57 protein-coding genes and 4 pseudogenes (1 of these 61 cut by a window edge) are annotated in these 57,671 nt (G+C 36.6%); 16 read left to right on the top strand and 45 right to left on the bottom strand.

What is annotated here, in order from left to right:
* Positions 1 to 427: 427 nt before the first annotated feature.
* From dnaI to Y7E_RS0124950, 11 genes are all read right to left on the bottom strand, one after another.
* Positions 428 to 1,363 (bottom strand): primosomal protein DnaI, encoded by a 936-nt coding sequence (gene dnaI / locus Y7E_RS0125000; protein WP_017153948.1) that lies wholly within the window; start codon positions 1,361 to 1,363, stop codon positions 428 to 430.
* A gap of 33 nt (positions 1,364 to 1,396) precedes the next feature.
* Positions 1,397 to 2,803, bottom strand: coding sequence for a replication initiation and membrane attachment family protein (locus Y7E_RS0124995; protein ID WP_017153947.1), 1,407 nt, complete (start codon positions 2,801 to 2,803; stop codon positions 1,397 to 1,399).
* A 115-nt stretch (positions 2,804 to 2,918) separates the two neighbouring features.
* Positions 2,919 to 3,380, bottom strand: coding sequence for a transcriptional regulator NrdR (nrdR, locus tag Y7E_RS0124990; protein WP_016116577.1), 462 nt, complete (start codon positions 3,378 to 3,380; stop codon positions 2,919 to 2,921).
* Positions 3,381 to 3,649: 269 nt separating this feature from the next.
* A complete protein-coding gene (gene speD, locus Y7E_RS0124985; protein ID WP_193352125.1) occupies positions 3,650 to 4,033 on the bottom strand; it encodes an adenosylmethionine decarboxylase in 384 nt (127 codons plus the stop codon).
* Between the two features lie 385 nt (positions 4,034 to 4,418).
* Positions 4,419 to 5,447, bottom strand: a complete 1,029-nt coding sequence (locus tag Y7E_RS0124980; RefSeq protein ID WP_017153945.1) for a glyceraldehyde-3-phosphate dehydrogenase — start codon at positions 5,445 to 5,447, stop codon at positions 4,419 to 4,421.
* Positions 5,448 to 5,556: 109 nt separating this feature from the next.
* Entirely contained in the window at positions 5,557 to 6,159 is a 603-nt protein-coding gene (gene coaE / locus Y7E_RS0124975; protein WP_017153944.1) for a dephospho-CoA kinase, read from the bottom strand.
* A gap of 52 nt (positions 6,160 to 6,211) precedes the next feature.
* On the bottom strand, positions 6,212 to 6,844 hold the full coding sequence (gene ytaF, locus Y7E_RS0124970; RefSeq protein ID WP_017153943.1) for a sporulation membrane protein YtaF: 633 nt from the start codon (positions 6,842 to 6,844) through the stop codon (positions 6,212 to 6,214).
* A gap of 81 nt (positions 6,845 to 6,925) precedes the next feature.
* Positions 6,926 to 7,756, bottom strand: coding sequence for a DNA-formamidopyrimidine glycosylase (gene mutM / locus Y7E_RS0124965; protein WP_017153942.1), 831 nt, complete (start codon positions 7,754 to 7,756; stop codon positions 6,926 to 6,928).
* A gap of 12 nt (positions 7,757 to 7,768) precedes the next feature.
* The gene (polA, locus tag Y7E_RS0124960; RefSeq protein WP_017153941.1) at positions 7,769 to 10,402 is read right to left on the bottom strand and encodes a DNA polymerase I; all 2,634 of its coding nucleotides are present in this window, start codon (positions 10,400 to 10,402) and stop codon (positions 7,769 to 7,771) included.
* 408 nt (positions 10,403 to 10,810) lie between these two features.
* Positions 10,811 to 12,574: a two-component system histidine kinase PnpS gene (pnpS, locus tag Y7E_RS0124955; protein ID WP_017153940.1), complete on the bottom strand. Its 1,764-nt coding sequence runs from the start codon at positions 12,572 to 12,574 to the stop codon at positions 10,811 to 10,813.
* The gene (locus Y7E_RS0124950; protein ID WP_017153939.1) at positions 12,567 to 13,283 is read right to left on the bottom strand and encodes a response regulator transcription factor; all 717 of its coding nucleotides are present in this window, start codon (positions 13,281 to 13,283) and stop codon (positions 12,567 to 12,569) included. Before Y7E_RS0124950 ends, pnpS begins: the two co-directional genes overlap by 8 nt.
* A gap of 170 nt (positions 13,284 to 13,453) precedes the next feature.
* On the opposite strand from Y7E_RS0124950, the gene Y7E_RS0124945 reads away from it, so the two are divergent.
* Entirely contained in the window at positions 13,454 to 13,777 is a 324-nt protein-coding gene (locus Y7E_RS0124945; RefSeq protein WP_017153938.1) for a YnfA family protein, read from the top strand.
* Between the two features lie 103 nt (positions 13,778 to 13,880).
* The gene (locus Y7E_RS33775; RefSeq protein ID WP_017153937.1) at positions 13,881 to 14,021 is read left to right on the top strand and encodes a hypothetical protein; all 141 of its coding nucleotides are present in this window, start codon (positions 13,881 to 13,883) and stop codon (positions 14,019 to 14,021) included.
* A 95-nt stretch (positions 14,022 to 14,116) separates the two neighbouring features.
* Here the strand turns inward: Y7E_RS33775 and Y7E_RS0124935 are convergent, their stop codons facing one another.
* The 5 genes from Y7E_RS0124935 to Y7E_RS0124915 all read right to left on the bottom strand — a co-directional run bounded on the left by Y7E_RS0124935 (position 14,117) and on the right by Y7E_RS0124915 (position 19,352).
* Positions 14,117 to 14,590, bottom strand: a complete 474-nt coding sequence (locus Y7E_RS0124935) for a MaoC/PaaZ C-terminal domain-containing protein (RefSeq protein WP_017153936.1) — start codon at positions 14,588 to 14,590, stop codon at positions 14,117 to 14,119.
* Positions 14,591 to 14,955: 365 nt separating this feature from the next.
* A complete protein-coding gene (mdh, locus tag Y7E_RS0124930; RefSeq protein ID WP_017153935.1) occupies positions 14,956 to 15,894 on the bottom strand; it encodes a malate dehydrogenase in 939 nt (312 codons plus the stop codon).
* A 20-nt stretch (positions 15,895 to 15,914) separates the two neighbouring features.
* A complete protein-coding gene (gene icd, locus Y7E_RS0124925; protein WP_017153934.1) occupies positions 15,915 to 17,207 on the bottom strand; it encodes an NADP-dependent isocitrate dehydrogenase in 1,293 nt (430 codons plus the stop codon).
* Between the two features lie 161 nt (positions 17,208 to 17,368).
* Positions 17,369 to 18,517: a citrate synthase gene (citZ, locus tag Y7E_RS0124920; RefSeq protein WP_017153933.1), complete on the bottom strand. Its 1,149-nt coding sequence runs from the start codon at positions 18,515 to 18,517 to the stop codon at positions 17,369 to 17,371.
* 373 nt (positions 18,518 to 18,890) lie between these two features.
* Entirely contained in the window at positions 18,891 to 19,352 is a 462-nt protein-coding gene (locus Y7E_RS0124915; protein WP_017153932.1) for a DUF441 domain-containing protein, read from the bottom strand.
* A 395-nt stretch (positions 19,353 to 19,747) separates the two neighbouring features.
* On the opposite strand from Y7E_RS0124915, the gene ytvI reads away from it, so the two are divergent.
* Positions 19,748 to 20,866: a sporulation integral membrane protein YtvI gene (ytvI, locus tag Y7E_RS0124910; RefSeq protein WP_017153931.1), complete on the top strand. Its 1,119-nt coding sequence runs from the start codon at positions 19,748 to 19,750 to the stop codon at positions 20,864 to 20,866.
* Between the two features lie 249 nt (positions 20,867 to 21,115).
* On the opposite strand, the gene Y7E_RS0124905 is transcribed toward ytvI, so the two are convergent.
* The 8 genes from Y7E_RS0124905 to dnaE form a co-directional block, all read right to left on the bottom strand.
* Positions 21,116 to 21,505 (bottom strand): FxsA family protein, encoded by a 390-nt coding sequence (locus Y7E_RS0124905; protein WP_017153930.1) that lies wholly within the window; start codon positions 21,503 to 21,505, stop codon positions 21,116 to 21,118.
* Between the two features lie 228 nt (positions 21,506 to 21,733).
* Positions 21,734 to 23,491: a pyruvate kinase gene (gene pyk, locus Y7E_RS0124900; RefSeq protein ID WP_017153929.1), complete on the bottom strand. Its 1,758-nt coding sequence runs from the start codon at positions 23,489 to 23,491 to the stop codon at positions 21,734 to 21,736.
* Positions 23,492 to 23,544: 53 nt separating this feature from the next.
* Positions 23,545 to 24,504 (bottom strand): 6-phosphofructokinase, encoded by a 960-nt coding sequence (gene pfkA / locus Y7E_RS0124895; RefSeq protein ID WP_017153928.1) that lies wholly within the window; start codon positions 24,502 to 24,504, stop codon positions 23,545 to 23,547.
* Between the two features lie 128 nt (positions 24,505 to 24,632).
* Entirely contained in the window at positions 24,633 to 25,607 is a 975-nt protein-coding gene (gene accA, locus Y7E_RS0124890; protein WP_017153927.1) for an acetyl-CoA carboxylase carboxyl transferase subunit alpha, read from the bottom strand.
* Positions 25,595 to 26,464, bottom strand: coding sequence for an acetyl-CoA carboxylase, carboxyltransferase subunit beta (gene accD, locus Y7E_RS0124885; RefSeq protein WP_017153926.1), 870 nt, complete (start codon positions 26,462 to 26,464; stop codon positions 25,595 to 25,597). The genes accA and accD overlap by 13 nt, the downstream gene beginning before the upstream one ends.
* Before the next feature lie 185 nt (positions 26,465 to 26,649).
* On the bottom strand, positions 26,650 to 27,294 hold the full coding sequence (locus tag Y7E_RS0124880; protein WP_017153925.1) for a FadR/GntR family transcriptional regulator: 645 nt from the start codon (positions 27,292 to 27,294) through the stop codon (positions 26,650 to 26,652).
* 14 nt (positions 27,295 to 27,308) lie between these two features.
* On the bottom strand, positions 27,309 to 28,517 hold the full coding sequence (ystJ, locus tag Y7E_RS0124875; RefSeq protein WP_161603957.1) for an NADP-dependent malic enzyme: 1,209 nt from the start codon (positions 28,515 to 28,517) through the stop codon (positions 27,309 to 27,311).
* A 133-nt stretch (positions 28,518 to 28,650) separates the two neighbouring features.
* Positions 28,651 to 31,980 carry a DNA polymerase III subunit alpha gene (gene dnaE, locus Y7E_RS0124870; protein WP_017153923.1) on the bottom strand — a complete coding sequence of 1,110 codons (3,330 nt, stop codon included), beginning with the start codon at positions 31,978 to 31,980 and terminating at the stop codon, positions 28,651 to 28,653.
* Positions 31,981 to 32,097: 117 nt separating this feature from the next.
* Here dnaE and ytrH point away from each other — a divergent pair, with 117 nt between their 5' ends.
* Both ytrH and ytrI read left to right on the top strand, forming a co-directional pair.
* Positions 32,098 to 32,436, top strand: a complete 339-nt coding sequence (gene ytrH, locus Y7E_RS0124865; RefSeq protein WP_017153922.1) for a sporulation membrane protein YtrH — start codon at positions 32,098 to 32,100, stop codon at positions 32,434 to 32,436.
* Positions 32,433 to 32,936, top strand: coding sequence for a sporulation membrane protein YtrI (gene ytrI / locus Y7E_RS0124860; protein ID WP_017153921.1), 504 nt, complete (start codon positions 32,433 to 32,435; stop codon positions 32,934 to 32,936). The genes ytrH and ytrI overlap by 4 nt, the downstream gene beginning before the upstream one ends.
* Before the next feature lie 60 nt (positions 32,937 to 32,996).
* On the opposite strand, the gene Y7E_RS0124855 is transcribed toward ytrI, so the two are convergent.
* The 3 genes and pseudogenes from Y7E_RS0124855 to Y7E_RS0124850 all read right to left on the bottom strand — a co-directional run bounded on the left by Y7E_RS0124855 (position 32,997) and on the right by Y7E_RS0124850 (position 34,670).
* A complete protein-coding gene (locus Y7E_RS0124855) occupies positions 32,997 to 33,272 on the bottom strand; it encodes a stage V sporulation protein S (RefSeq protein WP_017153920.1) in 276 nt (91 codons plus the stop codon).
* Between the two features lie 175 nt (positions 33,273 to 33,447).
* Positions 33,448 to 33,582: pseudogene (locus Y7E_RS32230) on the bottom strand (site-specific integrase); the annotation flags it as partial.
* A gap of 155 nt (positions 33,583 to 33,737) precedes the next feature.
* Entirely contained in the window at positions 33,738 to 34,670 is a 933-nt protein-coding gene (locus Y7E_RS0124850; RefSeq protein ID WP_017153919.1) for a DHH family phosphoesterase, read from the bottom strand.
* A 202-nt stretch (positions 34,671 to 34,872) separates the two neighbouring features.
* On the opposite strand from Y7E_RS0124850, the gene Y7E_RS0124845 reads away from it, so the two are divergent.
* The gene (locus Y7E_RS0124845; RefSeq protein ID WP_017153918.1) at positions 34,873 to 35,178 is read left to right on the top strand and encodes a YtpI family protein; all 306 of its coding nucleotides are present in this window, start codon (positions 34,873 to 34,875) and stop codon (positions 35,176 to 35,178) included.
* 23 nt (positions 35,179 to 35,201) lie between these two features.
* Here the strand turns inward: Y7E_RS0124845 and Y7E_RS0124840 are convergent, their stop codons facing one another.
* Positions 35,202 to 35,462 (bottom strand): DUF3949 domain-containing protein, encoded by a 261-nt coding sequence (locus Y7E_RS0124840; protein WP_017153917.1) that lies wholly within the window; start codon positions 35,460 to 35,462, stop codon positions 35,202 to 35,204.
* Between the two features lie 189 nt (positions 35,463 to 35,651).
* The gene (locus Y7E_RS0124835) at positions 35,652 to 36,965 is read right to left on the bottom strand and encodes a DRTGG domain-containing protein (RefSeq protein ID WP_017153916.1); all 1,314 of its coding nucleotides are present in this window, start codon (positions 36,963 to 36,965) and stop codon (positions 35,652 to 35,654) included.
* Positions 36,966 to 37,211: 246 nt separating this feature from the next.
* On the opposite strand from Y7E_RS0124835, the gene Y7E_RS33770 reads away from it, so the two are divergent.
* Entirely contained in the window at positions 37,212 to 37,370 is a 159-nt protein-coding gene (locus tag Y7E_RS33770) for a hypothetical protein (RefSeq protein ID WP_017153915.1), read from the top strand.
* Between the two features lie 40 nt (positions 37,371 to 37,410).
* On the opposite strand, the gene Y7E_RS0124825 is transcribed toward Y7E_RS33770, so the two are convergent.
* Positions 37,411 to 38,094, bottom strand: a complete 684-nt coding sequence (locus Y7E_RS0124825; protein WP_017153914.1) for a metal-dependent hydrolase — start codon at positions 38,092 to 38,094, stop codon at positions 37,411 to 37,413.
* A gap of 148 nt (positions 38,095 to 38,242) precedes the next feature.
* Here Y7E_RS0124825 and pepQ point away from each other — a divergent pair, with 148 nt between their 5' ends.
* Positions 38,243 to 39,340 (top strand): Xaa-Pro dipeptidase, encoded by a 1,098-nt coding sequence (pepQ, locus tag Y7E_RS0124820; protein ID WP_017153913.1) that lies wholly within the window; start codon positions 38,243 to 38,245, stop codon positions 39,338 to 39,340.
* Positions 39,341 to 39,369: 29 nt separating this feature from the next.
* Here pepQ and Y7E_RS0124815 read toward each other — a convergent pair whose 3' ends face one another.
* Positions 39,370 to 39,774, bottom strand: coding sequence for a DUF3221 domain-containing protein (locus Y7E_RS0124815; RefSeq protein WP_017153912.1), 405 nt, complete (start codon positions 39,772 to 39,774; stop codon positions 39,370 to 39,372).
* Between the two features lie 345 nt (positions 39,775 to 40,119).
* On the opposite strand from Y7E_RS0124815, the gene Y7E_RS0124810 reads away from it, so the two are divergent.
* A complete protein-coding gene (locus Y7E_RS0124810; RefSeq protein ID WP_017153911.1) occupies positions 40,120 to 40,953 on the top strand; it encodes a DUF2785 domain-containing protein in 834 nt (277 codons plus the stop codon).
* A gap of 12 nt (positions 40,954 to 40,965) precedes the next feature.
* Here Y7E_RS0124810 and Y7E_RS0124805 read toward each other — a convergent pair whose 3' ends face one another.
* From Y7E_RS0124805 to Y7E_RS30365, 6 genes and pseudogenes are all read right to left on the bottom strand, one after another.
* Positions 40,966 to 41,172 carry a hypothetical protein gene (locus Y7E_RS0124805; protein ID WP_017153910.1) on the bottom strand — a complete coding sequence of 69 codons (207 nt, stop codon included), beginning with the start codon at positions 41,170 to 41,172 and terminating at the stop codon, positions 40,966 to 40,968.
* Between the two features lie 63 nt (positions 41,173 to 41,235).
* Positions 41,236 to 41,562, bottom strand: a pseudogene (locus tag Y7E_RS0124800) (anti sigma factor C-terminal domain-containing protein); the annotation flags it as partial.
* A gap of 181 nt (positions 41,563 to 41,743) precedes the next feature.
* Positions 41,744 to 42,088: a DUF6176 family protein gene (locus Y7E_RS0124795; RefSeq protein WP_017153908.1), complete on the bottom strand. Its 345-nt coding sequence runs from the start codon at positions 42,086 to 42,088 to the stop codon at positions 41,744 to 41,746.
* Between the two features lie 3 nt (positions 42,089 to 42,091).
* A complete protein-coding gene (locus Y7E_RS0124790) occupies positions 42,092 to 42,886 on the bottom strand; it encodes a GNAT family N-acetyltransferase (RefSeq protein WP_017153907.1) in 795 nt (264 codons plus the stop codon).
* Positions 42,883 to 43,215, bottom strand: coding sequence for a cupin domain-containing protein (locus tag Y7E_RS0124785; protein WP_017153906.1), 333 nt, complete (start codon positions 43,213 to 43,215; stop codon positions 42,883 to 42,885). Before Y7E_RS0124785 ends, Y7E_RS0124790 begins: the two co-directional genes overlap by 4 nt.
* Positions 43,216 to 43,457: 242 nt before the next feature.
* Positions 43,458 to 43,891, bottom strand: a pseudogene (locus Y7E_RS30365) (hypothetical protein).
* A 308-nt stretch (positions 43,892 to 44,199) separates the two neighbouring features.
* Here Y7E_RS30365 and Y7E_RS0124775 point away from each other — a divergent pair.
* Together Y7E_RS0124775 and Y7E_RS0124770 are read left to right on the top strand one after the other, a co-directional pair.
* Entirely contained in the window at positions 44,200 to 44,457 is a 258-nt protein-coding gene (locus Y7E_RS0124775; RefSeq protein WP_034279066.1) for a helix-turn-helix transcriptional regulator, read from the top strand.
* Between the two features lie 2 nt (positions 44,458 to 44,459).
* Positions 44,460 to 44,894 carry a hypothetical protein gene (locus Y7E_RS0124770; RefSeq protein ID WP_017153904.1) on the top strand — a complete coding sequence of 145 codons (435 nt, stop codon included), beginning with the start codon at positions 44,460 to 44,462 and terminating at the stop codon, positions 44,892 to 44,894.
* A gap of 141 nt (positions 44,895 to 45,035) precedes the next feature.
* On the opposite strand, the gene ald is transcribed toward Y7E_RS0124770, so the two are convergent.
* Positions 45,036 to 46,169 (bottom strand): alanine dehydrogenase, encoded by a 1,134-nt coding sequence (gene ald / locus Y7E_RS0124765; RefSeq protein WP_017153903.1) that lies wholly within the window; start codon positions 46,167 to 46,169, stop codon positions 45,036 to 45,038.
* A 129-nt stretch (positions 46,170 to 46,298) separates the two neighbouring features.
* A complete protein-coding gene (locus Y7E_RS0124760) occupies positions 46,299 to 47,096 on the bottom strand; it encodes an SDR family oxidoreductase (RefSeq protein WP_081584774.1) in 798 nt (265 codons plus the stop codon).
* A 148-nt stretch (positions 47,097 to 47,244) separates the two neighbouring features.
* Between Y7E_RS0124760 and Y7E_RS0124755 the strand changes: the two genes are divergently transcribed.
* The gene (locus Y7E_RS0124755) at positions 47,245 to 47,703 is read left to right on the top strand and encodes a universal stress protein (protein WP_017153901.1); all 459 of its coding nucleotides are present in this window, start codon (positions 47,245 to 47,247) and stop codon (positions 47,701 to 47,703) included.
* Positions 47,704 to 47,882: 179 nt separating this feature from the next.
* Entirely contained in the window at positions 47,883 to 48,062 is a 180-nt protein-coding gene (locus Y7E_RS0124750) for a hypothetical protein (protein WP_017153900.1), read from the top strand.
* Between the two features lie 245 nt (positions 48,063 to 48,307).
* On the opposite strand, the gene Y7E_RS0124745 is transcribed toward Y7E_RS0124750, so the two are convergent.
* The 3 genes from Y7E_RS0124745 to Y7E_RS0124735 all read right to left on the bottom strand — a co-directional run bounded on the left by Y7E_RS0124745 (position 48,308) and on the right by Y7E_RS0124735 (position 51,459).
* Entirely contained in the window at positions 48,308 to 48,649 is a 342-nt protein-coding gene (locus Y7E_RS0124745; protein ID WP_017153899.1) for a zinc ribbon domain-containing protein YjdM, read from the bottom strand.
* A 219-nt stretch (positions 48,650 to 48,868) separates the two neighbouring features.
* Positions 48,869 to 50,257 carry an argininosuccinate lyase gene (gene argH / locus Y7E_RS0124740; protein WP_017153898.1) on the bottom strand — a complete coding sequence of 463 codons (1,389 nt, stop codon included), beginning with the start codon at positions 50,255 to 50,257 and terminating at the stop codon, positions 48,869 to 48,871.
* A complete protein-coding gene (locus Y7E_RS0124735) occupies positions 50,254 to 51,459 on the bottom strand; it encodes an argininosuccinate synthase (RefSeq protein WP_017153897.1) in 1,206 nt (401 codons plus the stop codon). The genes argH and Y7E_RS0124735 overlap by 4 nt, the downstream gene beginning before the upstream one ends.
* A 167-nt stretch (positions 51,460 to 51,626) precedes the next feature.
* Here Y7E_RS0124735 and Y7E_RS0124730 point away from each other — a divergent pair, with 167 nt between their 5' ends.
* Together Y7E_RS0124730 and Y7E_RS0124720 are read left to right on the top strand one after the other, a co-directional pair.
* Complete coding sequence (locus tag Y7E_RS0124730) at positions 51,627 to 51,944, top strand: radical SAM protein (protein ID WP_017153896.1); 318 nt, start codon at positions 51,627 to 51,629, stop codon at positions 51,942 to 51,944.
* A gap of 1,454 nt (positions 51,945 to 53,398) precedes the next feature.
* Positions 53,399 to 54,049, top strand: a complete 651-nt coding sequence (locus Y7E_RS0124720; protein ID WP_017153894.1) for a YitT family protein — start codon at positions 53,399 to 53,401, stop codon at positions 54,047 to 54,049.
* A 31-nt stretch (positions 54,050 to 54,080) separates the two neighbouring features.
* Here the strand turns inward: Y7E_RS0124720 and Y7E_RS0124715 are convergent, their stop codons facing one another.
* The gene (locus tag Y7E_RS0124715; protein ID WP_017153893.1) at positions 54,081 to 54,914 is read right to left on the bottom strand and encodes an EcsC family protein; all 834 of its coding nucleotides are present in this window, start codon (positions 54,912 to 54,914) and stop codon (positions 54,081 to 54,083) included.
* A 109-nt stretch (positions 54,915 to 55,023) separates the two neighbouring features.
* Between Y7E_RS0124715 and Y7E_RS0124710 the strand changes: the two genes are divergently transcribed.
* Positions 55,024 to 55,461 carry an NUDIX hydrolase gene (locus Y7E_RS0124710; protein ID WP_017153892.1) on the top strand — a complete coding sequence of 146 codons (438 nt, stop codon included), beginning with the start codon at positions 55,024 to 55,026 and terminating at the stop codon, positions 55,459 to 55,461.
* A gap of 99 nt (positions 55,462 to 55,560) precedes the next feature.
* On the opposite strand, the pseudogene Y7E_RS32220 reads toward Y7E_RS0124710, so the two are convergent.
* Both Y7E_RS32220 and ackA read right to left on the bottom strand, forming a co-directional pair.
* Positions 55,561 to 56,930: pseudogene (locus Y7E_RS32220) on the bottom strand (IS1182 family transposase); the annotation flags it as partial.
* Between the two features lie 131 nt (positions 56,931 to 57,061).
* Positions 57,062 to 57,671 carry the 3' portion of an acetate kinase gene (gene ackA / locus Y7E_RS0124695; RefSeq protein WP_017153890.1) on the bottom strand. 584 nt of this gene lie beyond the right edge of the window, so the window shows 610 of its 1,194 coding nt (coding positions 585-1,194); the start codon falls outside the window, past its right edge; it ends in the stop codon at positions 57,062 to 57,064.

Below are 57,671 nucleotides of genomic sequence, written 5' to 3'. Positions count from 1 at the left end.
AAGAGTCCAGTTCGTGAAAGCCGACTCTAAGTAGAAATAAATTTTCCATACTGATGAAAGCTTCACTCTATAATTCTTGCTAATTTTATATATATTAAGGGAGTAGAAAAAAAATGATACAAGCTCGTATGAATTTTCAGAGTAACGATACTATTTAATTGTATAATTTAACTATTAAGTTATTGAAGGCGGGATACAATGTTCGAATATAAGTTTGTAACAATCAAACTAAAATAAGGTAAATAATTAAAAATAACCTAACTAAAAAATGCTTCATTTTTGCTATCTCCTGTTTTCCAATACCTTGTGCATATGTAAGAATACCAATGTATTCATTCAACTAATCTGTCCCTTTAAACAATAAAAAAGAAAAATCCTGCATTTTCAATACAGGATTTTTCTCAAACTTTATTTAATATCTAGGTCTTTACGTATGGCGACGATTCTTTCCACCAATCGGAACTGGCTTCGCCAAATATTTAATACGCTCCATAATACGGGCCGCTTTCATTTCCTCTTCTTCTCCGCGCTGTGTATACGTTAAATGATGTTCTAGCTGTTTAAAATCAAAATTCGATGTAAAGAACGTCGGTAAGTTTTCAAGCATACGGAATTGTAAAATTGCACCGAGGACATCATCACGGACAAAGCTCGACATCGCCTCTGCTCCAATATCGTCTAGCATTAAGACTGGTACATACTTTACTGCATCAATCTTCTCGCTAATCGTATTATTTTGAAGTGAACTTTTAATTTCACGCAAAAATTCCGGTAAGTACACAATCATTGAACTGACTTTCCGCTGCGCTAATTCATTTGCAATTGCTCCTAAAACGAATGTTTTTCCAACACCAAACGGTCCATGGAAGTACAATGCTTGTACTTTTTTACCTGGCTCGTACTCACTTAAAAATTCATTCGCAGCACGGATTGCTTCAAAGCGATTTCTATCGGATAAATCAAGAGAAGACATAGATGCCTGCAATATATCCTTGGGCATATATACACTTTGAATAAGCTTCTCTTGTTTCTTTCTTTCATCATAAGCCACTTTTCTTACGCAGCGATCATATTGAATATCAATCATCTTACCTTGAATAATCAGTTTCGGCTCATATCCTTGAATCATATTTTTACATGATTCTAAGTTTGGACAATCTGCGCATCCAACGCTTTGTCCAATGTATTCATACAGCTTCACAAGACTTCGTTCTATCATGGAAGTCGTTACTTCGCCTTTATGTTCTTCGATAAACTCTTTCACACGCGGATGTGCCATAACTTCCGCTTTTAACACTTCATATCTATTTTTAAAATTCTCATTTTGCATCAACTTTGCAAATGAATTTTGAATATGCTCCATTCTTTCACCTCAAAGAGCGTTCATTCTCCTCTATTAATCACGCTTATATTTTTTTAACTCTTCTTCCAATCTCTTTCGTTCTTCTTCTAGCTTGCTCGGATTTTCTACCACACTCACATCATTTTTTGCTGATTCTTTCGTTTCTTCTTTCGTTTCTTCTTTGAGCCAGTCCGGCACCATTTCTTTCCGCACTGTTTTCCTCGATGTACGGCCTTTCTTCTTCGTCTCAGCCCACTCTTGATATTGACGATTCTCTTCTTTCGCTAAAGCCATAGCTTCTGATACGGTACCAACCTTTTTCCGCGCCCAATGTCCTGCAATTTTCTCGACATACGTTTTAGCCAATTTCATATCAGAACGAAGCATAACGTAATAAATAAGTACGTTGACAACACCTGGCGCTAGTTTCTGACTCAACATCACCTCTTCTACAATTTGCAAATCTGCTTTTGTCGGTTCTGCTCCGCCCGAGATTTCTTTTAATAATTGTTTCGGTGAAATTTCCTCAAGTTGTTTGATCAGCATTTCTTCTTGCGTAGATGGCTCTTTCTCTTTCATCGTACGCGCAGAATGAGGCTGCACCCGTTCACTTAACACTGGAAGTGCTTGGCCGTTTTCAAATTGATACCAATCACGAGCTCCTTTGCGAAGCCTTTCCATATCAATCGTTTGTAGTTCTGTCATTGTACCAAGAACGATATTTTGCATCGATAGCACATCGACACCATACACGTAGGCTAGCGTAATGACACATTCACGTACTTGATCCGTGATTGCCTTTCTTGGGACAAGCGTTGATAACCCTTCTACAAATAAAGAAAAGTCGAAGAAGTCATTCCAAACCTTAGGAGCAGTCCCCTTTTCATTTCCGGGCATCACTGTTGTCTTTGGAATACGCAGTTCCTCTTGTGCATGTTCGAATTGTCCTGGGTTAAATGAACCAAACACATCATTAAAAGAATGTGTAACATTTTCATACGAAGTAAAGTCGAACTCTTCTTCTAAGAAGTATTGTTTGACTTGATTATATTTCGCCCGGCTTAATCTGTTGTACAAGAAAATACTTAAAACAATATCATCAAAAAATTGTTTTGGAGTTAGTGGCGGCTGCAATTCGTATATAAACATTCGAATATCTTTTTCTTTTTTTATATATACGTTTAAAAGCCCAATCGCTTCTAATTTCACCCGTTCTTCATATACTTCAGGAAGCTGCATTTGCATTGTCACCATAAGAGAGTGATGTGTATTCTCTTTTCCAAATACACGATCCTGCTCTAGCTCTCCCCACAGCGTCATGTATAAGCTAAAAGCCTTGCTACCTACTAATGGTTGATATAACATCGTTAATACCTTCCGATCGTAACTATGCAGCAACCCTTTTGCGCTTACTTTATAACGATCAATTGGCAATAGCTCCATCCATGACTGTTTTTCCATTCTTGCAATTCCTTTCTTTCATCCATTCTACGTATATAACTCCTTAGTGAAAAAGAGCTAATAGCTTGCGCTTCTAGCTCTTTTTCACCACTATTTGCAGGCTCAAAGTTTCACTTTATTCTCGTTCTTTTTGCAGTATATCTTTTAATTCTTCAATGAATACATTTAAATCTTTAAATTGACGGTACACAGAAGCAAATCGTACATAAGCAACATCATCAATATCTCGAAGTGCTTCCATTACGATTTCACCAATCATATCACTTTTCACTTCTGATATTCCTAAATTTCGAAGTTCACGTTCTACATTTTGTGTTACTTCTTCTAATTGTTTTAAAGATACAGGTCTTTTTTCACACGCTTTAATTAATCCACGCAAAATCTTTTCTTTATTAAACTCTTCTCGTGTTCCCTCTTTTTTTACAACAATAAGAGGTGGCTCTTCTACTCGTTCAAATGTCGTAAATCGATTTAAACAACTTTCACACTCTCTTCTTCTTCGAATGGAGCGTCCCTCATCTACCGGACGTGAATCCAATACTCTTGTACCATTATGAAAACAGGCTGGACAACGCAACTCATTCACTCCCTTGCAATTTAATCTTCATTCTTTTTACTTCACCTACACGTGAAAATATATATACAATATTATATAACCTATTTGTATTTACTCACTACCTTATCCCGCTATTCGCGTTCAGTGATACCCTACTTTTAAAAAGTTCACTTTACAGTAAGCGACCATTCGTCAAAAACAATCTATCCATTTTACAGTTTCAAATTTATATAAACTAAAAAGAGGTGCATTATACACCTCTTTACATTTTAAATCAATTATGTTCTTTTTTAAAGAGCTTTTGTTTCTCTATGCTTAATTTCGAAGCTACCTGTGCCTCGAGGAAGCTCGATGCTCTCTCGCGTTTTCGCATTTAAACCTTCTGCAATATATTCTGCAGCAACATTTGGATCAATACGATCCCCGCAAGTATAAACATCAATACTTGCATAGCCGTGTTCTGGAAAGCTATGAATTGTTAAGTGTGATTCCGAAATGATTACAACTCCACTTACACCCTGCGGTGCAAATTTATGAAAAGCAACCTCACGTACTTCAGCACCAGCTCTTAGTGCTGCATCCACAAATAATTGTTCAACAAACGGCATGTCATTCAGCTTGTCGAAATCGCAATCCCAAAGTTCAGCGATTACGTGACGACCCATCGTGTCCATAGTATCCATTCTACAGTTCCCCCTTGTAAATTTAATCTAACTGTTCGAATTGAAAACTAATTTGCAATTTGGCTTGCTCCACTACCACGGGGGAAAGTTAGTCCAGAGAGGTCCTAACCCTTTAAGTAGTGACTACGTACCTCAGCTCTTAAGTTTACGAGTGTTAGTATACTTTGTTTATTTTCATTTTGCAACAACAGTTTTTTCGATTTTTTGTCATATTCTCCTCTTTACTTTTCCCGAAAAAAATAATTGATTCACAAATGCAGTAATCACAACGGTTTCTCATATGTATCATTTATAAAAATATACTCATATATTTTTTTCCTTTTCAGAAAAAAACATAAAAAAGAAGACAAGCAATCGCTTGCCTCCTTTTTTATCATTAAATGTGTTGTACACTTTCTTGTTTTGCTAATTCAGTAACTACTAATTTCACAAGATCTACAACGCGGCGAGAGTAACCCCACTCGTTATCATACCAAGCAAGTACTTTCACTTTACGTTCACCCATTACCATTGTAGATAAGCCATCAATGATAGCTGAATGCGTATTTGTATTAAAGTCAATAGAAACTAGAGGCTCTTCACTGAACTCTATAATTCCTTTCATTGCACCGTTTGCAACATTTTTGAATGCTTCATTAATGTCCTCAACTGTTACATCACGTTTTACATCTACTACTAAGTCAACAAGGGACACGTTTGGTGTCGGAACGCGAAGTGCCATTCCGTGAAGTTTTCCATTTAAATGTGGAAGAACTTTTGCTAATGCTTTCGCAGCACCTGTTGTTGTAGGAATAATAGACTGTCCACAAGCACGTGCTCTTCGTAAATCTTTATGTGGGTTATCAATATTTTTTTGGTCATTTGTATAAGCATGAACGGTTGTCATTAAACCGTTTTCAATTCCGAACTGCTCATCTAACACCTTAACAACAGGCGCTAAACAGTTTGTTGTACAAGATGCATTTGAAATAACAGTATGTTTTGTAATATCTAATTGTTCTTCGTTTACACCAACTACAACTGTTACATCTTCATTTTTACCAGGTGCTGTTAAAATAACTTTTTTCGCCCCAGCTTCTACATGAAAAATTGCTTTTTCTTTTGCATTAAATTTACCAGTTGCTTCGATTACAACTTCAACACCTAATTCTTTCCAAGGCAATTCTTTTGGATCGCGGTTGTTTAAAAGGCGAATCATTTTCCCATCTACTAATAAATGATCTTCAAATGCTTCCACTGTTCCGTCAAACTTGCCATGAACTGTATCATACTTGATTAAATGTGCTAATGTTTCTGATGGATAGCTTGCGTTGATTGCTACAATTTCGAATGCGCTTTCTTTTATTGCTTGACGAAATACCATTCTCCCAATACGTCCAAATCCATTAATTGCCACACGAATCATAATATGTTATCCCCCTTGAATGCGTTATACTATTTATCTCCAATCCCAATAATAGTATAACACAAAAAGAAGATATGTCACTAAACATTTTCATTAATTTCACAATTTTTTAGTTAATGATGTTCCACTCTTTTAAAATGACCTGTAATTGAGCTTTCGTCTCAGCAATTGTGCCATCATTATAAATGACTTTATCAGCTAATGTTACTTTCTCTGCTAAAGACATTTGTGAATCAATGCGTGCTTTTGCTTCCTTTTCTATAAAGCCATTCCGCTTCATTAAACGTTCTAACTGCGTACTAGGCGCTACAGCTACAACTAAAATTTGATCAACAAGTGCTGTTAGTTTACTCTCAAATAAAAGCGGAATATCTAACACAACCGCTTGCGCACCTTCCTTTATGTACATATCCTTCTGAACATTCATTTCCTTGCGGACAGCTGGATGAACGATTTTGTTTAACCGCAATCGTTTTTCTTCATTATGGAATACAATACTCCCAAGCTTCGGACGATCAAGTTCGCCATCTGCTTGTAATATTTCTTCACCGAATACCTCTACAATTTCTTTATATGCTTCTTTACCTTGTTCTACAACTTCTCTAGCAATAATATCCGCATCGATTACAGGTATGTGCAGATCACGAAACATTTGTGAAACTGTACTTTTTCCGCTTGCAATACCTCCTGTTAAACCAATAACAATTGTCATCAAAATTCCTCCTCATGAATAGAAGCGTGAAACTTATGTTTCACGCTCCTACTTACATCTTCCAAATCCCAATAATAATGAGTAAAATCCCAGGTAGGAACGTAAATTTTTGTAACCATCGCATATTCGATAAAACCGTTCCTAGCCTCATTCCGATAAATAAAAACAGAGAACTCATAACGGCAACTAACACTGCCATCATGGCGGGTGTATATCCCAGTAAGGATGCACCAATTCCTGCTCCAAACGAGTCTACAGAAAGAGCGATACCTAAAAGTAATGCTTCTCCACCAGAAATTGTGCCTGATTTATCAAAATCAGCAACAGTCGGTTTCCGTAAAATTTGAATAACTAATCCAAGTGAAGCAATTTCTAACTTCCAAACTTTCTCTTCTTGCTGTGGTTCGTCTTTTTTCTCACTCCGAAAAAATTGATACAATACCCACGCTCCAATAGCTACTAAAACGACTCCGCCAATACGCGTTGCAATCACTGGTGAAAACACTTTGGCAATCATATGCCCAATCCCCATCGACACAAGCATAACAGCCGCTGAACACATTCCAATGATGAGTATCGATTTTAACGGAATCCGTACGCTCCGCAGACCATAAGTAAGCCCTACACTACAGCTATCTAAACTTAATGTAAAAGCTAATAAAATAAGAGAGAAATATTGATACATCGGTAAGCTCCTTCCCTATACATAGCTTTGCTGTATGTATATGATAAATGCCTATCCGATGTTATTAGAAAAATATCTTTCTTAGCCCTTTGGCTGGCACATAGGGCAATAGTGTGTTCCTCTTCCACCAACAACTATCTTTTCAATCACGTTTCCACAAGTAACGCATGGTTCCCCTTTTCTTCCATATACATTTAGAAGCTCTTGGAATGAGCCAATTTGCCCTTGCGAATTGATATACGTTCTAATCGTACTTCCGCCGCGCTCAACAGCCTCCGTTAATGTTGCGACGGTTGCCGCATGAATCTTTTCTATTTCAGCTTTCGTTAAGGACGAAGCTTCTCGTTCCGGGTGAATCCCGGAACGGAATAAAACTTCATCTACATATATATTACCAAGCCCGACTAAAAGACGTTGATCTAGCAACACAACTTTTATTTTGCGGTTTGTCTTTTGCAATCTTTCTTGTAAATACATTGGTGTCAGTTCAGCATCAAACGGCTCAGGTCCTAAATCAGTAAGTGGCATTTCTTCAAACTCTTCACCCTTTTTAAAGAGATGCATCGTACCAAACTTTCTTACATCTTTATAATGCAGCTCCGTACCATCTGTAAACTGGAAACGCACATGTGTATGTTTATCGATTGGATCGCCTTCCTCATGAAGCAAGTATTTCCCTTCCATACGTAAATGTGAAACAATAACATACTGTGTTACATATAGAAGTAAAAACTTGCCTCTTCTCTCAATCCGTTCAATCGTTTCGCCTCGTAACATTTCTTTAAAGAGCTCCGCGTCATCTGGTCGCTTTACTAATTTGGGATATGTTACGATGACATCTTTAATTGTTTTTCCCGTTACAAGGTTTTCAAGTGTCCTTCTAACATTTTCAACCTCTGGTAGTTCAGGCATTCAATCACTTCCTTATTTTGCGTCATACCAAGTTGGACCAGAAGAATAATCAACTTTTAGCGGAACAGCAAGTTCAATTGCATGTTCCATTACTTCAGGTACAAGCTTCTCTAGTTTTTCGACTTCTTCTTTTGGCACTTCAAAGATCAATTCATCGTGTACTTGCAGAAGAAGACGCGCTTGTAAGCCTTCTTCTTCTAAGCGATCTGCCATAATAATCATCGCTTTTTTAATAATATCCGCTGCACTACCTTGAATTGGTGTATTCATCGCAGTACGCTCCGCAAAGCTACGCAAATTAAAATTACGACTCGTAATTTCCGGAATATAACGGCGACGATTTAATAATGTAGAAACATACCCTTTTTGCTTCGCTTCTTGTACAATCTCATCCATATATTCTTTTACACCAGGGAAGCTTGCAAAATACTTTTCAATAAATTCCCCTGCTGCTTTTCGTGTAATTCCTAAGTTTTGTGAAAGCCCATAATCACTAATACCATACACAATTCCGAAGTTAACTGCTTTTGCTTGACGTCTCATATTCGATGTTACTTCATCTTTCGAGACGCCAAACACGTCCATTGCTGTTTTCGTATGAATGTCCATATCATGCTGGAACGCTTCAACCAAACCTTTATCTTTTGCAATATGCGCTAGTACCCGCAGCTCAATTTGTGAATAATCGGCTGCATATATAACCCATCCTTCTTTTGAAGGAATGAACGCTTGGCGAATCTTTCTTCCTTCTTCTAAACGGATCGGGATGTTTTGTAAGTTTGGATCTGTAGAACTTAATCGCCCTGTTTGCGTTAATACTTGATTAAAGCGTGTATGAATTTTAGATGAATCTTCATGAACGACTTTTAACAATCCTTCAATATATGTTGAATTTAATTTTCCTAATTGACGATAATGTGAAATTTTAGGAATGATGTCATGATGATTCATTAACTTGTCTAGCACATCAGCTGACGTAGAATATCCTGTTTTCGTCTTTTTAATAACCGGTAAGTTTAAATTCTCAAATAGAACCACACCGAGCTGTTTTGGAGAATTAATATTAAACTCTGTTCCAGCGAGTTCATAAATTTCTTGTTCCATTTCCGCGAGTCTACTAGCAAGCTCATCTCCCATATTACGTAAGCGCTCTGTATCAACTTTAACACCTTTTACTTCCATCTCAGCTAAGACGCGAGCAAGCGGCATTTCGAGCTCAGTAAACAGCTCATACTGTTCATTTTTTTCTAGTTCTTCTACAAATGTTTTTTGCACATCGTATAATACATGTACTTTTCGAGCTACGTGCTCCGCAACTACATCTTGCTCAGGAACCGCACGTTTTGCACCTTTTCCATATACTTCTTCATCAGATTTAACAGCGTGCGTTTCTTTCATTTTCGCTACAGCACGGAAATCTTTATCTGTATCAGCTGGATCAAGTAAATAAGCGGCAATTAGTAAGTCAAAGTCAATTCCTCTAATCTCTACACCTTTCCACTTAAGTGCAACAATTGCACGTTTCGCATCAAACGTATACTTTCTCATTTCATCATCTGCAAGCCACTTCGTAAAAGCTTCAGATTTGAGTGCAACATCTGCCCCAATAAAATAGCAACCATTTTCATTTTGAATACCAAACCCTTGAATGTCGGCTTTGTGGTAATTATCTTCTTGTACTTCCACAATAATTGCACTATCTTGCTTTAGCATTTCTTCTGTTACTTCTTCTGCAATCTCAAATGAAATATCATCTAATTCAACTGGCGCTGTTTCTTCAGGAGTAACACCAAGCTTATTTAATAGAGAAGTAAATCCTAAATTCTCGAACATCGGAATGACATCACTTGCTTCATATCCTTTATATTCGATATCATCTACATGCACCGTAACCGGTGCATCTGTAATAATTGTTGCAAGCTCTTTACTCATTAGCGCTTGCTCTTTATTCGCTTCCAGCTTTTCTTTTAATTTCTTTCCGCTCACTTGGTCTAAGTTCTCATATACTGCTTCTACTGTTTCAAATTGCGTTAACAATTTAATAGCCGTCTTCTCACCAACTCCTGGCACACCCGGGATATTATCTGATTGATCTCCCATTAAACCTTTCATATCGATAATTTGCTTTGGTGATAAACTATATTTTTCAAATAGAGCTTCTTTCGTATATTCATCTACTTCTGTAATCCCTTTACGCGGAATACATACAAGTGTGTTGTCAGAAACAAGCTGCAGTAAATCTTTATCTCCAGAAATAACTTTTACATAAGCACCTTGTTCACTCGCTTCTTTCGCGAGTGTTCCCATAATGTCATCTGCTTCATAGTTCTCTAGCTCGTAGCGCGGTACGTGAAACGCATCTAACAGTTCACGAATAAACGGGAATTGCTCTGATAGCTCAGGTGGCGTTTTTTGACGCCCTCCTTTATATTCGCTAAATGTTTTGTGACGAAATGTCGTTTTCCCCGCATCAAACGCAACAAGCATATGCGTTGGTTTTTCTTCTTCTAATATTCTCATTAACATCATCGTAAAACCATAAATTGCGTTCGTATGTATACCTTTGTCGTTATTTAAAAGCGGCAGTGCAAAGAAAGCACGATACGCGATATTATTTCCATCGACTAATACGACCTTTTTTTCCAAATTGGAAACCTCCCCATACAAATTTAAAACGAGTTTTTATATAGAAAAAACCGTCTCTTCCTTCTCTCTATATTAACACGACTAAGAGAGAGAAGAAAAATAACGGTTCTTCCTACTACATATATTTTATGTATAAATGGAGATGCTGTCACAATATTTCATGAATTAAAACATCCTTATCGTATCGATATAATACTTTGACATAAGTTATAAGAGATATTTCAAAAACAAAGATATTATAGTTTCACAAAAAAGGGAAGTGACGAGAATAGAGCACTATTCTCGTCCAAAACTACTCCTTGGATGAAGGGGTTTTCATGTATTATATTAACAGGACTTTATTAATATTTAATGAAGCTATTGTTAATATAATGTAAATATATCCCTCCCAAGGGTTTCACATTATCATTACTTCTCCAAATCCGCTTTCGGTAAAGCAACTGTAAATGTAGTACCTTCTCCTACTGTACTATCCACAGTGATCGTTCCTTGATGCGCTTCTACTAAGTGCTTTACAATCGATAACCCCAGGCCTGTCCCACCTGTATTTCGGCTTCTTGCTTTATCTACGCGATAAAAACGTTCAAAAATACGCGGAATTTCTTCTTTACTAATCCCAATTCCTGTATCAGATACTTTTATATAAGCGTTATGTTCATCCTCTAACAACTTTACAGAAACTGTACCGCCAGCTGGTGTATATACAATTGCATTATTAACTAGATTGATAAAAATTTGTTTTAATCGACTCGGATCTCCTATCACGGACACATGTCTCAGTACATCAACTTGTAAGGAGATTTCTTTATCTTGTGATTTATTCTCCAGTACCATTTTGATTTCTCCAAGCAATTCCTTCATATCAACAGTACCCATATTTAACTTAAAGCCTTGTTGTTCAATCTTTGATAAATCTAATAAATCTTCGATTAAGCCTTGCATACGCTCGCTTTCCTTTAAAATAATATGCAAGAAATGCTCGCAAAACTGCTGATTTTCCATCGCACCATCAAGCAATGTTTCAGAAAAACCTTTAATAGAAGTAATCGGCGTTTTTAGTTCATGTGAAACATTTGCTAAAAAGTCTTTTCGCATTTGCTCTAGTTTCTTTAGTTCTGTTATATCGTGGAATACGAGAACAATCCCTTTCCACTCATGATTCGTCCCAATAATAGGTGCGCCATATACTTCAAAATGCTTTCTTTCAATTCCAAGTGGCAGTAGCATTTGCTTCCGCACTTTTACTTCTGTCATAAAAATCTCTTCCACAAGTTCAATGATTTCTGCATGAAGAAATGCTTCATAATATAAGCGATCCAAATACTCTTCATCCGTTACATGAAAGATTTCTTTATACGAACGGTTTACAAGACTTATATAACCACGGCTATCAATTAAAATCATACCGCTTCCCATGTTTTCAATCAGTGTATGTAAACGATCTTGTTGCATTTCTTGCTCTAACGTCATTTCTTGTAAGTTACGCGCTAAAATATTGATCGCCTTGCTTAACATCCCTGTTTCATCTGAATGATTTTCATAGGCACGTGCCTTATAGTTGCCCTTCGCCAATTCAATCGCTACTTTCGTAACTGACTCTATCGGACGAATATATTGACCTGTAATTTTCACACCAAGAAAGACAACGACAAGACAGGCAATTACAAATCCTATAATTAATAATCCCCACGTTTTTTGGTGAACATCTTTCAAAGGAGCTATAGTGCTTTTTATAAGAATATATCCTTGCTTACCATCTGTATCTTGAACAAATACTGCATGGTAAAATACATTCTTATCATTTGTTTCCTTCGTAATCACTCTATTTTTTTGTTTTGCTGTTTTAGAAGAAAGTTCCTCAATTGTTGCTTGATTAAATACAGATTGCTTGCCTTTACTATATTTGACTTTCTTCGCTTCATCAGCAAATGTAACCGAAACAGGAACTTGCTCTTCTAATTTCTCAAATATGTTTGGCGATTTTAGAACATGATCAACACCTTCCGCCTCTACCAATGAAGCAACATACCTTGTCTCTTTTACTGTCCTCTCTTTCGCATGATCGATATAGTAATTCTCAAACACCGTTTCCAAGAGTACTCCTAGTCCAACTAAAATAAGAATAATAAGAGAAACAAATGTAAAGAGAAGCCTCGAGCGAAATTTATTCATCCCCCTTTGGCTCCTCTAATTTATAACCTAATCCACGAATTGTTTTAATGTACGCTGGTTTTTTCGTATTCTTTTCAATTTTATCTCGCAAGTGACTAATATGAACATCGACGATTCTTGTATCACCCGCAAAATCATAATTCCATACCGCACTTAATAACTGATCACGTGTTAATACACGCCCTTTATTCCTTGCTAAATATACAAGTAACTCAAATTCTTTTGGCGTTAGTTCTAGCTTTTCCCCTTGGAAATACGCCTCATAAAATTCAGGTAAAATTTTTAAATCAACAATATTGATACTATTTTCATCCTGCACTTCTGGAACTTGTTCATCTTGCAATTTCGTACGACGTAAAATCGCCTTCACACGCGCAACAACTTCCCTTGGGCTAAATGGCTTTGTCATATAATCATCAGCCCCAAGCTCAAGCCCTAACACTTTATCGAACTCATCATCTTTCGCTGTTAGCATTAAAATAGGTGTCATAATACGCTGCAAACGCAATTCTTTACACACTTCCATACCATCCATTTTTGGAAGCATTAAATCTAATATAATCAGATCTGGACGTTCCGTTGTCGCCTTTTGAAGCGCTACTTCACCGTCCATCGCTGTTATGACCTCAAATCCTGCTTGCTGCAAATTAAATTCAATTAAAGTTAAAATAAACTCCTCATCATCAACAACTAAAATTCGATTGCTCATTCTCTTCCTCCAAGTTATAGACTTGAAACCTTCTTCACCCTAGTATTTCCCCACTATTCCCATCATACTAGAAAACAATTCCCCTCTCAATAGAATTGTCCTTCACTAAGTTTGATTATGCTATAGTTATACAGGAAAGTATATCTAATAGAAAGCGATGGTACATATTCATGTTTAAAGCAGCTGTTATTTTCATTGTTGCTGGACTAGCTGAAATTGGTGGTGGATATCTCATCTGGAAATGGCTAAGAGAAGGATGTTCACCTTGGATCGGCCTAATTGGAGGCATTATTTTATGCTTATACGGCGTTATCGCCACATTCCAAGTATTTTCTAGTTTTGGCCGTGTATACGCAGCTTATGGCGGCGTTTTTATTGTGATGAGTTTACTATGGGGGTGGATGGTCGATAAAAAAACACCAGATATTTTTGACTGGACTGGTGCAATTGTTTGCCTTGTTGGTGTTTTTATTATTCTTTGGCCACGTGGATAAAGAACTTCTTCTTTCTCCCCCTCATTGACGTACATAACCAAAACATGCATCAATTAATATATAATTATTAAGAAATGTTATCAACAATGAGGGGGATTTCATCGTGAATCATAAAAAATGGATACTATTTGGTTTATCCTTATTATTTTTAGTTAGTTTTACTCTTGGCTTATCGAACTGGGATACGCTAACAAAAGGCTGTTCGGATTTCAAAGAAGGATTCACAATTGGATTTTTTAATTAATTTATTTTCATACCAATAATAAAGAGCACTAACATATTATGTATTAATCATATGTTGGTGCTCTTCTTTTAACATGTAAGACTTAACACTTTTTCTTAAAAATTATCTAACGCTTTTTCTAAAATAGAAGCTGATTTGTAAGGCGGCGTGACCGTTAATACACCTTTCACAACCACTTCTTCTTTTTCATCATAAGCGAATACACGCATATCAATCGTATGTTCCTCCTGAGAAACTGCTACAACTTCAAAATGAATTTGCAAAGTTTCATAATGATTCACAGGCTTCACAAAAGTAAGGTCCTTCCTAACAACATGACTGCCTGGACCTGGCAAATATTTCGTAACCGCTGTTGTAATCATACCCGTTAACATAATACTTGGTACAATAGGTTTTTCATACGGAGTTTGGGATGCGTAATCATGCTGGATATATAATGGATTTGAATCATTTGTTAAGCCTAAATACAATAATAGATCTTTATCCTCAATTTTTTCAGTGATAGATAACTTTTCGCCTACTGTAATCTCATCCATTCGACGACCAATTTGAACTTTTTTCTTTAACATGTTACAATCCCCCTCCAAATTTTATTTTATCCCGCTAGTTGCGGCCAGTAACCTCCACCTAAAAATCAAGAAAAATTCAAAGAAGAAAGTTAGAGATAACTGTCCGTAAAAGCCCGATTGGTCAAGGCTAATTCCCAGCAGGGATAAAACCTCCTACTGAGAAAAGTTTCACTTTATTATCCTACCAAAAGCGATATATTATCCGGAGTATTACTGTAATGAGGGCAATGTATACTATTAGTCTATGTTTCCGTTGTAGGATATAACAAATGATAGCGTTTTCATATTATTTTAAAAAAATAATTCGCTAAATAGTAGAAAAAGATTCGGAGTCCCCGAATCTTTTTCTACATATATATTTTGTATTAAACAAGAACTTTCATAACGTTACGTACAGATTCTACTGAACGATCTAGCGCTTCTTTTTCTTCTTGGCGAAGTTCTAATTCAATAATTTTTTCAATTCCGTTACCACCAAGAATTACTGGTACACCTAGGTAAAGGTCGCTATAGCCATATTCACCTTCAAGGTATGCGATAGCTGGTAATACACGGCGTTGATCTTTTAAGATTGCTTCAGTCATTTCAACTAAAGAAGCAGCTGGTGCATAATATGCACTACCGTTTCCTAGTAAGCTTACAATTTCACCGCCGCCTTTACGCGTACGTTCTACGATTGCTTCTAAGCGCTCTGCAGGAATTAATGTCTCTAACGGAATACCACCCGCATAAGAGTAACGTACAAGAGGTACCATGTCATCACCGTGGCCACCAAGAACGAATCCTGTAATGTCTTTTACAGAAAGATTTAATTCTTGTGCGATGAATGTACGGAAACGAGCTGTATCTAGTACACCTGATTGACCGATAACACGTTCTTTCGGGAATCCAGCTTCTTTAAATACAGAATATGTCATTGCATCAACTGGATTTGTTAATACAACAATAATCGCGTTTGGTGAATGCTTTGCGATATCTTTTGTAATACTTTTCATAATTTTAGAGTTCGTCGCTACTAAATCATCGCGGCTCATTCCTGGTTTACGTGCGATCCCTGCTGTAATAACAACAACGTCAGAATCAGCAGTATCTACGTAATCAGATGTGCCGATAATGTTAGCATCAAAACCTTGTACAGGGCTTGCTTCTAACATATCTAACGCTTTCCCTTTTGTTGGATTTTCCAGTTGTGGAATGTCCACTAATACAACATCTGCAAGCTCTTTTTGAGCTAGTAAGAACGCTGTTGTTGCTCCTGTAAATCCTGCACCGATGACTGAAACTTTTTTGCGTTTGATTGTCATAATTTCTCCCCCACTTTAAATTATGCGTTTTTGATTACTGCTAAATCCATATTGTTAATAAGGGCATCAGCAAATTCAGAACATTTCACTTCAGTTGCACCATCCATAAGGCGTGCGAAGTCATATGTTACCACTTTTGAGGCAATTGTTTTTTCTACTGAAGCAGTTACTAATTTCGCAGCTTCATTCCATCCTAAATGTTCTAATAATAATACTCCTGAAAGAAGAACAGAAGATGGATTTACTTTATCTAAACCTGCATATTTTGGAGCAGTACCATGTGTAGCTTCAAAAATAGCATGTCCAGTAACATAGTTAATGTTTGCACCAGGTGCAATACCAATGCCGCCTACTTGTGCTGCAAGTGCATCAGAAATATAGTCGCCATTTAAGTTCATTGTTGCAACAACATCGAACTCACGTGGACGTGTTAAAATTTGTTGTAAGAAGATATCTGCAATAGAATCTTTCACAATGATTTTACCAGCTGCTTCAGCCTCTGTCATCGCTTTATTTGCTGCATCTTTACCATCTTTTTCAACAATGCGGTCATATTCAGACCAAGTAAATACTTTATCGCCGAATTCTTGTTCCGCAACTTCATAACCCCAATTTTTGAAAGCACCTTCTGTAAATTTCATAATGTTTCCTTTATGAACTAATGTAACAGAAGAGCGTTTTTCGTTAATTGCATATTGAATTGCAGCACGAACAAGACGCTTTGTCCCTTCTTCTGAAATTGGTTTAATACCAATTCCTGATGTTTCTGGGAAGCGAATTTTATTTACACCCATTGTTTCTTTCAAGAACTCAAGCACTTTTTGCGCTTCTGGAGATCCTTGTGCATATTCAATACCAGCATAAATGTCTTCTGTATTTTCACGGAAAATCACCATATCAGTATCTTCCGGACGTTTTACTGGTGAAGGAACACCTTCAAAATAACGAACTGGACGTAAACATACGTATAAGTCTAATTCTTGACGAAGCGCTACGTTTAGAGAACGAATACCGCCACCAACAGGAGTTGTAAGCGGGCCTTTAATTGCGATTAAATATTCACGAATCACATTTAACGTCTCTTCTGGTAACCATTCGCCTGTTTGGTTGAATGCTTTTTCCCCTGCAAGCACTTCTTTCCAAACGATTTTCTTCTCACCGTCATAAGCTTTTTCAACAGCTGCTTCTAATACACGAGATGCTGCTGCCCAAATATCTGGTCCAATTCCATCTCCCTCAATAAAAGGAATAATAGGATTGTTTGGTACATTCATAACACCATTCGTTACAGTAATTTTTTCTCCTGTCGTCACTGTGATAACCCCCATGTTTGAAATTTCATATGTATGAAACTGAGGGAATAAGACCCTCAGTTCAAACCGTTAGTCAAATTAAAATATTCCAATCATTACATCTTTCCCAAAAAATCTGACTTTTGAAAGCGTATTTACACTATCTAAATAGTGTTTTTAACTTATCGTTGTGCCAGTGGTACATAACGTTGATGCGTTGGTCCATTATAATCAGCACGCGGACGGATTAAACGGTTATTTTCATATTGTTCTAGAATATGAGCTAACCATCCTGACATACGGCTAATCGCAAAAATTGGTGTAAATAAATCATGATCAATTCCTAAACAATGGTAAACAGAAGCAGAATAGAAATCGACATTTGGTGGAAGACCTTTTTCTTTTGTGACAATGTCTTCGATTTTGATAGACATATTATACCATTTTTCTTCCCCTAAAAGCACGCATAATTTCTTAGACATTTCACGTAAATGTTTCGCACGAGGATCACCATGCTCATATACGCGATGGCCAAATCCCATAATCTTCACTTTATTTTGAAGTGCGTTATGAATATAGGATTCTACATTTTCTTCTTCGCCAATTTCTTTTAACATCTTCATTACATTTTCATTTGCACCGCCATGAAGAGGTCCTTTTAAAGCACCAATCGCTGCTGTAATACCAGAATATACATCTGAAAGTGTTGCAACGCAGACACGCGCTGTAAATGTAGAAGCATTTAATTCATGATCCGCATGAAGCACAAGCGCTTTATCGAAAGCTTCAATTTCTACTTCATTTGGTTCACGATTATTTAACATATAGATAAAGTTTGCAGCTAATGATAAATCTTTTCGTGGCTCAACAACTTCTAAACCTTTACGAATTCTTGCATACGCTGCAACAAGAGTCCCTACTTGAGCCTGCAATTTAACCGCTTTCAAATAATTGGACTTTTCATCCATTAATTCAGCGCTCTCATCGTATAATGATAACATGGAAATCGCAGTTCGTAAAACAGACATCGGATGTGCAATCTTTAAATCTACTTGTTTTAAATATGTTAAAATCTCATCCGGAACTTTAGAATTTTCAGATAACAATTCTTTTAACTCCGTTAGCTCCTGTTCGTTAGGAAGCTTGCGGTGCCATAATAAGTATACCACTTCTTCAAACGTAGCATTTTCTGCTAAATCATCAATATTATACCCAACATAAGTTAATGTATCATCAATAATTGAGCTCACAGATGATGTTGTTGCTACTACCCCTTCTAAACCTCGAATAACAGTCATGACATTCTCTCCTTTTCCTGTAAATTCTCCCAACCTTGCTCCCTTGTATCTGATTGCTTCCCTTCTAAATTATGAACGCCCGTTCACTCTTTAGGCAAGCAAAATGCACGATCATGCAAATTTGTTGTGGTAGTTCCATTGATTCTTATAAAGCATGAGCGTGAGTTCCTCCCCGAATCCTCACGCTCAGAACAACAGATGGTGAGGAAAACTAGTTTCGAAGAGTTTATGATAAAAACAACATAAAACAATATCAGTAAAAAATTGTTTTATGTTGTTTTTATTTTATCAGGTGTAAGTCTTCGCTGTTATGTAACCTTTTAAAAGTTTCTAACCCTATTATATACAATTATCTGACTTTTGTGAATGGAAAGAATTCAAAAAATTTATATTACTATAAAATTTTTCACTTAAACATCTGTATAATGTTCATCACAGCATAGGCAATTCCAGCACCAATTAACGGTCCTACAGCAACTCCATTAAATAATGCAACTGCGATAATTGTCCCAAATACAAGCGCAGTTGTAATATGAGGATCGTTTGTTAATAATTGCAAACCACCCTTCGCTAGCAAAGCAACTGCTATCCCTGAAGCTAAAGCAATCCATGCATAATAAGATTTAGTCGCTTCACTAAGCTGCTTAAATCCGATTTCACCCGTAGCGATTGGAACAAGAACTGCAATCGTAATGACCGTTACACCTAGGTTAATTCCTTTTGTTTGTAGATACGGAAGTATTTTATCTCCTAAAAACGTCCACTTTAATAACAATAAAACACCAACTGCTACAGTAAGCGATTGATTTTTAGCAATAAGTCCAATAATAAGTAGTATGAATAAAAATAACGTTGATTGACTAATCATGATTACACTTCCTTTCTGAAAATAATGAACCTGTTTACAAAATAAATTGCTGTTAAACATATCGTTATACACGCTATAGATGGAAGTATTCATCAATTAATACAGATGATACATACAGACCTTCAACGCTTTAAATGAGACGTTTATATTTACTAAGAAAGAAAATCACTCTCCTTTCTTTTCTTATAAGAAACAGGTAAAATAAAAAATAGATAAAGTGAGGCTCTCGTCAATCAGTACAAAGAAAATTTTTACTGCTGATTAGCAATCGCCATCAAGATTTTACGAGCAGATCGCTTCACACTTTGAGGTGATTCATATCGCTCGCAAATAGCAGGATAAATCCATCATTCCACTATAACATAAATACAATTTGGAATGGGAGGTAAGCACCTTTGAATCGAAACTCGCTGTATATCGTATTGCGACTTATATTTGTCATTTTAGCAACAATACTTGGGTTTTATGCGCTTTTATATGTTTCAGGCCTTATATACCCTTTTATCATCGCATTGGCTTTTGCTTATTTGATCAATCCAGTCGTAAATTTTCTCAACCAAAAACTACAATTTCCTCGTGCCTTAGCGGTACTTGTCAGCTTAATTCTTGTGTTCGGTGCCATCGTCGGACTCGTTACATACCTTGTGACAGAAGCAATTTCCGCCACAACTTACTTACTACAAATTGTCACAGAGAAGTTTCCGGCTATCGTACAGTATGCACAGCAATTTGCACTCAATAATATTATGCCTTTATATGATGATTTAATTTCTAAATTTAATCATCTCGGCGAATCACAGCAATATACAATTACACAAAACATCCAAAACCTAGGAACGGAAGCAACAAAGCAGATGAAAGAATTGTTGACCGCTATTATAAGTGGATTAACAAACTTCATCAGTGCACTTCCAACAACCTTAACAGTTCTTGTCTTCATCTTATTAGCGACTTTCTTTATTAGTTTTGATTGGCATACACTTGCTTACAAAGTAAAACGATTGCTTCCAAACCGCGTACACGGATACGGAAAAACTATTTTTGTCGATTTGCGAAAAGCATTATTCGGATTTGTAAAAGCACAGCTCACACTTGTATCTATGACAACTGTCATCGTACTAATTGGACTATTAATTTTGCGTGTACCGTATGCTATCACAATCGCAATCATTACAGGAATTGTAGACTTACTTCCTTATTTAGGAACGGGAGCAGTTTTTGTCCCTTGGGTGATATATGTATTTTTCACAGGGGATACAGCATTCGCAATTGGTCTACTCATTTTATATATTGTTGTCATTGTTCAAAGGCAAATCATGGAACCAAAAGTGTTATCATCCAATATTGGACTCGATCCATTACCAACACTTATCGCATTATTCGTTGGGTTTAAGCTATATGGTTTTTTAGGATTAATCATTGGTCCAGTCACATTGGTGCTATTAAACACATTGCACAAAGCCCATGTATTTCATGATTTATGGAAGTTTATTAAAGGCCCACCATTAAAATAATATTTTTCACTCTCATCCAAGTCTTACATTCAAATTTTCTTTTAAAAATAAAACAAGGGAATTACCCATAATAAATGGATAATTCCCTTGTTTTTTGCGTAAAATGACACTCCCAAGGTCATTTTTACATTTTTATTCTATTTTCTACATTTTTATTATTCCCTTTTCTTCCTTTTTCTACAAATGAATAAATATACATTTTATAATTCGACAAAAAAATAACACTTAGAACGCTTCATGTTCTAAGTGTTATTTTTGTACTATAACGGTTGTATTCCTTCTCAATTTCCATTCTAACCATTTCATTATAAAAGGCTTAAACAACTTTCTTGTCATCGGGAAGATGAAAACAAACCCTATCACATCTGTTACATACCCAGGAAGTATTAAAAGCACTCCACCTACAAAGACAAAGATTCCATCTAGTACTGCATCAGCTGGCATCTCACCATTATTCAATCTCGATTGAATTTCTCTCAACACCTTAAATCCTTGTTTTTTCGCTAAATAAGCGCCAAGAATGCCAGTAAACACAATCATAGCAAATGTTGACCAAAGACCAATTAAATGACTAGAACCAATCAGCACAGTTATTTCAACTGCCGGAATCAAAATAAAAAGAAACAACATCCACTTCATTCTCCCACTCCTTCATATTTCCTCATACGTCCTTATCCCCTCAAAACAACGCTTTACTGCCCTTTTATATAAAACAATAACCAAAAACCTTATCAGGCATAAAAACACCTCTAAGGGCCTCTTAGACGCTAATAATAGAACCCCTATCACTATCAAACCTCATATATCTTCACTATTCTGGGTGTAAAAAAAAGAGAAGGACTCCCATCCTTCTCTTCACATTACTTCTTATAGCACTTCCGCATGTCCATTATAAACAATTCCGCGCGCTGCATCAACTGTTACTTCTTGGCCATTTTTTAAAGTTGCTGTTACACCATTTACACCAACGATAACCGGAATACCGATTGATACACCTACAACAGCCGCATGGCTTGTTAAGCCACCCTCTTCTACAACTAGAGCTGCAGCTTTTTCAATTGCAGGAATCATATCTTTATCAGTGCTTGTTGTAACTAGGATATCTCCTTCTGTTACGTTTGCTACTGCTTCCTCAGCTGTTTTCGCTACAACTACTTTACCTTTTGCAGCTTTGCGACCAATCCCTTGTCCTTTAGCGATTTCTTCGCCAACAACATGAATTTTCATTAAGTTTGTTGTACCAGTTTCAGCAACTGGAACACCAGCAGTAATTACAACAGTATCTCCAAGTCCGATTAGACCCGCATCCATACCTGTTTGAATTGCAGTATCTAACATTTCATCAGTAGATGCCGCACGTTTTCCAGCCATAAATGCTTGTACACCCCAAACAAGCGCAAGACGACGGCCTACTTGCTCGTCAGATGTTACAGCTACGATTGGAGATTTCGGACGATATTTAGAGATCATTTTTGCAGTATATCCACTTTCTGTCGGAGCTACGATTGCAGCTACATCAAGAGCAAGTGCTGTGTGCGCAACAGATTGGCTAATCGCATCTGTAATTGTTGGAGTGAACTCTTTAATACGTTTTTTGAACATATCTTCATATTGTAATGATTTTTCAACGCGTGTCGCAATATTTGCCATCATTGTTACTGCTTCTACTGGATATTGACCCGCTGCAGTTTCACCAGAAAGCATGATTGCATCTGTACCATCGAAGATTGCGTTCGCTACATCACTTGCTTCCGCACGAGTTGGACGTGGGTTACGTTGCATAGAATCTAACATTTGTGTTGCAGTAATAACCGGTTTACCTAACACGTTACATTTTTTGATTAGACGTTTTTGTACTAATGGCACTTCTTCTGGTGGAATTTCCACACCCATATCACCACGAGCTACCATTAAACCGTCAGAAACTTCTAAGATTGAATCGATGTTATCGATACCTTCTTGGTTCTCGATTTTTGGTACGATTTGGATGAACCCTGCATTGTGCTCTTCTAATAATTCACGGATTTCTAATACGTCAGCTGCTTTACGTACGAAAGATGCTGCGATGAAATCAACTTTTTGCTCGATACCGAAGACGATATCTTTTACGTCTTTTTCAGTGATACCAGGAAGCTTAATGCTTACGTTTGGTACGTTAACACCTTTTTTATTTTTTACAGTTCCGCTGTTTAATACTTTTGTACGAATGTTTCCGTCAGCTTTCTCGATTACTTCTAGTTCGATAAGACCGTCATCGATTAGAATGCGAGAACCTGGGTCTACATCGTCATAAAGACCAGCATAAGATACAGAGAACTTCTCTGCAGTTCCTAATACTTGCTCTGTAGAAATTACAACTTCTGCACCTGTTACTAATTCAGCTTGTCCGTCTACAAAGTCATGCGTACGGATTTCTGGACCTTTTGTATCAAGTAAGATTGCAACTGTTTTACCAGTTTTCTTTGAAGCTTCACGAATGTTTTTAATACGTGCTCCGTGCTCTTCATGGCTACCATGAGAGAAGTTTAAACGAGCAACGTTCATACCCGCTTCGATTAATCGCTCTAATTTTTCAATACTTTCACTAGCAGGACCTATAGTACATACAATTTTTGTTTTACGCATATTGCACCTCCGAAAATTATGAAACCGTTCCCAAATATCAGACATTACGCCGATTAGATGGATAATTCTTTAGATAATTGATACATATCTTTATCAATTGTATGCTTTTGAGCTAACGCTTCGATAATGTCATGATCAACAAGTTGATTGTTTTGGATACCAACGCAACGTCCACCTTTACCCGCAATCAACAGTTCAACTGCTCTTGCGCCAAGACGACTTGCTAATACACGGTCTTGTGCACTTGGTGACCCACCACGTTGTACGTGACCTAATACAGTTACGCGAGTATCAAAGTTTGTTGCTTCTTCGATATGCTTACCGATGTCAATTGCACTTCCAACACCTTCAGCTACAACGATAATACTATGCTTTTTACCACGCTCACTACCGCGTTTTAAACGAGCAATCACATCTTCCATATCATGCTCTTCTTCTGGAATTAAGATTGTTTCTGCACCATCAGCTAAACCAGCCCATAATGCGATATCTCCAGCATGACGCCCCATTACTTCGATAACATATGTACGTTCATGAGATGTAGCTGTATCACGAATTTTATCGATCGCATCAATAACAGTGTTTAACGCTGTATCAAAACCGATTGTGAAATCTGTTCCGGGGATATCATTATCAATTGTACCCGGTACACCGACACAAGGGAATCCTTGCTCTGTTAATTTTTTAGCACCTTGGTAAGAACCGTCTCCGCCAATAACAACAAGTCCTTCAATACCAAATTTCTTTAATTGCTCGATACCTTTCAGTCGTACTTCTGGGTCTTTAAACTCAGGACATCTTGCTGTATATAATTTCGTACCACCGCGGTGGATAATATCGCCAACAGAACCAAGTTCTAATTTTTCAATGTGACCAGAAATTAATCCAGCGTATCCATGGTAAATACCATATACTTCTATATCATGGAAAATCGCTTTACGAACAACTGCACGAATGGCAGCATTCATACCAGGTGAATCTCCACCACTTGTTAATACACCAATACGTTTCATTTGTACTCACCTCAAAAAGATTATTTGCCTTATAATAAAATAACATGAAGAAATATAAAAATACAATGGAGAAGATGTGTCTTTTCACAATAAAAACGTGCATTCGCGAAATGGAACGCACGCTTTTCTTATTTTATCCAAATGGAAGCGTTTGAAAACGAAACTTGCCCAATTTTCATATATTTTTCATAACGTTTTTCGATTAATTCATCTTTCGAAATACCGTTTAATTGACCAAATGTTTTTTTGAGCATCAGGTCAATATTTTCTGATTGCTTTAAAATATTACGATGGGCACCGCCGCGCGCTTCTGGAATAATTTCGTCAATTACACCTAATTCTTTTAAATCTGCTGCTGTAATTTTTAGAGCTTCAGCAGCATCTTTTGCTTTTGTAGCATCCTTCCAAAGAATTGTCGCTGCCCCTTCTGGACTAATAACAGAATAAGTGGAATTTTCTAGCATATAAATGTAATCTCCTACTCCAAGACCTAGCGCACCCCCACTGCCACCTTCACCGATAACAATACAAATAACAGGTACAGTAAGCCCTGCCATTTCAAATAAATTACGGGCAATGGCTTCACTTTGGCCACGTTCTTCAGCTGCTTTACCAGGGTAAGCACCTTTTGTATCAATGAAACAGATGATTGGACGATTAAATTTCTCCGCTTGCTTCATTAAACGTAGTGCCTTTCGATATCCTTCTGGATGAGGCATTCCAAAATTACGACGAATATTCTCTTTCGTATCTTTCCCGCGCTGGTGCCCAATTACCGTTACAGGCATTCCATCATATTTCGCTATGCCGCCGACAATCGCTGCATCATCGCCATATAGACGATCTCCATGACATTCGAAAAAATCAGTAAATAAGTGCTCAATATAATCGAGCGTTGTCGGCCTCTCTGCATGACGAGCAATTTGAACGCGATCCCATACTTTCATATTGCCGTATATTTCTTCCTCTAAATTTTCTAGCTTGTGTTCCAAGATACGAATCTCCTCACTGAAGTCCATCTGGCTGTTTTTCGTATAGTCTTTCAGTTCACGAATCTTATTTCTTAGCTCAACAACTGGTTTTTCAAATTCTAGCTCTGCCATACAGCCGTTTCCCCTCCTTGATGAACTTCTAAAATCTTACGGAGCGAATCTTTCATATCATTACGATGTACAACCGCATCCAATTGACCATGATCTAGTAAAAACTCTGCCGTTTGAAAATCTTCTGGCAGTTTCTCACGCACCGTTTGTTCAATTACACGTCTACCAGCAAAGCCGATAAGTGCACCTGGTTCTGCAAGATTATAATCACCAAGTGAAGCAAAACTCGCTGAAACACCACCTGTCGTTGGATGCGTCATAACAGAAATAAATAATCCTCCAGCATTGCTATGCTTTTTCAAAGCTACGCTCGTTTTTGCCATTTGCATTAAGCTTAAAATACCTTCTTGCATGCGCGCACCGCCCGATGCAGTAAAGATAATAAATGGCACTTGTAATTCGTATGCTTTTTCAACTGCACGTGCAATTTTTTCACCTACAACAGAGCCCATGCTGCCCATTCGAAAGCGAGAATCCATTACTGCAACGACAACAAGCATTTCATCAATTGTTCCTTCACCTGTCACAACCGCTTCATTTAATTCTGTTTTCTTGCGATCACTCTCTAATTTTTCTTCATAGTTTGGAAACTCAAGTGGATTTAACGAAACCATCTCTTTGTCATACTCACGGAATGTCCCTTCATCCAATACACTATTAAGGCGTTCCCATGCATTCATAGGGTGATGATAACCACAATTCACACATACTTTTAAATTTTTAAGAAGCTCTTTTGTATACATGATTTTCTTACATTTCGGACATTTTGTCATTACACCGTCCGGTACATCTTTTCGTACTTGTTCTGAAGGAATTGCAGCATACTTTTTCTTTTTTACGAATAAATCTCTTAGCACAATTTGACCCCCTTTGATGAGAGCTAAGGTTAGGGTAGGAAGAAAACGGGGCTAACACCAAAGTTTGATGTTAGCCTGGTCTTCTTAATCTGTCTAATAACCTCTCTCTTTACGTTTAACTTTAACCGCTGCGCGATAGATTGTTTGTCATAACGTGTCATGGTCATTTCGACAAATTTTATACATTACGAGTGAAACTGTATGTTTTCCATTAATTCATCATAAATTTTTAGCGCTTCCTCTTCTTTTTTCGCATATAGCGCTTCATAAAGCTTTCTATAGATTTCTATAGATTCTAGCGAATTTTCACAAGAAAGAGTCGCAACATAATCATTTACAATTCTCCAAATTCGATATAGTAAATAATTGTCTACTTGTTCAATAAGTGTTTTGAAAAACGTTTGATGAAACTCCTGGATTGAGCTCTCGTCCTTTTTCAGAACTTGTTGTAACATACCTAGCACACTAGGGAACGTTTCTTCCGATAACTCACATACGATTCGAAGAACATCTTTTTCAAGCAATCGTTTCGTCTGTAACAAATCACGAATTGTTTTCTCATCTTGTAGTAAAAATGGTGCGATTAATTTGACAAGACCATTGTCATAGAAGTTTCGAATAAACGTCCCTTCGCCGCGTCTCGTTTCAATTAATCCTACAAGTTCTAATGCTCGCAATGCTTCACGTACAGATGAACGTCCAACGTTCAAACGTGCGCTCAGCTCACGCTCAGATGGTAAGCGATCACCTGCTACTAAACCATCCTCTTCCATAATGGAACGGATTTTCTTTACAATTTCGAGATATACTTTTGTATTTGATGATGTCAATAGAAATTCCTCGCTTACTCTTTACCAATCAGCGCTAATTGTTTTGTTTTCTCAGCGATTTCATTTGGATCTACTTGACGGCGAGCTACTCCTGTCTCCATCGCAGCTTTTGCAACGTAAGCCGCTACCTGAGGCGCTACACGCGCATCAAACGGAGCTGGAATGATATAGTCTGAATTTAGCTCATCTGCCGCTACAAGCTCTGCAATAGCCTCTACAGCTGCCATTTTCATTTCTTCATTAATTTGCGTAGCATGTACATCAAGTGCACCACGGAAAATACCAGGGAACGCTAGTACATTATTTACTTGGTTCGGGAAGTCAGAGCGACCAGTCCCAACAACAGCTGCGCCTGCTGCTTTCGCAATTTCTGGCATAATTTCTGGAACCGGATTTGCCATCGCAAAAATAATTGCCTCGTCATTCATTGTACGAACCATTTCTTCTGTTAATGCACCCTCTACAGATACACCGATAAATACATCCGCACCTTGTACAACATCAGCTAATGAACCTTCCATACGATTTTTATTCGTATATTTTGCAACTTCATCTTTCACCGGGTTCATGCCAACAGGGCGACCTTCATAAATTGCGCCTTTTCGGTCACACATAATAATGTCACGTACACCATAGCGATATAAAAGTTTAATAATTGCAATACCCGCTGCACCTGCACCATTTGCTACAACTTTAATGTCAGACATTTTCTTTCCAACTAGCTTAAGTGCGTTTACAAGTCCTGCTACTGTTACGATAGCTGTTCCGTGTTGATCATCATGGAATACAGGAATATTTGTTTCTTTTTTCAAACGTTCTTCAATGATAAAGCAGTTTGGTGCTGCGATATCTTCTAAGTTTACACCGCCAAATGTTGGCTCCATTAATTTTACAGTTTCAATAATTTTATCTACATCGTTTGTATTTAAGGCAATTGGGAATGCATCTACGCCAGCAAAGCTTTTGAATAAGACTGCTTTACCTTCCATTACTGGAAGAGATGCTTCTGGTCCAATGTTACCAAGACCAAGCACAGCTGTTCCGTCCGTCACAACTGCTACCATGTTTCCCTTCATTGTATATTCATATACCTTACTTTTATCGTCATAAATTTCTTTACAAGGTTCTGCAACCCCTGGAGAATATGCAAGACTTAAATCTTTAGCATTTTCTACTTTTACTTTTGATACAGTTTCTAATTTTCCTTGATGCACTTTATGCATGTGAAGTGCTTCTTCACGAAGTGTTGACAAACTATCCACTCTCCTCAAATTATTCTTGCTGATATCATTCTCTCCAAGTGGTCTGACCACGAACACTATTACTATAATAATCGAACTAGAGGGAAATTGTCCATTATATTTTCACTACGACATTTTCCTCACCGACTATTTCGCGAAGCGTTCCTAAACATTCCTCACTTGGATGAATTGACAAACTACGAGATAATTGTACCATTTTATGTTCCTTTTCATAATAAATTAGTACTTTCGCAAAACCTGAATAGTGAAACAATATTTTTGTAACCTGATTTAACAACTTTTTTTCATACTGCGACGGCAATTTCACATAAATAGACGCCTCTCTCATTCCATCGTAAATATCCATTTGTTCTAACGGATACACCCCATTCACAATCCATTGCAATTTGTGGTTTCGTTGTTCAATCGTCCCTTCAACTAAAACGATTTCACCTTCTTGCAACCTTTCAGAAAAATGAATATATGTTTCCGGAAAAACAACCGCTTCCATTTCATCATTGTGATCACAAAACGTGACGAACGCCATTTTTTGCAATTTTTTCGTCCGAATGACTTTTACACCTGTTATATAAACAATGGCACGCTGTACTTTTCGCTTTTGCCCCATCGCTTGCGCAAGCGATGGAATTTCCAGTTCTTTTACAAGCTTTGCGTACTGCGCCGTTGGATAACTGGATAAATAAAAGCCAAGCGCTTCTTTCTCATTATTTAATTGTTCAATAAATGATAGCTCTTCTCCTTGTACATATACTGATTTTGGGACACTTTCTTCCCCTAATTCACGCGCAAGGCTTGCATACTCTAGAGCACCCTTAATGCTGTTAAACAAAGTTGTTCGCGAAACTTGAAAATCATCGAAACAGCCAGCCCAAACAAACGCCTCTAAATTGCGTTCTGTAACAAACTTTGCTGGCATACGAAGACAAAATTCAAATAAATCTTGGAATGGATTTCTTTCTCTTTCCTCAATCACCGCATTCACTGTAGCCATCCCGATATTCCGAATCGAAAGCAAACTATAGCGAATTGCATTCCCTTCTATTTGGAAATTGTAACTACTTCTATGAAGAGACGGCGGTAAAACACGAAAACCTTTGCGCTTTGTTTCGCGTATATATTGCACAATCTTATCTTCGTTCCCAATCGCACTTGATAACAGTGCTGTCATAAACTCTAACGGGTAATTTGCCTTTAAATAAGCCAGTTGATATCCGATCATACTATACGCTACCGCATGACTTCGGTTAAAACCGTAATTTGCAAATCTAACAATTAAATCATATATTTGCTCTGCAGATGTTTCATCGTATCCATTTCGTAAACACCCTTGTACAAAATGCTTTCGTTCCTGATCTAAAATCTCACGGTTTTTCTTACTTACTGCACGGCGGAGCAAGTCAGCTTCCCCAAGTGAAAAACCGGCTAATTTCGAGGCGATTTGCATAATTTGCTCTTGGTAGACAATTACACCATATGTGCTCTCTAAAATCGGTTTCAAATCAGGGTGTAAATATTGAATTTGGCGCTTTCCATGTTTCGATTCAATAAAGGTTGGGATTTGCTCCATCGGTCCTGGACGATATAAAGAGTTAACTGCAACAATATCTTCAAACTCATTTGGTTTTAAATTGCGTAATACATTCCGCATTCCCCCAGACTCGAGCTGGAATACACCTGTTGTATCTCCTCTTCCGAGTAACTGGAATGTCTTTTCATCTTGAAGAGGTAAATTTCGTATATCAATTTGTTTACCTGTTTTGGTCACAATAAACGAAAGAATATTCTCAAGTAACGTTAAATTACGTAAACCTAAGAAGTCCATTTTTAACAGACCAAGTTCTTCTAACACTTCTGCTGGATATTGCGTTACATATACATCATTATGCCCTTCTTGAATCGCAACGCTTCCCGTTAACGGCTCCTGACTCATAATGACTCCCGCCGCATGAATAGACGTATGACGTGGTAATCCTTCGACGCGCTTCGCAATTTCAAAAACGCGTTCATGCAAGAGATTGCCTTGTATAAATTCACGAAGAGACCCGGATTCTTCATACGCTTCTTTTAGCGTTATCCCAAGTCTTGATGGAATAAGTTTGGAAAATATGTCAATGTCCCTCGGCGGAAGCCCCATTACGCGAGCGATATCCCGAATCGCTGCTTTTGCCGCTAGCGTTCCGAACGTAACAATTTGAGCAACGCGAAGCTGACCATATTTATCTTTTACATAACGAATCATCTCATCACGCCTAATGTCCGGAAAATCAATATCAATATCTGGAAGCGTAACACGTTCTGGATTTAGAAATCGTTCAAACAGCAAGTCGTACTCAATTGGATCGATATCTGTAATTTCTAACACATAAGAAACAAGAGAACCTGCTGCTGAACCACGGCCTGGTCCTGTTAAAATATCATGTTCATGTGCGTATTTCATAAAATCCCAAACAATAAGGAAATAATCGCTAAATCCCATGCGAGAAATAACATCGAGTTCGTGATTTAAACGCTGATTATGTATCTCTTTTGGCACACCGTAGCGCTTTTTTAATCCATCTTCACAAATGCCACGTAAATAAGCATCACTCGTCTCATTAGATGGCACAGGAAACTTCGGTAATTGATTTACATGAAATGGAATTTCTACACGGCAACGCTCCGCAATTAAAGCTGTATTATGAAGAGCCTCTTCCATATGAGAAAATAAAGCTTCCATTTCAGCCAGTGATTTTAAATAATATTGATCTGTTTTGAGCCTTGGTCTATCTGGATCAGTCATCTTCGTTCCGCTCTGAACAGATAATAAGCACTCGTGCACAAGCGCATCGCTTTGGTTCACATAACGAACATCATTGGTTGCGACGAGTGGTATATTCAACCTACTTATAAATTCCGGCAGCTTTTCTTGTAGAAACAACTCATCTTGAATGGCATGATGCTGCAAACTCATATAAAAGCTTCCAAACATATTTTGATACGCCCTAGCTACTTCTTCAGCAAACTCATCTTTTCCTTGTAACAATAACTGTTCAATTTCCCCATCTTTTCCTGGAGAAATCGCAATCAACCCTTTTGCATAATGAGCAAGCCACTTTTTAGGAATGCCTTCCTTTGACTTCGTCATGATGGTGCTAGAAATTTTCAATAAGTTTTGATAACCTATTTCATTTTCTGCCAGTAATACGAGCGGATATGCCTTCTCTTCTTCCTCACTAAAAATAGAGGCTGTTAATCCAATAATGGGCTGAATTCCATTTTTCTTACATGCCTTATAAAACGGAATGACTCCATACATAACATTTTCATCTGTGATCGCGAGAGATGAAAATCCAAGCTCTTTCGCTCGAACGACAAGTTCATCAATTTTACAAGCACTTTTTAACAAACTATAAACGGTTTGACATTGTAAATGCACAAACTTCACTGTTGTACCCTCTCTTTATCTATTTGACTACTTTCATTATAGGTGAAGAAGAAAGCGGAAATCAAAACATACTTCTTATACTTTGTCCATATACATGAAAGTGAAAGGGGAATGACGATGGATGTAAGACAATACACTTTTTTCTCTCTTCTTATCATTAGTTACTTTATTGCTTTTGGGGTCATACTTGGTGGTTCTTTAATTGGGGGCATTGGGGCATTTCTTATTGGACAGCCCGCCCTTACTTCAATTAATCAATTCGCACAAAATTTAAGAATTTGGGCACTTGTTGCAGCAATTGGTGGAACTTTTGATACATTTTATAGCTTTGAAAGAAGTTTTTTTGAAGGAGATATGAAAGATATTGTGAAACAAATTTTACTTATATTTTTTGCAACAGGTGGCATGCAAACTGGCCTTATTATTATTAAATGGATTACACAGGAGCATGTATGAGGGTTCCAAACGCTTCCACTTCCAAACGATGGTATTTATTTTTAGGTGGCGCCGCTGTTGGAGGGGTTTTAAGCTGGTTTATTTTTTTGTACATATATGGGGTTTTTCAACAAGAACAAACCAGTAAGATAGAGGAACAAAAGCAAATCATTAGGAAACAAGAAGAAAAGCTTCGTGTTCTTCTTGAAGATCAAGACAAATTAAATAAAGAAAACAAACAGCTATTAACAATTCAAGAAATTAAAATTAAAATTGTAAATGGGGATAAATATGATTTAGACAACCTGACTTTAGAAAACATTACAACTTCCATTCATAATGACTTACAGCATCTCTTAACAAAAAACATACAAAGCATTGCGCAAAATAAAGAGCTACTAAAAAAAGCAATTGAGAATAAGATATACAAGCATTATGACCGAATATACCACTTTAAAGTTGATACCATTTCCTTTGATACCGTGCTCGAAATCAGTATCAACATAAAACAAGAAAAGTAGCCCTTCTCCTGACCCTTTTTGCTCAGATGAAGGACTATTTTTTCATATTTTGGCAAGCTGCTAAGATCTAAATTTTCTAGGACCTACAATTAATTTGATTGCTGTTCTTTCTTGATTATCGATAGAAATATCATGAAACGCTGGAACGAGAACTAAGTCAATACCACTAGGAGCTACAAATCCTCTTGCAATGGCAATGGCTTTAATTGCTTGATTTAAAGCCCCAGCTCCAATCACTTGAATTTCTACATTACCGTTTGCTCTTAATACCCCTGCAATTGCACCGGCAACTGAATTGGGACTTGATTTTGACGATACCTTTAATATATTTTCCATATAAGTTGTTGCTCCCTCTGTTATTTGATGGCCTTTTTTGTTACCGACTGGAATGTAATTAACGTATCTTTAACTAATATTCATACCTAAAGCAAACAGCACTATTAACTATACTCATTCGATATTTTTTGAATTCTTCCTGCCTATCTGTCTAAATACAAAAAGATGACTAAATTTAAGATTTAATCATCTTTTTGCCTATCGCATCCTGGTTCACACCAATGTATCGTAATATAACTCTTTCAGATGAATGGTTACATATCTACATAAGCAATGCACTATTCTTTGTTTGCATGTACATGTGATATCCAATCAATACGTTATTTTACTCATTTCACATTGTACTTATGATGTATAAAAGAATTATTTTGTTTAAATCGAGATTAATTTAACTCAACATTTGTCAACATGCTGAAAAAAAGTAGAGCTTAAGCTCTACTTTTCTTATTTTTAATACAGCTATATTTACTTACAAATCTCACGTAAATCTGCAAATAGACGATCTGCTTCTTCCCAAGAAGATGCTTTCGCTCCAGAAGCCATCGGATGACCCCCGCCATTATATTGCATCGCTAATTTATTAATTACAGGCCCTTTTGAACGAAGACGAACGCGAATAACGTCTTCCTCCTCTAAAAATAGAACCCATGCTTTTAATCCATCAATATTACCAAGCGCTCCAACAACACCAGATGCCTCTGAAGGAAGTACCTCAAACTCTTCTAGCACTTCTTTTGTCAGCTTAATATAAGCTGCTCCTTCTTCCGTCATCGTAAAGTTTTGTAAAATGAATCCATTTAAACGAGCGATTTTTTCTTTCGTTTTATACATTTCATTATATAATGCCGGAAACTCAACACCCATTTCTACAAGCTCACCTGCATAACGAAGTGTTCTTGCAGACGTATTCGGGAATAAGAAGCGCCCTGTATCTCCAACAATCCCAGCTAAAATGAGTCTCGCCGCTTCTTTTGTAATTGTTAAACCTTTATCTTTTCCATAAGAATAAAACTCATAGATGAGCTCACTTGTAGAACTTGCTGTCGTATCCACCCACGTAATGTCTCCGTATGGATCTTCATTTGGATGATGATCGATTTTAATGAGCATCTTTCCTTTCGTATAACGCTGATCACAAACGCGCTCTTGGTTCGCTGTATCACAAACGATAACAAGCGCATTTTCATAAGTCTCATCATTAATTTCATCCATTACTCGTAAATAAGATAATGAAGGTTCATTGTATCCGACCATATAAATCTTTTTCTCTGGAAACGATTCTTGAAGAATTGTTCCAAGGCCACACTGAGAACCTAATGCATCTGGATCTGGACGCACATGGCGGTGAATAATAATCGTATCAAACTCTTTAATCGCTGCTAAAATTTGCTCATGCATATGTATAGTCTCCTTTTTATTGATTTCTACCCCTGTAATCAATTTTCTCACTTTATCCTCCATTATAACTGAAAATATTTTATCCATGTGGACAATTGCTTTATAATAATAGTAAGAAAGTTCCGATAACAGTTTTTTATTTTCTTCACTAACCTTTAATGCGTGGAGAAACATTACATACAAAATGATGGGGGATTGTATTATGCCAGTATTAGTCTTTTGTATTATCATCTCGTTTATGTTGTATCTTTTCTATAAAACAAAATATTTTCGTACAAATCGTCCAATGGAAAAAGGATGGCTTGCTGGAAAATCCGGGGTGGCACTTGGCGCATTCGTTGCGTTATTTGGTGCAAACCAATTTTTCTTAGATCTCTCCACCGCACGTATCGTTGTCGGCATTTTATTTATCTTATTTGGCAGCGTAAGTATTTTCAATGGATTTCGTCAGTATAAACATTTCTCGCCTCTTGCAGTCGAAGAAGCAGAATTATACAAAATGATGTGACACGTACAAAAAAGCATCAGCATTTACGCTGATGCTTTTTTACGATTCTTTATTTTTAAAATCATATATGCAACAAGTGCAGGTGGGATGTTAAAAGGATTTCCTTGCACATGAAAATGTAATTGCTCTTCTTCAAAAGACATATTTTTATACAACTCTTGTTGTGAACGTCTCGTTCTTTGTCTTTGTTCATTTAATCCTTCAATGTAAAGATACTGAATAGGTATCATGATAAGAAAATAAAACAATGCAACACCGCCAAAAAAGAGTAACTCTGATGACATATGGAACACCATCCTTTTTTCTTTTTATATGCAAATTATCTGATAACTTAATTATACCACGATTTAATTACCAAATGAAGGGAATTACTATTAAATTGATTATCCTTATCTCATTATTACCATATTTATACAAAAGCGCTGAATGAATCTCCTTCTAAAAAAGGTTCTCCATTCAGCTCTTTTCCATACTTATCGATCAATCAACTGCACCATTAATAGTGCTTTCCCAACAACTTCTCCTCCGTGACGCACTTCCACATCTACCTTTCCAAATTTACGACCGATTTCTAACACCTTAGGATGTACAGAAACAACATTATCGATTTGAACCGGCTTTACAAAATAAATTGTTAAATTCTCGACAATCGAATCACTTTTTTTCTGCGCGCGGATGGCACGATTCGTTGCTTCTGTGACGACGGTTGTAAATACACCATATGATAATGTTCCAAATGAACTCGTCATTTGTGGCGTCACAGAAAATTGATAACTGTGTTCGTTCTTTGCTTCTTTCGGAGTCACAAATTGATTTGTGACGATATCCTCAATTGTCTCCCCAACTTGCGGTTGACGTTGAATCATTTGCAGCGCCTGTAGTACATCTTGACGGCTAATAATCCCTTGTAGATGGTTGCTTTCATCGACAACAGGAAGAAGCTCAATCCCTTCCCATACCATCATGCGCGCTGCCGCTGCAACAGACATTTTCCCATTCACTGTAATTGGCTGCTTTGTCATAACCTTTTCAATTGGTGTTTCTTTTGCAATGCCAATCATATCTTTTGAAGTAACAATCCCTAATACCTTTTTATTTTCATCTACAATTGGATAACGTCCATGCATCGTTTCTTCATTATACGCATGCCATTGTGCTACTCTATCACTAGGTTTTAAATATAACGTTTCTTCAATTGGCGTTAAAATATCTTCAACGAGTACAATTTCCTTTTTGATAAGCTGATCATAAATAGCACGGTTAATAAGCGTTGCCACAGTAAACGTATCATAGCTACTTGAAATAATCGGCAACTTTAATTCATCTGCTAATTTTTTCACATGCTCTTCTGTATCAAACCCACCTGTAATCAATACTGCCGCGCCTGCCTCTAGAGCTAGTTGGTGTGCATTCGTACGGTTGCCGATAATCAGCAAGTTCCCCGCTTCTGTATAACGCATCATCGCTTCTAATTTCATGGCCCCAATCACGAATTTATTTAATGTTTTATGTAACCCTTCTCTTCCCCCAAGTACTTGGCCATCAACGATATTGACTACTTCTGCATATGTTAGTTTTTCAATGTTCTCTTTTTTCTTTTGTTCAATTCGAATCGTTCCGACACGTTCAATCGTACTAACATACCCTTTATTTTCTGCATCTTTAATCGCCCGATATGCTGTTCCTTCACTTACACCCAAATCTTTTGCAATTTGGCGCACAGAGATTTTATGCCCTACCGGCAGGTTATTAATATGTTCTAAAATTTGATTATGTTTGGTAGCCAAATGGTTTCACCATACTTTCTTTTCCCTAAATTCTTCATGTGTTGTATTTTTAGTATACTATATTTCCGAAACTGTTACACTGTCTCTTTATATATCTGTACTATTTTCTTTATAACAAAATGACCCTTACATTCCATCGGTCACATTCTTACAACATTGTAATGCTATTGTCATCTCATTCGATAGTTTGTCCATCATTCCAAATGTACAATAAAGACAAGAAATCAAACAAAGGAGCGAATGAAAATGAAAAAATTTCTAGAAGTTGTGGGTGCTGTATTTTTAGCTTTCGTTGATGGAAAAAAGGTTGCATTAGAATTAAATGAGGCACCAGAACAAACATTGCCAAAGACAAAAGAAACACCAAAACATGCACATACTTTCAAGCCTGTATTACACACGTAAAAAACCCTTCACTTGTCTTTTCAAATGAAGGGTTTTTACCTTACAGTGTAATACTTTCTCCAGCTTCTAATACCTTACCTGTACTACTTGTTAGTTTTTGGACAAAAATGTGCGGATCTTGTTCAATCACTGGAAACGTATTATAGTGCATTGGCACAACTGTTTTTGCTCCAATCCATTCCGCAGCTAACACCGCATCCTCTGGTCCCATTGTAAAATTATCACCAATTGGTAAAAATGCTAAATCGATATCGTTAAGAGAACCGATTAACTTCATATCAGAAAATAAAGCGGTATCTCCCGCATGATACACTGTTTTTTCTTCTGCCGTAAATAAAATTCCAGCTGGCATTCCTGTATATGTAATCGTCTGATTTTCTTCATCAATATAACTAGACCCATGGAATGCTTGTGTAAATTTTACTTTTCCAAAATCAAATACATGTGATCCACCGATATGCATCGGATGCGTATTCACACCTTGCCATCCTAAAAATGTTGCCAGTTCAAACGGTGCCACAACAACTGCATTATTTTTCTTCGCAAGCGCTACTGTATCGCCAACATGATCACCATGACCGTGCGATAAAATAATTACGTCTACCTTGACATCTTCAGCCTTTAAATCTGTTTTCGGATTACCTGTTAAAAATGGATCAATTAAGATAACCTTCCCATTCGTTTCAATCTTTACAACTGAATGCCCGTGATAAGATACTTCCATTGTTACATTCCTCCCTTATTCACATTCACACCTTTTATTCTACATGATTTCACAATTTCCTGTCTTTTCAAACAGCGATTTGCTTGTCATAACGCTTTCATCCGATGTAAAGTAATACATGTAATTGAAATCTCGGAGGTGCCAATCTATGAATACTAGATTAGAAAACTTAATGCAATGGCTACAAGAACAAAACGTGGAAGCTGCATTTTTAACTTCTACACCAAACGTCTTCTATATGACAAACTTCCATTGCGAACCACACGAAAGATTACTCGGTCTATTTGTATTCCAAGAAAAAGAACCAATTTTAATCTGTCCTAAAATGGAAGAAGGCCAAGCTAGAAACGCTGGCTGGGCGCACGAAATTATCGGATTCACTGATACAGACAAACCATGGGATATGATTGCAAAAGCAATTCAAGATCGCGGCATTGATGCAAGTGCAGTAGCAATTGAAAAAGAACACTTAAATGTAGAGCGCTATGAAGAATTAACAAAATTATTCCCAAAAGCTTCTTTCAAATCTGCGGAAGAAAAAGTACGCGAACTTCGTTTAATTAAAGACGAAAAAGAACTTTCTATTTTACGCCAAGCAGCTTACATGGCAGACTACGCTGTTGGAATTGGTGTAGAAGCAATTAAAGAAGATCGCAGTGAATTAGAAGTATTAGCAATCATCGAGCATGAATTAAAGAAAAAAGGCATACATAAAATGTCCTTTGACACAATGGTATTAGCAGGCTCAAATTCTGCCTTGCCACACGGTATTCCAGGAGCAAACAAAATGAAGCGCGGTGACTTCGTACTGTTTGACTTAGGCGTAATCATTGACGGTTATTGCTCTGACATTACACGTACAGTCGCATTTGGCGATATTTCAGAAGAACAAACACGCATTTACAACACTGTATTAGCTGGCCAATTACAAGCAGTCGAATCATGCAAACCAGGTGTTACACTTGGCGAAATCGACAATGCTGCTCGCTCTGTTATCGCAGATGCAGGTTACGGAGAATTCTTCCCGCATCGCCTTGGTCACGGGCTTGGAATTAGCGTACACGAATATCCAGATGTAAAAGAAGGCAACGAATCATCATTAAAAGAAGGTATGGTCTTCACAATTGAACCAGGTATTTACGTACCAAACGTAGGTGGCGTTCGTATTGAAGATGATATTTATATTACAAAAGATGGATCAGAAATTTTAACGAAATTCCCGAAAGAATTACAGTTTGTGAAATAAGAAAAAAGGTAGTGACTGCGCTACCTTTTTTAAATCTCATTTTTCTCTACTATCTCAAACTTATTAACAATCATTTTTGCCGGATAACTTTCAAGTATCTGAGAAGACCATACTTTTATTTTATATCCTGATTTTAACTTTCCATATGCAATTTTATCGTTAAAATTTAGAATCGTATCTGCTGGGATGTCCATATGTAGGTGTTGATCTATATAACTCTGTAATTCTTCTATCGTTTCGAATTTTTTATTCATGATGAAATATACAGTCTTATTTTTCACCATAACGTATCCTTCCATAGCACCTTTTTCTATTTGTTGATGTACATTCGCTGGTTCATTTTCAATTTGCTCATTACTTGTACACGCTGTTAACACTACGAAAGAAACGACAAGTAAAACATATATACACAACATCAATGTGTTTCTCTTCATCCCACGCCCCCATTATAGAAACTTCGCAAATCAATCCCATTCCTAAAATTTCCGTTCCTCTTTAATCGTTTTTTTGAACTCCTCAATAAAGTGAAACTTTAATCAGTGGGGGTTTTCTTCATCCCCCACTGATTATTAGTTGAACGAATCGGGCTTTTACGGGCAGTTGATCCCCCGCCTAACTTCTTCGCTTTCGCTGAACTTTGAGGTGGGGGTCTTACTGCCCACGAATAGCAGAATAAATGTTTTGTTTATTGGAAAAAGGTATTTATTTCTTGTGTATTCTCCGTTTCTATCATAACATTTAAATACAGAATTTTCTAAACAAAAAAAAGGAGAGATTGCATGCAACAACTTCAAAAACAATTAGAAGAAATAAAAGCTAATCATTACGCCATAGATTCCACGATAGATATTGATAAATTAGTTTCAAAAATGCTTCAGCATATCGGCACCCCAGATGGCTACTTACGGGATACATTAATCTACACGACCTTTTTCCATCTCATTACAAATGATCATATTACAAACACGCAATTACAACAATTATTGTCACAAAGTATAAGCGAGCAATATTTATTTTATAAAATAAATATTGACGATAAGGACGCCGTATTCACTCGTTCATTTACAACACTATTAATCGCTTTAATTCTAAATGCTGATACAAAACATAACTTCTTAACAGAATCTAACATAGTAGAAGCGAAAGACAAATTAATCTTATATATGAAGCAAGAACATGATCTCCGTGGTTATGTTAATGATCGAGGTTGGGCTCATAGTATCGCTCATGTCTCAGATACATTCGATGAACTTGTTAAAAATCCAAAGCTTGAAACCTCATATTACCCAGAAATACTACAAACTCTATTAGAGAAAGTAGGTATACATACAACCTATTACAAATATGAAGATGATGAAAGAATTGTCTCTCCTATCATCGCCATGCTGAAAAACGGTTTAGATGAAAAGTTATTTATTACGACGCTTCATTCTTTAGTAAATCAAATACAAGTTCAAAAAGCTGAATTATCTATCGTCCCTTATGAAACTTTATACAGAAATATAAAATCGTTCTTGCGAAGCTTATTCTTCCGATTACGGACCATTTCCATATACAAAGAAACAGAAGTCGAGATTGAAAACTTATTAAAAAATTTTCGTCAATACAATTAAAAAGAAGGCCGCTCAAAAAGTGCCTTCTTTCATCTCACTAATATTCACTTGAAAATTCACAATCCAAACCGAGAAAAGGTGTACAAAAATCGAGATAGCCATACAAGTCCCGCTAAAAAAAGTTAAAATTGGGTGCGAGTATGAATGCTCTAAATAATAAGACGCTCCAACGAAAAACAGTGTTATATAGATGTAGATTGCTCCATGTATTTGCTTCATATAAGCCCCCTTTTCCCATATTATAACATAAATTTTCTAACTATTCGAATTAATCTGTATTAACTATTGTTTCTCAACTGTTACACCTCTTACAGTTGCTTTTATATAAGAAGCTCCTTGTAACTGTTGTAATTTTTCTGTCTTCCCTGTAACGACTACGCCGTAGATTGGTAGGTCTTTTGGTGGTGTATTTTTAATTTCTTTATAATATTGATTAAAATAATCGTTTGGTATCCCCTCACTATTCTCTGCTAAATACTTCATTTTATCCAGAAACTCTGTTGAATTCCTCATTAAATCATTTTTAATACTTTCTTGAGCTTTTGCATAACTCCCTTCAAAACCAAATACATTTATAACCATTACAGCATTTAATACCGCACCACTCTTAGCTTTGGATTTTTCTATTAATAATGATTCAAACGTATCATAGCTCATTTTGCTCTCCCTTCTACACACTCAACGTTTGAGAGCTTGAAATGTATACAGTAATTACAAAAAAATCCTACAAATAAAAAAGCGCACCTATTTTGATGCGCTTCTTCCATTACATACAAAGAATACTATTCTATTATTTCATGGCCTCTTTGACAACATCTTGAATCATAACGACTTCCATTTTCATATCGATAGCAGGTGCTTCCTCATCAATACATTCATACCAAAATTCTAGATGTTTTTTATCAATTTCATGGTGAGAAGCTTCGACAGCTATCCCACCTTCTCCTTGGACAGAATACCAATACAAATATTCTTCTCCATCTCTTATTTCCCGGAAAATTGTCTCGACATACATTTTCTCGTCGTTTAATGTCAAAAGTACTTCTTTCATATGATCATTTAAAAGCTTCATCCATTCATCAACGCGTTGACTTTTTCCTGGCTTCACTTTGAATCTTGTTAATTCGACGTTCATCGTTTATCCCTCTACCTTCTTACGTACATATAAAACGTATTCCACCGGATGATCAAAACCTAGTTTATTAGCTAACTTTTGTGAAGAAATGTTATCTATATTACAATCCCAGCACGGCGTGATTACATTTTGTATGCAATGCTCTATAAAATAAATTGCGACTAATCTTGCTAGTCCCTTTCCTTGATGGTCTGGGTGAGTTGCAATATCAATTTCAGCAAAACTATTACCTCTAAAAATTGAAACACATTCAGCAACTACCTTTTGATCTTGCAGAATACAAAATCCAAAACCATGGTTCAAAAACGCTTCTGTAAATCCCCAATACTCTTTAAAATATTGCTCCGTAAATTCAGTACTTTTTCCGATTATGTTTCTATCAATCCGCATAACCTTGTATGTAGAACCATCTAATTCTCTTTTTCTATCTTCAAAGATATCCCTCTGAAATAGAAATTTTTTTCGAGGAATTTTCCGAAAAGAATCATTGAAATGATTTTCAATAATAGTCTCCCAATCTATGCTAGACACAAATAATGTGAATCGTTTCTCTGTTGTTAAAACATTATTTTCAATGTAAGAAATCAAAGTACATTGAAATTCCTGATCATATGTATCCCCAAACAGATAGTAAATACCATTAGCAGTCATAATCAATCCTGCTGTTAATCTCTCATTTACAAAAATTTCACCATCTATTATTCGAGTGCATACTGCATAAGCAAAAGTAGCTGTCTGTTTATTCTCTTCTAAAACCGAAAGAACCTTATGATATTCTGTTAAAGCTAACTTTCTCATACATTCTCCACAATAACCGTATCCGCATCTAAGTTTTCGAAGCAAAGATTAACAGTGCGATTAAGTGCCCTTGTGCGGTGAACGGTACCTGCTGGAATTAAAATAGAATCGTTCGGTTTTAGTATAACGGTATCCTTATCTTGAAAATCAATTAGTAGCTCTCCCTCTAACACAATAAATAGCTCATCTGAATTCGAGTGAAAGTGCCAATCATATTCCCCCGTAAACACAGCAATTCGTAAACAATGATTATTAATATTTGAGACAACAAAATTTTTGTGCTGCTCTGTAATATCTTTGGTAAGTTCTAAAAGATTCACTTTCTCCATCGTTCTTCTCATCTCCTAGTTATTAACTACTTTCCCCAAAAGCCTATCGTTCCAAAATCAATATCTTTTTCCTGTTTCTTCTGGTTCATTTGCTAGATTCGTCGCTACGTACCCTTTCTACAATTTACGATTCCATTCTCATACTTTCATTTCTTACAAACTATTTTTCATTAGCAACCTCTTTCAAAGTTACCCAAACCATTCTAAATACTAAAATATTTCAAAGTAAATTACTTTCAGTTTTAATCTCCGCCGCCTCCGCAATCTCCACCTCCACTATCGCTTGCACTACTACAATCATTATCGCTATAGTTCACAAATCCACTTGATGAGTTAGAGGAATAGGAAGAACGTTTCCGTTTCTTCTTTTTTTCTTATCTTTTTTACTTTCACGGCTTGGCCATACTTTATCAAATAACACAAAAAACATACCAATTGGTATCAAAAAAGCGATACCTTGTAAGATGTCTTCCAAAAATTCAGGGGTTATTTCTAACTGATAAAATATACCTAATAGATATATAGATAAAATCACATATAAAATCATAATAATATATCGAGCTATTTTCTCTATACGAAGAGCCAACTTCTTTTGAAATGGTATATTCTGTTCCTGCTTTTTCTTTATATATTTCTGTCTTCTTATTTGTTTTTTCTTACTACTTTTTCTCCCCATGACATCCCCTCTTTTATTTTCCTTACGGATACAATTACAAACTATCACAAGAGGGATCTCATTAACAAGAAGAAAATTCCAATTTCGATATTTTCAAAATAAAAAGATACTCTCTAACCCCTCCTATTGTGAGTAAAACTAAAGAGTATCTCATTTATCCCACCTCAAAGCTAAGCAAAAACCAAAATGTTAGCTAAATGATAGGTTAATTATAAAAGACTGATTGCCAATGCAATAGTAGTGTTTCCTTTACATTTTGTAATGTTTTATATACTTTTCGTAAAGTTATATTTATAAATTACCTAAAATTGGTTATTGTAAATGTAATAAATTTATACAAAGGAGATATAGTGGATTGGGTTACAAATAAAGTAAAACAATTCCGCGTTGTTAGAGACATCACCCAAGAGCAACTTGCTTCCGCTGTTAACATCACCAGGCAATCCCTCATCGCCATTGAGAAGAACAAATACAACCTCAGCTTAGAATTAGCCTTAAAATTATGTGAGTTTTTTGATTGTAAAGTAGAAGATTTATTTCAATTAGATAAAACTGGGGAAGAGTAATCATGAAAGAGTTTTTCGGGAAAAATATTTTATCATATATTGTCATTTTAGTAGTAGGAGCTACATTAATTTTTTTTGATACCAATGGAGGATGGAATTTCAACAATTATAAAGAAGGTCTTCACAGTGTCCTTATATTTTGTGGAGGTTTTATAGGTTTCTCATTCTTAATAGCAATATTTAAAAGCTTTAAGAAAAAGAAAAAAGAACCCGAACAGTATCCATTACCTACGATGGACGAAAGAATTGAAAAGATGACATTAAAATTTATGGCTCAAGTCTTTGGGCTTTCTCATTTTATCGCTTTTGTGATTCTCCTTATTTTGTATATAGGCAAACAACAGACGATCTCGGTCGATTATGTTCTATATTACGTGTTTGGAGTTCTATTCTTTACAATGTTTTTCGGCTTAAACATTGTAAAGAAGCTAGATTAATAAGTGACAAAAAGAAAACAACTCTTCAGCAAAATTAGAACAAAAAGCAAATCCTGATTGATAGAAAGCATCCTATTTATGTTCCACAGTCAAATACAAAAAGACCCTCCTTATACAGGCAGGGTCTCAAAATTATTTCTATTATGATAAAGCAGGAGCTTTTTCAAGAAGCTCTTTCGCATCGGCATATTGTAAACCATGTGCTTCTGCAACTGCTTCGAATGTTACATAGCCGCCTAATGTGTTAATACCTTTTAATAATGCAGAGTTGCCTAGGCAAGCTTGTTTGTAGCCTTTGTTTGCAATTTGTACTGCATATGGTACTGTTACGTTTGTTAATGCAAGAGTTGATGTACGCGGAACGGCACCAGGCATGTTTGCAACTGCATAATGAACAACGCCATGTTTTTCATAAGTTGGGTTATCATGAGTTGTAATGCGGTCAGTTGTTTCGAAAATACCACCTTGGTCAATCGCGATATCTACTACAACAGAACCTGGTTCCATTGATTTAATCATTTCTTCTGTTACAAGTTTTGGCGCTTTTGCACCTGGAATTAAAACGGCGCCGATTACAAGATCGGATTCCTTTACAGCTTGTGCAATGTTGTATGGATTGGACATTAAAGTTTTCACTTGGTTACCGAAAATATCATCTAATTGACGAAGACGTTCTGCACTTAAGTCAATAATTGTTACATCAGCACCTAAACCTACTGCAATTTTCGCTGCATTTGTACCAGCTTGGCCACCACCGATAATTGTTACTTTACCGCGTTTTACCCCTGGAACGCCTGCAAGTAAAATACCTTTGCCGCCTTTTGTTTTTTCAAGGAATTGTGCACCAATTTGTGCTGACATACGACCCGCTACTTCACTCATAGGTGCAAGTAGTGGTAAAGAGCGATTGTCTAATTGTACTGTTTCATATGCAATTGATACCACTTTGTTATCAATTAAAGCTTTTGTTAATTCTGGTTCTGGAGCTAAATGTAAGTATGTGAATAAAATTAAACCTTCGTGGAAATAACCATATTCGCTTTCAATTGGCTCTTTTACCTTCATAACCATATCTTGATTCCATGCTTCTTCAGCAGTTTCAACAAGTTTTGCTCCAGCTTGTACGTATTCTTCATCTGTAAAGCCAGACCCTAAACCTGCACCTTTTTGAACAAAAACTTCATGACCATTGTGTACTAAATGTACAGCACCAGCTGGCGTCATTGCCACACGGTTTTCATTGTTTTTAATTTCTGTTGGAATACCGATACGCATTATTAATTCCCCCTTGAGTTATGAAATGACCCCTGAATCATTTTTTAAAGCGCTTTCTACACTCTTATATTTTAACATAATATCTCAATATTTGACAAAAAATAATACGAGTTTTCCGATAGATTTTATCTATTTTTGTCGATATCTATGAATTACGTCAACTGCACCTGTTACTTCTATAATGGTACCCGTAATCATATCGGAATCTTCCTCGCATAGAAATGCAATTGTGCGAGCAATATCTTCACCTGTCCCAGGTCTACCAATTGGCGTCCTACTGTCTTTCATCGTACGCGCTTCCTGAATCGTCGCCTCTTTCATTTCACCAACAATATCTCCTGGACAAACCATATTTGATGTAATGCCATGTTCTGCTTCTTCATAAGCAATTGTCTTTGTTAATGAAACAAGCCCTACCTTTGCAGCTGCGAATGCGGAACGATACATCCAACCAGGAGCACTATCTGCTCCTTGAAATCCGTAGTTAATAATTCGGCCAAAATGTTGTTTTCTCATAATCGGAACGACAAGTTTTAATAAACGAAACACTGCTGTTAGATTTCCTTGTATCATTTCATCCCATTCATCTTCTTCGTAATCAATTAAATTTTTACGTTCAAATACGTAAGGACCTGCATTATTAATTAAAAAATCGATTTTGCCAAAGCGGTCCATTGCTTCTTCTACCATTTTATGTAAATCTTCTTTTTTCGTGACGTCTGCTTGCACAAACTGCAGGCGTTCTTCTATATGTTTATACTTTTCCCGGATTACTTGGGCGGCTCTTACATCGCTGTGATATGTTACGGTTACTGAATATCCTTTAGCTAATAATTTTTCTGTTACTTGCTTTCCTAAACCTTTCGTACCGGCTGTAATGAGCGCGTGTCTCACAAACATGCCTCCTTTTAAATTGCTATACTTCATATGTAACAAGTTCTCCCTCCAATTACAACTAAAAAGAATTGAAACAGAGTTTTCGAAATTCTGTAACGTTTCTGGCAAGTACGTTACCATATTTTGCTTTATAATTAAGTTGTAAAAGGTTATAAAAACGAATTGGGAGGAATCTACTATGAATAATACATATACAAATATTTTAATTGCAGTGGACGGTTCCAAAGAAGCAGAAAAAGCCTTTAAAAAAGCAATTCAAGTCGCAAAACGCAACAACGCAACATTAACAATTGCTCATATTGTTGATGTAAAAGCATACTCTGCTGTAGAAGCATATAGCCGAGCAATTGCTGAGCGTGCAAATCTCTTTGCAGAAGATCTATTAGAAGACTACAAAAAGACTGCAACTGAAGCTGGTCTTGAAAAAGTAGAACTTGTATTAGAATTCGGTAATCCAAAATCTAAAATTTCAAAAGAAATTGCTCCAAAACATAAAGTAGACTTAATTATGTGTGGTGCAACTGGTTTAAACGCTGTAGAACGCTTCTTAATCGGTAGCGTCTCTGAACATATTATTCGCTATGCGAAATGCGATGTCCTTGTTGTTCGTGGTGAAGAAGAACAAGGTGACATTTAATAAATAACGAAACACCAAGTCTTATGTAGACTTGGTGTTTTTTATTTTCCTATAGATACTCCTTATAATCCATTCCTTTCCCTTACTTATCACCATACTAACATACATAATTTAGAAATCGAAGGATAGAATATGTCTGTTCGGTTACGCTAAGAAAAAAATGAAACGAGGGATACTGCTTGGGAGATCACGAACGAATTATTTTAGATGTAAATAACGAAGAACTTGAAATGCTCGATACGATTTGTTCTCATTTTAAAGAAAAACATGGTGTTGACCTGAGCCATGGTGCACTCCTCCGTGACTTAATGGATATTGAGTATATCCGCATTACAGAAAACAGACATAAATATGAATAAGAAAAACATAACACTATATTATTATCTATATTCATTTTGACTTTCCCAACATATAAGTCGCTGCTATGAGATCAAAAGGGGACCCGCACTCGTTTCCTCTCTTTATTTTTACTTGGCATGAGGCAGGAAAAGGGGCTGACCGCTTCTATGCATGGCCGGATGCTCTCTATCGCATAAAAAGACGTTCATCACGTGACAAAATCACCTTACTGAACGTCTTTCCAATTACTTATATACGATTATCCTTATGCCTTTTTAACAAATTCAGATTTTAATTTCATAGCTCCAAAACCGTCAATTTTGCAATCGATATCATGATCTCCATCAACTAAACGGATACTCTTTACTTTTGTACCTATTTTTATAACTGATGAAGTTCCTTTTACTTTAAGGTCTTTAATTACTGTTACAGCATCACCATCGTTTAAGATATTTCCATTTGCATCTTTAACAACTTTTTTATCTTCACTATTTTCAGTTTCTGACTCTAAAGCCCACTCATGAGCACACTCTGGACAAACAAAAAGACTTCCATCTTCATAAGTATATTCTGAATTACATTTCAGGCAATTTGGTAATTTTTGCATATTTTTTATTTCCTCCATTATAAAAATTACTTTCAATTCCCTTTCTTATAGCCTCGTAAACATAGCAATTACGAACTTGAAATTCACGAAAAATAGGGATGTTCCTTATATACTGCCATAGTATTTTCAGATTGACAAGCTAACTTTATGTGAACACGTTTTCTAAAAAATAAAAAGAGGATACTCTGCTCCTGTATGGAACTTAGTATCCTCTCACCCTTATAAATTTACGGTCTCTCCCACTAACACCTTCGCTTTCTCCAAAGCTTTTTGAATTTGTTCGAACCCTGTTCCACCTGCACTATTACGACGTTTCACTGCTGCATAAGGTGAAAGAACTTCATATAAGTCCTCTTCAAATAATGGACTCATTTCTCGATATGTTTCTAGCGGTACATCTAATAAATAGATTCCTTTTTGTGTGCAGTGAAGAACGAGCTTTCCGACAATTTCGTGTGCCTGACGGAATGGAAGTCCTTTGCTTGCTAAGTAATCCGCAATTTCTGTTGCATTGGAGAAGTCTTGTGTTACGGCTTGCCCCATCTTTTCTTTGTTTACAGTCATGGTTTCTAGCATGCCAGCCATAATGCGCAGGCAGCCTTCTACTGTTTTAACTGTATCAAACATTCCTTCTTTGTCCTCTTGCAAATCTTTGTTATAAGCAAGCGGTAAACCTTTCATTACCGTTAATAAACTAAATAGGTTGCCGTATACTCTTCCTGTTTTACCACGGATGAGCTCGGCCATATCAGGATTTTTCTTTTGCGGCATAATGCTGCTTCCTGTTGCGAACTGATCACTCATTTCAATAAATTGAAACTCCTGACTGCTCCATAAAATGAGCTCTTCACAAAAACGTGATAAATGCATCATTAATATAGATGAATTGCTAAGAAACTCTAATATGAAATCACGGTCACTTACCGCATCTAAGCTATTTTCATAGATTCCTTCAAAACCGAGAAGCTCTGCGCTATACGCACGATCAATCGGAAATGTCGTCCCTGCAAGAGCACCTGCGCCAAGCGGAGAAATATTAATGCGTCCAAGTGAATCTTCATAACGATTTACATCGCGCTCTAACATCCAAAAATATGCAAGTACATGATGAGCGAACGAGATTGGCTGTGCACGCTGCAAATGTGTATATCCTGGCATAATCGTTTCAATGTTTTTCTCTGCTTGATGCACAAGAACCGATTGCAGTTGTTTCGTTGCCTTTATAATATCTTTCACTTTATTACGTAAATATAAATGCATATCTGTCGCGACTTGATCATTACGGCTTCTTCCTGTATGAAGTTTCCCGCCAACATCACCAATTTGCTCAATTAACATCTTTTCAATATTTAAATGAATATCCTCAGCATCTACTGAAAAAGTTAATTCGTTTTCTTGCGCTTTTTCTAGTAAGTGTTGTAAACCCTCTTTAATTTTCTCTGCTTCTTCTTTTGTCACAATCCCCTGCTTCGCAAGCATCGTGACGTGAGCGATACTTCCTTCGATATCTTCTACCACTAATTGCTGGTCAAAGGAGATGGAAGCTCCAAACTCCTCGACCCATGCTTCTGCTTCAGCTGTAAAGCGACCTCCCCAAAGTTTGCTCACGCTTCCACCTTCTTCTGGTTCACTTGGCTGTATACTTTTGTTGGAAGACCAAATAAAGAAATAAAGCCAACTGCTGCATCATGGTTAAATTCATCATCCACTGTATATGTTGCTAATTTTTCATCGTATAGAGAGTATTCTGATTTACGTCCTTCTACAATTGCATGACCCTTAAACAATTTCACACGCACTGTACCTGTTACTGATTTTTGTGTTTCTTGTAAAAAGGCAGCAAGTGCTTGTTTTAAAGGTGAGAACCATAAACCGTTATAAATAAGTTCGGTTAATTTTTGTTCAATCATCGGTTTAAAATGAGCTACTTCTTTTACAAGTGTTAAATCTTCTAACTCTTTATGCGCTGTAAGTAACGTCATTGCCGCTGGACACTCATACACTTCACGTGATTTAATCCCAACAAGGCGGTTTTCCACATGATCAATACGTCCAACACCATGTTTTCCAGCAAGATTGTTTAACGTTTTGATTAGTTCAGAAAGCGAATAAGAAGTGCCATTTAATGTTGTTGGTACACCTGCTTCAAACCCAATTTCCACAAACTCTGGTTTATTCGGTGTATCTTCTAGTGCTAATGTCATTTCATATGCATCTTCTGGGGGTGCTGCCCATGGATCTTCTAAAATCCCACATTCATTGCTGCGTCCCCATAAATTTTGGTCAATGGAAAACGGGCTATCTAAATTAATTGGAATCGGTACATCATTTTCTTTTGCATACGCAATCTCTTCTTCACGTGACCATTTCCATTCACGTACTGGCGCAATGACTTCTAAATACGGATTTAATGCTTGAATAGAAACTTCAAAACGAACTTGGTCGTTCCCTTTTCCTGTACACCCATGTGCAACAGCACTTGCTCCTTCCTGCTCTGCGATTTCTACTAGTTTTTTCGCAATTAACGGACGCGACAATGCGGAAACAAGTGGGTATTTCCCTTCGTATAACGTATGACCTTGCAATGCCATCAATGCATATTCATTCGCAAATTCTTCTTGAACATCGATCATGTAAGATTTAACAGCACCTACTGAAATTGCCTTCTCTTTTACAAACGCTAAATCTTTACCTTCCCCTAAATCTAAACAAAGTGCAATAACATCATAATTTTTCTCTTGTAACCATTTAATTGCAACGGAAGTATCAAGACCTCCAGAATATGCTAACACAACTTTTTTCTTCTCCATTTTACATCCTCCTAAAGAATAAATATTCATTATCATTTATATTAATTCAAACTTTAACACCTTTTACAAAATGAATCAAGAGATATTAGTAAAAATTTTTCAAACAATTTCGTCGAACTTCTTTCTTTTTTTCGGTACAATGGAAGCAGAAAATGGGGGGTGTCTATATGGAACAATATTTTATATACGATGAACACCTAGGAATAGAAGTGCCTGAGCTACAAGAAGAATGGGAAGATATCCCTGAAAAAGTGCAGCATGCTATTTTATTAAAGTGGGAACAAATTCGCGGAAAAATACCTGATCGTATAAAAGAACTTGAATATCATATTAATCAAAAACAACATCGTTTAAATAACGAGGAAAACTTTGAAATTTCCTGTAAACTCAATTCTGAAATTGCAGATCTTGCCTCCATCATTAATGATTTATGGCTTTGGTATCGCCTTACTCAAAACGTGTCTGAAGGGAAGGCACATCAATAATAAGCCAAATAAAAAAGCATCTACAAATAGATGCTTTTTTATAGTGATTCTATCCTTTTTCATATAAGTCTACTTCTTTACTTTCACTGCATTTTAAGCTGGTGGTCTTACTGTCCGCAAATAACAGTATAAAACCTCCCCCTCTTAAATAAAAAACTTCTCGTAATCAAAAGTTTTTTATTGTATTATGATGCACAGATGGAATAGGAAAACTAGTCCAAATTAGATATATATTAAAAACTAATAATTTAATGAATCTAGCTATCTATTTATCAGGTAAACAAAGAAAAGAGATAAAGTGAAATTCATTTTGTCTCTTTTTTTATTTTAACATTAACTTATTCACTACATATTTCCTCTTTTCATGTAGATATATCTTTACAGTTGTATATTAGATTAAAAAGACACGGGGAAATACCATCTTTTTCCAAAATCACTTATAAATATTTTTCTTTATCCCATATAATAAATAAAAGAGATTTTGAAAGGAGCATACAATTCGTGAAAGCTTTTGTCATTATCGTTCTAACTTTTCTTAGTGTAATTAGTTGGGAGGCTTTCTTTAAAGAAAAAGCAGATAAAGACAATACAAATCAGCAAAATGAATAATTTTGCCTTCCCATGATTCTCCCCTCTTTATTCCCTATACACAACTTGTCATCATTATCATGATTACTACCTACTTATCGTTTATCCCGCATTAACAGGCAGTAATACTCCCACCTCAAAATTCGGCGGAAGCAAAGAAGTTAGGTGGGAGATAAACTGCCTGTAAAAGCCCGATTGGTTCAACTAATAATCAGTGGGGGATGAAGAAAACCCCCACTGATTAAAGTTTCACTTTATGAATCCCGAATAAACAAGACTATTCTACAAAAATATATAAGAATGAATATTCAATCGCTATAAAACTGCAAATTATGTAGGTTTTTCTTCGTCTATTGTCGGTTTCCATCCACATACATTTTTTGAAAGTATGATATAATAATATAAAATCTTTTACAGAAAGGATTTAGATATCATGATCGCTCGAAGGAGCATGTGGCATCGAATTGATGAATCTTACACGTAGCGTATTTTTCCAGCTTAGATCCTTTAGTCTAGCGAAAAAAATACGAGAGTGGGGAAACTATGATTGCCCGAAGGATAATTTGGCAACGAAAAGACTCTTCTTACACATAGCGTTTTGTTTAAGCCTTTATTGTTACTCACTAAACAAAACAAAGAAGAGAGCAGGATTGCTAAATAACAAATCCTACTCAAAGTTTTGTTTAGTCGTTTTTAGACTTAAACTAAAACGAAGGTAGGGAGAATTGATGGACGAGAGGATTATTCGTTATTTCTTCAGCGACATATAGCGTAGTTAGTTTGATGTAAACTAACTGAAAGCTATAAGGCTCGTAGTTAGTTTACAAGATGAAAAAAACTACTAACTACGGAAAGAAGGAATAACGATGAGGAACATCCAAAGTCGACAAATTATTAAAGAAATTTTTATGGTTTTAATCGGTTCATTTATTTTATCTGCAGCGCTATACCACATTCATTTTCAAAATCACTTAACAGAAGGTGGCTTTGTAGGAATCGCGCTATTTATACAAAACTTTTTTGATATTTCACCGTCAATTTCAACTGTATTAATGGATATCCCGGTCATTTTACTATGCGCTACATTTTTAGGTAAAAAGATGGTTGGTTATTCATTTATGGGTTCGATTTCATTCGGAGTGTTTTATTCTTTAATGGAAAATTATTCTCCATTTACGGTAGATTTATCAAATCATTTATGGATAGCCGCAGTAGTGGGCGGCGCGCTAGCTGGTATTGGACTCGGTTTTATATTGCGATTTGGCGGTGCAACCGGTGGAGACGATATTTTAACAATTGTACTAAGCAAAAAAACTCGATTTACAATTGGGCAAATTTTCTTCGTTTTTGACGCGATTGTTCTTGCGCTTTCATTATATTATTTAACATGGACAGAAATTGCTTTTACTATTCTTTCCATTGCCGTTCAGGCAAAAACATTGGATTTAATTTATTATCCAAAAACGGAAAAGAAAGCAGTATCTATTCCAATGTCAAAAAAACATGCAACAAACTAAAAAGCGAAAGGCTTCGGCCTCTCGCTTTTTTTCATGCTCTTTTTTCCTTTTCTAATATGTAACGCACTTGGTAGAACCGGTTTGCAAATTCCGTTACATTCCGCGTTAGACGATAATTCACCGTAGAGCCAATCGCAATCCCTAACACAGGAATACCTTGGAATAGTTTACGACGAAGCGCATAGATGGAAAAAGTCTTCAAAATTTGTTTTAACACAACTTCTGTAGAAGCTGGTTTTAATACTTCTTCTTCCCCTTCGTAAAAGAACGAATCTTCTTGTTCTAGCTCCTGAAGCAAGTTATACCAAGCATATTGCTGGAGTCTTGCTGGCAGCAGGGCCGCATGGAACACTTTTAAAGCAAGCATCATTTCATAGGGCTTGTTCACATCATGACCAAACGATGTTGCAATAAGCTGAACAGCCTTTACATTTAATGCAATCATGACAGGAAAGTCAGCTGTTAATAATAACAAACCACCTACTCCGGTTGCTCCTCCTTGCACGAAAGAATATAAACGATGACGCGCCGTCTGCTGCTCTGCTATGTATGTTAATTGATCGATGGACAATCCTTTCAATTCTTCCAGTTGTTCAATCGATTCATCAAACAACCGCGCCGTTCCTAAAATACGATTTCGTGCATCAAGCTGTGATTGTGAGCTTTGAATCAATGCATGAAGATGGAATAACCATCCGTCTGCTTTCGCAAAAAACTCTTTTCGCTTTTTCTCAGGAACCTTCGCAACTGAGGCATGCAACCACTTATCAAACACCTTTTGAAAATCGGTAGACTCCTGTTCTAACAATTGCCCTTCCCAATTTTTAACCTCTTGTAAAATGGCTTGTTCTCGCTTTGATTCCATCGTAACAACCACCTCGCTCAATTTTTTTCTATTGTAACATATTTCCTCTTTTTCTTTATAAACCTGCTATGCTAAACATATATTTATCCAATATACGGGAGATATGTTTGTGTATCCACGTGCAAAGGCATTCGGAATTATCATTCATTACGAACGAATTCTTGTTCAAGAATACAACATAGAAAACGACATATATTATAGACCACTGGGCGGTTCTATTGAACTTGGAGAAAAATCAAACGACACAGTTATTCGTGAATTCAGAGAAGAAATTAGCGCACAAGTAGAGGTTACAGATTACTTAGGATGTCTTGAAAATATCTTTTACGTAAACGAAGAAATCGGCCATGAGATCATTCAATTGTATTCTCTTCGTTTTGTAGATACATCGCTTTATGAAATCGAAACAATTCCTATTATAGATGAAGAACCAAATGCATATGCAACGTGGATTCCGATTACAGCATTTCTGAATCAAGAAAAAGTATTATATCCAAATGGACTAGCGGAGTTGCTTAGAGCAAAAATAAAAAACGGAATCCAATAGGATTCCCAGAGTGTTGGGAAACCCTTTAGGGTTTCCGACACTCTGGAATTTTTTTAATATTTTAGTGAATGAAAACAATAAAAAGTGATAGAAGCTAGAAAAATAGCCCTTCACCTGACCCTTTTTGGTCAGGTGAAGGGCTATTTTTTTCATGTTTTGGCAAGCTGCGGTGAGATAAGCCTGCATTTGGACAGACTTCAGCCCCCGGAACCGAGCGTATCGATAGCCATGTAGCTCTTTGGCATCCGCGAAGCTTCGTTCAATAGTAGAACAGCGTACCTTATATAGTTTTTTACCTGTACTTGTTAATTTGTTTTTTCGTGCAATATCTTTATACTCTTCCCAAATGTGATGTGTAATGACCTTCTGTTTTTGTTTCTCTGAGAAACATTTGTTACGCAACGGACAAACTGCGCAATCTGTTGGATTAGACTTATATTGGCGATATCCTTCTCGATCGGTTGTCGCATATTCTAAAATACATCCCATTGGACAGGCAAATACATCTGTTTCTTTTTCGTATTTAAATTGGCTTTTTGGTACGTCTTTATTTCTTTTTCCAAACCGGCGATACCCCATCACCATAAATATATTCTGTTCCGATAATTTTTTGCAGATATAACCTGTAAAGTAGCCAGCATCAAGTGCCACTGCTTCTATTTGAAATCCAAACTTATCAACTTGTGCTTGAAGTCGCTCTAAATACGGCTCGGAATCCGCTACATTTCCAGCCGTAATAAATGTATCTGTAATCACATTATATTTCGCATCCGTTGTACGATGATCTAAGAAATGAAAACCGTTCGGTTTTCCATCTCGCATTAAAAAGCCACTATCTGGATCTGTTGTACTTACACGTGTTTTTTTGATTGGGGTATCACGTTCCTTTCTTGGTTTTAATTCTTTTTTCCGTGTTTTTCCCTATCTTTTATAACTGCCGCTTCTAATTCTTCCATATATAATTTAGGGCGCTCTTTTTTTACTTTGTGTACAAATTTATTTTTATTTGCGTTTGCTTTCACATGAGTTGAATCTGTCATCAATGCGCGCCCACCCACCATACGATGTTCCATCGCTTGACGTACAATTTCATTAAAGATTTCTTCAAAAATATTTGTATGAATAAAACGAGTACGACGGTTCCAACTGATTGTGGAGTGGTCTGGTACTGAATCCGATAAAGAAAACCCTAAAAACCAACGATACGCAATATTAGTTTTAATCTCTTTTTCTAATTGACGTTCAGATCGAATACCATAAAAATAGCCAATAAACATCATTTTGAATAAGACGATAGGATGAATAGAAGGGCGACCATTGTTTTCACAATAATAAGGACGTAACTTTTCCTCGATAAAATCAAAATTAATAGTCGCTTCAATTGCACGAAGAAAATGATCTTGTGGAACTAACTCTTCAACAGAAACTGATACACGCTCATCGCGATGATTTTTCAATGCACCCATCATAATAAATCGCTCCTTTTCCTCTTTTTATCATTGTTGACAGATAAAAAAGGGTTCAGACACAAAAATAGGCTGTGGAGCAAACTTTCTCCACAGCCTGGGAATCCAATAGGATTCCGCTTTTTTCAAATATATTAACCAATATTTCCAAGACGTAATACGTCACGAGCAATCATAACTTCTTCGTCAGTTGGAATTACGATAATTTTTACTGGAGAGTGAGGGAAGCTGATGAATGCTTCTTCACCGAATACGTTGTTGCGTTTTGCATCAAAGTATACACCCATAAATTCAAGACCTTCTAATACGCGCTCACGTACGATTGCACTGTTTTCACCGATACCAGCTGTAAAGATGATTGCGTCAACGCCTTTCATACGAGCTGCATAAGAACCGATATATTTATGGATACGGCTTACGAATACGTCTAATGCTACTTTCGCACGATCGTCGCCTTCTTCTTCTTTCGCGATGATGTCACGTAAGTCACTAGAGTATCCAGTAAGACCTAACATACCACTTTTCTTGTTTAATACGTTAACTACTTCTTCTACATTTTGGCCTGTTTTTTCCATGATGTATGGAATTAACGCAGGGTCAATGTTACCAGAACGTGTACCCATTGTTACACCAGCAAGTGGAGTGAAGCCCATAGAAGTATCGATAGATTTTCCGCCTTCTACAGCAGCGATACTTGCACCGTTACCTAAGTGGCAAGAAAGTAAACGTAAGCTTTCAAGTGGG

It is taken from the genome of Bacillus bingmayongensis, assembly GCF_000299035.1.
Taxonomy (GTDB): Bacteria; Bacillota; Bacilli; order Bacillales; family Bacillaceae_G; genus Bacillus_A; species Bacillus_A bingmayongensis.
The sequence above is the reverse complement of the archived record's forward strand: the minus strand, read 5'-3'. Positions and strand labels throughout refer to the sequence as shown.

Bases quoted from the DNA above. Each gene is read 5' to 3' on its own strand.
- accA (WP_017153927.1), bottom strand. From the start codon at position 25,607: ATGGCAGAGCTAGAATTTGAAAAACCAGTTGTTGAGCTAAGAAATAAG.
- Y7E_RS0124840 (WP_017153917.1), bottom strand. From the start codon at position 35,462: ATGTCATCAGAGTTACTCTTTTTTGGCGGTGTTGCATTGTTTTATTTT.
- pfkA (WP_017153928.1), bottom strand. From the start codon at position 24,504: ATGAAACGTATTGGTGTATTAACAAGTGGTGGAGATTCACCTGGTATG.
- Y7E_RS0124795 (WP_017153908.1), bottom strand. From the start codon at position 42,088: ATGAACGTCGAATTAACAAGATTCAAAGTGAAGCCAGGAAAAAGTCAA.
- Y7E_RS0124720 (WP_017153894.1), top strand. From the start codon at position 53,399: ATGAGGAACATCCAAAGTCGACAAATTATTAAAGAAATTTTTATGGTT.
- Y7E_RS0124785 (WP_017153906.1), bottom strand. From the start codon at position 43,215: ATGGAGAAAGTGAATCTTTTAGAACTTACCAAAGATATTACAGAGCAG.
- Y7E_RS0124810 (WP_017153911.1), top strand. From the start codon at position 40,120: ATGCAACAACTTCAAAAACAATTAGAAGAAATAAAAGCTAATCATTAC.
- mdh (WP_017153935.1), bottom strand. From the start codon at position 15,894: ATGACAATCAAACGCAAAAAAGTTTCAGTCATCGGTGCAGGATTTACA.
- Y7E_RS0124995 (WP_017153947.1), bottom strand. From the start codon at position 2,803: ATGGAAAAACAGTCATGGATGGAGCTATTGCCAATTGATCGTTATAAA.
- Y7E_RS0124735 (WP_017153897.1), bottom strand. From the start codon at position 51,459: ATGGAGAAGAAAAAAGTTGTGTTAGCATATTCTGGAGGTCTTGATACT.
- ytrI (WP_017153921.1), top strand. From the start codon at position 32,433: ATGAGGGTTCCAAACGCTTCCACTTCCAAACGATGGTATTTATTTTTA.
- Y7E_RS0124815 (WP_017153912.1), bottom strand. From the start codon at position 39,774: ATGAAGAGAAACACATTGATGTTGTGTATATATGTTTTACTTGTCGTT.
- pepQ (WP_017153913.1), top strand. From the start codon at position 38,243: ATGAATACTAGATTAGAAAACTTAATGCAATGGCTACAAGAACAAAAC.
- dnaI (WP_017153948.1), bottom strand. From the start codon at position 1,363: ATGGAGCATATTCAAAATTCATTTGCAAAGTTGATGCAAAATGAGAAT.
- Y7E_RS0124745 (WP_017153899.1), bottom strand. From the start codon at position 48,649: ATGCAAAAATTACCAAATTGCCTGAAATGTAATTCAGAATATACTTAT.
- Y7E_RS0124915 (WP_017153932.1), bottom strand. From the start codon at position 19,352: ATGATTAGTCAATCAACGTTATTTTTATTCATACTACTTATTATTGGA.
- ald (WP_017153903.1), bottom strand. From the start codon at position 46,169: ATGCGTATCGGTATTCCAACAGAAATTAAAAACAATGAAAACCGTGTG.
- ystJ (WP_161603957.1), bottom strand. From the start codon at position 28,517: ATGCATAAAGTGCATCAAGGAAAATTAGAAACTGTATCAAAAGTAAAA.
- Y7E_RS0124805 (WP_017153910.1), bottom strand. From the start codon at position 41,172: ATGAAGCAAATACATGGAGCAATCTACATCTATATAACACTGTTTTTC.
- Y7E_RS0124845 (WP_017153918.1), top strand. From the start codon at position 34,873: ATGCCAGTATTAGTCTTTTGTATTATCATCTCGTTTATGTTGTATCTT.
- Y7E_RS0124980 (WP_017153945.1), bottom strand. From the start codon at position 5,447: ATGATTCGTGTGGCAATTAATGGATTTGGACGTATTGGGAGAATGGTA.
- Y7E_RS0124850 (WP_017153919.1), bottom strand. From the start codon at position 34,670: ATGCATGAGCAAATTTTAGCAGCGATTAAAGAGTTTGATACGATTATT.
- pnpS (WP_017153940.1), bottom strand. From the start codon at position 12,574: ATGAATAAATTTCGCTCGAGGCTTCTCTTTACATTTGTTTCTCTTATT.
- Y7E_RS0124790 (WP_017153907.1), bottom strand. From the start codon at position 42,886: ATGAGAAAGTTAGCTTTAACAGAATATCATAAGGTTCTTTCGGTTTTA.
- ytrH (WP_017153922.1), top strand. From the start codon at position 32,098: ATGGATGTAAGACAATACACTTTTTTCTCTCTTCTTATCATTAGTTAC.
- Y7E_RS0124760 (WP_081584774.1), bottom strand. From the start codon at position 47,096: ATGAAGTATAGCAATTTAAAAGGAGGCATGTTTGTGAGACACGCGCTC.
- Y7E_RS0124855 (WP_017153920.1), bottom strand. From the start codon at position 33,272: ATGGAAAATATATTAAAGGTATCGTCAAAATCAAGTCCCAATTCAGTT.
- Y7E_RS0124950 (WP_017153939.1), bottom strand. From the start codon at position 13,283: ATGAGCAATCGAATTTTAGTTGTTGATGATGAGGAGTTTATTTTAACT.
- pyk (WP_017153929.1), bottom strand. From the start codon at position 23,491: ATGCGTAAAACAAAAATTGTATGTACTATAGGTCCTGCTAGTGAAAGT.
- Y7E_RS0124825 (WP_017153914.1), bottom strand. From the start codon at position 38,094: ATGGAAGTATCTTATCACGGGCATTCAGTTGTAAAGATTGAAACGAAT.
- Y7E_RS0124905 (WP_017153930.1), bottom strand. From the start codon at position 21,505: ATGAAGTGGATGTTGTTTCTTTTTATTTTGATTCCGGCAGTTGAAATA.
- mutM (WP_017153942.1), bottom strand. From the start codon at position 7,756: ATGCCTGAACTACCAGAGGTTGAAAATGTTAGAAGGACACTTGAAAAC.
- Y7E_RS0124715 (WP_017153893.1), bottom strand. From the start codon at position 54,914: ATGGAATCAAAGCGAGAACAAGCCATTTTACAAGAGGTTAAAAATTGG.
- Y7E_RS0124945 (WP_017153938.1), top strand. From the start codon at position 13,454: ATGTTTAAAGCAGCTGTTATTTTCATTGTTGCTGGACTAGCTGAAATT.
- Y7E_RS0124935 (WP_017153936.1), bottom strand. From the start codon at position 14,590: ATGTTAAAGAAAAAAGTTCAAATTGGTCGTCGAATGGATGAGATTACA.
- Y7E_RS0124730 (WP_017153896.1), top strand. From the start codon at position 51,627: ATGGAACAATATTTTATATACGATGAACACCTAGGAATAGAAGTGCCT.
- Y7E_RS0124770 (WP_017153904.1), top strand. From the start codon at position 44,460: ATGAAAGAGTTTTTCGGGAAAAATATTTTATCATATATTGTCATTTTA.
- Y7E_RS33770 (WP_017153915.1), top strand. From the start codon at position 37,212: ATGAAAAAATTTCTAGAAGTTGTGGGTGCTGTATTTTTAGCTTTCGTT.
- Y7E_RS0124755 (WP_017153901.1), top strand. From the start codon at position 47,245: ATGAATAATACATATACAAATATTTTAATTGCAGTGGACGGTTCCAAA.
- ytaF (WP_017153943.1), bottom strand. From the start codon at position 6,844: ATGTATCAATATTTCTCTCTTATTTTATTAGCTTTTACATTAAGTTTA.
- speD (WP_193352125.1), bottom strand. From the start codon at position 4,033: ATGGACACGATGGGTCGTCACGTAATCGCTGAACTTTGGGATTGCGAT.
- coaE (WP_017153944.1), bottom strand. From the start codon at position 6,159: ATGACAATTGTTATTGGTTTAACAGGAGGTATTGCAAGCGGAAAAAGT.